The following is a 57,671-nucleotide window of genomic DNA, read 5'->3' as shown; positions in this document are numbered from 1 at the left end:
ATCCTTGAAGACGAGCATGACGACCGCCGACAGCGCCCCGATGCCGCTGAGCAGAATAAGCGGGCTCCTGCCGATCAGGCTGGAGATGAGCAAGATACCGCCGATCACGAAGAGAATAATTTTCGCGACCTGGATGTAGCCCCGAATCGGGCGCGCCTTGGAAATCTCGAAGGTGGCGTAGATGTCGTTGAGCGCGTTCAAAAACGCGTTGACGACGAGCAGCGAGACGACCAGAATGTAGAGCGCGACGCCCTTGACGATCACTGCCTGATAATCAGGGAACAGAAAGGAAGCATAATAAATAACGACTGCCGGCACAAGATGCGATAACTTGTGAAACACCTTGCGCTCCAGCAAATAATCGTCCCACCGGTAGCGATTGCTGTTGACAAAGCGGGTAATCAACTGCAGCACGATTTTTTTGGCGACATAGTTGGCCCCGATGCTAAGCAGCGCGATCCCCGCGATCAGTACGATGTTGGCGACATAGACGACCCACGATTCCGGGACGCCCCAGCCGGCCAACGTCTCTCGAATAAAAGCCTTGACTCCCATGTATTCCTCCTAAAAAAATTCAGCGTCGCAGCCTTAGCGCCAAAAGGTGGCGCACTCGGCCTTGTCCGCGATGTTAAAAGCGATCATCTTCTCCAGCAGCGCATAATCGACCGGCTTCGCCCAAGGGAAACGCACCAGTTGCTTGGTATGGTCGTGCCCGGCCCGCTTGATGTCCTCGAGTATGTACGCCATTCCAGCCGGCTCGGGCGAGACGGCCCAATGCTTCTTGGCGGCGCTGAAGCCGACGATAAACGTGCCGTGATCGGTGTACATCGGCTGATTCCAGGCGATCTTGGGGGTAAGCTCCGGGAAGGTGGCCTGCACCCAGTCCAGCACCTCGTTCATCCGGGCGCGATGCTCCGGGTTGTCCAGCTTGTCCAGATAGTCGTCAAACGTTTCCACGCGGTTCCTCCATTCTTTGTCATGCCTGCCTATTATTCTAGCCGATTCCAGGACGAATCGCCACAGTTCACTCCATACCCAGACGAATCGGGCTGCTCCAGCAGCTCGCCGTACGGCGAATTGTGGCAGACGAAGCGGCTGTCGCGCAGTGAATTGTCCGTTTGGTCCCAGTCGAGATAGCGATAGCGCCACTCGGGATGCTGCAACGTGACGAGCGGCGCCGTGTTGAGATATTCCCAGCTGAACAGCGAGATGCCGCGTTTGCGGCATTCCGCGCTCAGCCACTTGAACATCTCCGTGTCGGCATCCTCCCGATACGGCAGGACGTTGCTTTTGAAGAGCGGATAAGACCCTTTGGCGGCGGCGCTGTACCACCATGCCTTGACGCCGCTCGCCTCGAACAGATCGAGCGCCTCCGTCAGCATGTGGTCGTCCGACCGCGGTCATGCCGCCGGACCCGCACGCTGGGAGCTGCGCGTCGGGCGCGCACCGCAGCGCAATTCACTCGCCGGCCGAGCGCGCTCTGCTGTCAGCTGCGAGGCTCGCCGCTCTGCATACGCTCGTCCTGCAGCCGGATCAGCACCTTGCCGAATCGGCCGCCCTGCTCATACTGTACCTCGCCGGCCGGGTACTGCGACTCCAGATACGCCTGCACCCGCTGCCGCGCGCGCGCGTCCTCCGGCCGGCCGGACAGCTTCGCCATGCTCATCAATTCGGCCAGGGCCGCCTCGCGCGTCGCCGTCACCGTCTTGGTCTCGCGTGTGACGAGCGACTCGAAGGCGTATCCCTTGAGCAGCAGCAGATGCAGCAGATACGCCATCTCCATGCGGGCCGGCTTGGACGGCGCGGCTGCGAGCAGAGGCGCGATCTCGTCCAGCAGCCCGTGCTCGGTCCCGCCTACGGTCAGGCTGATGTAGCTGTATTGCCTAGCGCAGGCCAGCACGCGCTCGACGCTCGACCAATCGACGATGACCGGACACATCGAGACGAACACGAGGTCGAACGCCTTGTGCCAGCCGCGAGCGGCGAGATCGAGCCGTTCGAAGGGCTCGCCTACGACGGTCACCTGTCCAGCCCGGAGATGGGCGGCATTGCGCTGCAGCAGCTCGACCTGCGGCGGCGACGATTCGACTGCCGTCACCCGCGCGCCACGCTCGGCCATCGGTATGGTGAATACGCCCGACGCCGCTCCGATATCCAGCACCGTGAGTCCGTCGAAGTCGACGCCCTGCGCCTCCAGCCAATTCAGGATACGGCTCGATCTGCGCTTGCCCTCCTCGCTGAACGATTGCCGCTCGAATACTTCCGCCTTGCTGTCAAAGGTCCGCGCCGGGTCGATCCCGGCCCTCTCCATGTAACGTATCGTCGTATCGGCGTCCTCGCGCCAGGCTTGCTCCCAGACGGCCGGATCAAAAAAAGAATGCTCCATCGTTTCATCCTCCGTTTCGTATACGTTCCTTTCCATAATGCGTGTCCATCCGCACTCTCCTAGACGCATTAACGCTACCTTTTCACTCTACTGCCGCCGCGCCGCACTCTCCCGCATGCATTAACGTTACTTTTTCGTTCTACTGCCGCCCCGTCGGCCCCGCCGCTCGCCTATCTCGAATTGCTCTCCCGTTAGTTCGGCAAAATTCCCATCATGCACGAGCACTTTGCACTTGCGTTCACTGCTCGATTACTGATTGCTCAAAATTTCATGGCGAACTTTAGTAAAATAGACTTTGGAGATTCGTGTTATCCATAATTAATTCGAATAATAACAGCGTCCGTGGGCATGCACCAGTCTCCAAAGGTTCAAAGGGTGGCCGGTCAGCATGCCTCTGCACGCTCTGCGGAGAAGCGAGCCGCAAAAGGCTCGCTTCTCCGCCTGCAGAGCGGACACGGGGCCGAGCTCCGGGTGTGCCGCAAAAGCAACGTTAATAGATGCCATAATTATGGATAACGTGAATCTATATTAACCTTTTCCTTCCTGACTGTCAATCCGTTCTTTGAAAATCCGCCTTCTCGATGACGAGCAGACAGGTGCTATCCGGCAGCGGCACCTCGGCTCCGTGCGCATCCAGCAGCTCGACCTTGTCGGCGAGCGCCTCGGTATATCCCGCCTGCAGGTAGGCGCGGCTGACGAGGATACGCGCCCGCGCGCCGAACAGCCGCCGGATGCAATCCTCGTATTCGCGCAGGGTGAATACCCCGAATTGCTCCTGCACCTCGTGCACGTAGGCCTCCTCGCCCCAGGTATACGTATAGAGGAATTCCATCGCATCGTTGACCGGCAGCCTCGCCTCGCGCTCTCCGAGCGGCTCGAAGCGGATCGCACGGCCGGCGAAGTCCTGGGCATAGCGCCGCAGCCACGCCATCCCGTCGTCCCGGAGGAAGCGGATGATCCGCGGCTCGTCGGGCTCGCTCTTGACGCCGTCGCGAATGACGATGCGCCCCCCGGGCGCGATCGCCTCGAAGGCGCTCGTCAGCGCAGCCTCGATCGTCTGTTGGTTGAAGCGTCGACCTTCGAAAGGAACATACGAGTACAACTCGTGCAGGATCGAGGAAAAGATGACCGTGTCCACGCTCGCCGGACCGAGCAGCTCCGGCAGCTTGAGCGCATCGCCCTGCATCACCTGCCAGCGCCTGCCCTCCGTGTGCTTCTTGCGATTCAGCGCCTCCACCACATTGACGGCGATGTCGATGCCGAGCGGCTCGGTCTCGGGCCGCTCCTGCTCGAGCAGATCGAGCAGCACCCCGCCGCCCGGGCCGATGTCGACGACGCGGCGGCCGACGACCTGCTCCACCAGCACGCGCTTGTAATCGACGGAGGCGTTCATATCCGCGAGATAGGTGTCCTCGTTGTGGAAGCGGTCGTAGGCGTCGCGGCGCAGCCCGAACAGGTCGAACAGCATCAGCACCGCCCGCTCGTAGAGCGGCGACTTCTCCGCTTCCATGCAGAATTCGATCAGCTTCTCCGCCGCCGGCGAAAAGGCGAACGCGACGACCAGCGTATCCGGCACTGCCGGCTCGCGATCGAGCGCGGCCCGCAGATGTACGCCGGCCGGCCCCGACTCGCAGGCAACGGCGTCCCACGACAGCGCGTTGAGATAATGCTCCAGCATGCGCAGCTTGTAGACGTTGATTTTTTTGGCGCCGCGGTAATCGTAATACAGCGACGCCATCAGCGGCTCCAGGCTGATGTGGCGGACCTCCCCGATCGCAGGATGACGCGCGGCCAGCGTCATGATCTGCAGGAAGTGACGCAGCGACACATGCCGGGTCGCCGGCTCGGCGTACCAGAAGGTCTTGCCTTGCAGCGGCTCCAGCAGGCGCCCGACCGCATGCTCGCGATCCAGCGCCGCATAGGTCTCGTCGAAGGCCTCGCCCGCCCGGATCGCCTCGGCGCGCATGCGCCGCAGCCGCTCGGTCAGCTCGTCGCGCTGCGCCGCGCGGCCGCGGGCAAGCGCCGCGATGACGGCATCGGCCTGGACTTGCGTCTGCGCCTGCAGCTCCGGCGATACCGCTCCGATCACGCAGGCCGTGAGCGCCTGCAGCAGACGCTCGAGCTCGTCCGTCGTGACGGCGCCGCTCTCGGCGATCCGCGTCAGCCCCTCGTCCTCCGCCGCCGTCATGGGCACCTCGCCGCGCAGCTGCTGCCCGATCAGCCCGTGTCCCTCGATCAGCGCCAGGACGGTCTGTGTACGCGCGCTCGATTCGGGACTGCTGCGCGCGTACAACTGCGCCGAGCCGATATTATGGATGCGGCAATTGATGCCCGCCTCCTGCCAGCGCAGCCTCTCGCGCAGCGTGCCGCCCTTGGCCGTCTCCGACCAGGCGAGCACCTCCTCGAGCAGCTCCTTCATCCAATACGACAGCTCCATCTCCTCCAGCAGCGCCAGGCTGCGCTCGACATAGTCGAGCACGGGGTTGGCTTCGTCCAGCTCGCGCAGCGAGGCGATCCGCTCGACGTTGACGACGCGCGCCTCCGCGCGGACGAGGTACGCGAGCCACGGCTCCTCCTGCAGCGCGTCCTCCGTCAATTGCTGCTTGCGATAGTTCCGAATGGCCGTCAACGCTCGCCCCATTCCGATCTCCTCCTCCAGGTTGCCGATTCATCGTCCGGTATAGCCGCCTTGTGCCCAGGTCGTCTGATTGAGCCAAGTCTCGACCTGGCGAGGCGTGCGCAGAATGACGATCGTTTTTTCGCGCTTCAGGGCTTCCAGTTTTGTTAGGGTGCGGCCGCGGCTTCGTTGCGGATAGCGCCAGACCCAGCGTACGAATTCGAGGTCCAGTTTTTCCGGACAGCCCGCGCCCATATCCGGCCGCGTCTTGCGGCGATACAGGAAGCGCCGCAAGACGATCCGGTACATGCAGCGCCACCTCGGCAGGTCCAGCAGCACGACCGCGTCGGCCCGCATCAGCCGCTGATCCATCGTGCCGGAGTAGTTGCCGTCGATGATCCAGCGTGACTGTGCCGCCAGCGCCTCTACGTCCCGCCGCCAAGCCTCGGGCTCCGTCGCCACCCAGCCCGGCTTCCAATAATGCGCATCGAGGTGCACGACAGGCAAGCCGCTGCGCGCGCTCAGCTCCTTGGCCAGCGTCGACTTGCCCGCCCCAGGCGAGCCCAGGATCAAGATTCGCTCCACGTCGCTTTCTTCCCTTCGTGTCAGATCTACCTATTCATAGTTCTCTATATTCTCGCACGTTCGGCGGCGGCGCACAATCCCGGTCCGCGCCGGCCTGCCCGGACGCTCCCGCCGCGATCACAGTGCGATCGACGCAGCACGGAACCGGCACGGTCAGGTTAGCTACTACCCTCTGCGATAGTAACTACAGCCCATTACAGTTCTTACATTCCCGCGTGTAATCGGCTACAATCAGGGAGCAAGGACTTTGCAACACTAGGAGGCGCAAAAAAACTGTGAGAACGATCCCATTAGGAACAAGCGATCTGCAAGTGCCGACCGTAGCGGTCGGCTGCATGCGCATGAACAAGCTGGACAAGCCCGAGGCGGAGCGGCTGATCCGCACCTCGCTGGAGGCGGGCGCCAATTTCTTCGACCATGCCGACATCTATGGCGCCGGCGCGTGCGAGGAGCAATTCGCGGAGGCGGTCGGCATGACACCGGCCTTGCGCGAGACGATGATACTGCAATCCAAGTGCGGCATTCGTCCCGGCCGCTTCGATTTTTCCAAGGCACATATTCTCTCGTCCGTAGACGGCATCCTGAAGCGGCTGAAGACCGATTATCTGGACATTCTGCTGCTGCATCGTCCGGACACCCTGGTCGAGCCGGAGGAGGTGGCCGAGGCGTTCGATCAGCTCGAGCAGTCGGGCAAGGTCCGCCATTTTGGCGTCTCCAATCAGAATCCGCTGCAGATCGAGCTGCTCCGGCGCTACGTCAAGCAGCCGCTCGTCGCCAATCAGCTGCAGCTGAGCATCACCAATGCGACGATGATCTCCAGCGGTTTCAATGTGAACATGGAGAACGAATCGGCTGTGAACCGCGATGGCTACGTGCTCGATTACTGCCGCCTTCACGACATCACCATTCAGCCGTGGTCGCCGTTCCAATACGGCTTCTTCCAGGGCGTCTTCCTCGACAATGCGGCCTTCCCCGAGCTGAATGCCAAAATTGACGAGCTGGCCGCCAAATACGAGGTCCGCAACACGACCATCGCGATGGCGTGGCTGCTGCGGCACCCCGCCAACATGCAGCCCGTGACGGGCACGATGAACCTCGAGCGGCTGAGCGACTGCATCCGTGCTGCCGACATTCGCTTGACCCGCGAGGAATGGTACGACATCTTCCGCGCGGCGGGGAACGTGCTGCCATGAATTGGGCTGTTCGCGTTGGCCCCCGGACTCCTTAATCTGTGCACCGCTTGAGACCCTGTGGCAGACACACCAAAAAGACTGGACGGAAAACCTTGCGTTTTCTCGTCCAGTCTTTTTATTTCAGGAATCGATTGAACCTTCGAGCAGGCTGCTTGTTATCACACCGATGCCGAATCGGCGTCGTCGTCCATAACCGCGCCGTTGTCCGCATCCGGCATCATCTGTTCATCGGCACCGCCCCGCTGCGAAGCGCCCGATCCGTTCGGACGCATGCCCTCAGAAGGCGCACCATCCGGACCTGCGCCGACTCCGCCTTCGCCGGGAGGTCCACCGTTCATGCCACCCTCAGGCGGCATGCCTCCTTCGCCGCGCGGGCCTCCATTCATGTCTCCTCGGTCCTGCATGCCGCCCATGCCGCCCATGCCGCCCATCATGCCGCCGCCAGTCGTCACCCCGGATTCATCCAGCCAGGTCACAAGATCAGCGAGCTCGAAGGTGACGATTGATTGGCCGCCCGTATATGCGCCGTCCGAATACAAGCCGTCCTGAGCCTCGCCCGTCGAGCTGCCGCCCGTGGACAATGTATAGGATTCGCCTTCTGCAAGGATCGGCGTACTGATAACGATGGTTTGGAATGCCTTGGAAGGGGCAAAGCTCATCACCGTATTCCCTGCACTGTCGGACACATTCACCAGCGTGTCGGCGGCTTGCACCTCGCTGAAAGTCATGGCCAGTGTCCGCTGCGTCGAGCCGTCTGATGTCGCCTGCGCCATGCCCGCGCTGCCTGCGGCGACCAGTGTCCCGCCGCTGATGGTGAAGGTGCCGTCGTAATCGAGCGCGCCGTTGTTGTTACCGGTTGGTCCGTTCACAATCAAGGTCCCGCCGCTCATCTCGATATCCGCATTGGAATCGATGCCGTCCCCGTTCGCATTTACGCTGACGTATCCGCCGCTGATTGCGATGCGCTCGGCTTGACCGCTATCCGACGCCGCATTAATGCCGTCGTCGGTGGCCACGATTGTCAATTCACCGCCGCTGATCGTCACGCGTTCGCCCTCCACACCTTCGTAGCTGTTCGTGATCTGGATCGTGCCGCCGCTGATCGCCGTCTCCGCATCGGCGTGGATGCCGTCGTCGCCGCTGGCAATCGCGAGCTGTCCGCCGGACACGATCACCGAGCCGTTGCTGTGCAGCGCGTCATCGGCTGTGTCGATCGTATAGCTGCCGCCGTTTACGACGACCGCGACACCGGCCTTCAGCCCTTTCATACTCTCCGTGCTCTCCTCTTCCTCGGTTGCTTCGGTCTGCTCGCCGGACTGCATGCGTCCGCCCGGGAAGCCGCCCATCTGCTCCGTCTTCGTCTCGCCGTTCGTATATCCGCCGCCGGCGAGCACCGCGAAGGTGCCGTCATCGATGACGAGTGTCGTCTCCGCCTGGATGGCGTCGTTGCCTGCCTCGATGTCAAAGCTGCCGCCTGTGATGGCGATCACGCCCTTGCTCGCATCGCTATCGTTGCTCGACTTGAGCCCGTCTCCCGCTGCCACGACCTTGATCGAGGCGTCCTTGACGGACAGCAGATCCTTGCCGACGATGCCGTCGTCGGCGGCCTGCACGACGATCGTACCGCTCACCAGCTTGACGTCGTCGCGGCCGTTGATGCCGTCGTTATAGTTCGCAGTAACAGTCAGCGTGCCGCTGCCGTTGATCGTCAGATCGCCCTTGCTGTAGATTGCCGCAGACGGCTCGTCCGTGTCCGCATCCGGATAGACATAGCTCGCGGCGTCGCTCAGCGTATTGCTCGTGCCGTCCGCCAGCGTGAGGACGACCTTGTCCGCCTCCTTGATATAGAGCGGCGCGCTGGTCGCGCTGGTCAGATCGACGCCATCGAGCACGAGGCGCACCACCTCGTCGTCCGGCGCATCGACGATCACCTGCCCGTCCGCCAACGTGCCGCTGACGACGTACAGGCCGCCCTCGGATATCGTGACCGCGCCGCCTTCGACAGCTGCGCCCTCGCCGTTCACCGCAATGGCGGTACCGTTCAGATCGATCCGGGTCGCCCCCTCCTCGCTCCAGTCGACAGCCAGATCGTCCTCGTCGTACGTCACAGCATCCGCCGCACGCACACTCGATTGTCCGTCGGCGGCGAGGTCCGCCGCATCGCTTGCAGATTCGATTGCGCCGCCGGATGCGTTGGACGCGCCGTTCTCCTGGACCTGAATGCCCCCGCCGACGTCATTGTTCACTTGTCCGCTGCAGGCCGCGACCAGCATTGTGCTGAGCATCAGCGCCCCCAGCTTTGTATAGAAGGTTGATTTTTTCATGCTCCTCGTTCCTTTCGTATCGTAGGATTGCGAATCACGCTCCGCTCCGGATTGTGACCCGCGATTAATACTCCGCTCGTACCGGCGTCATCGTCAGACTGAGATCGAGATTGCCGTTGCGGCAGCGAATGCCGTCCAGGAACGCCTTGCGGTCGGTCTTGCCGTCCAGCGTCACCTGATAGACCAGTTCGTACAGACTGCCCAGCTCGGTGGTGCGGATTTTTTGCAGCTCGTAGCGCACATGATGGGCTGCGAATACGTCCGCGAACGCCTCCTCGTAGTTCAGATCCTCGGGAATCGTCACCTTGAGCAGACGCTGCTCCGACTTGCTGCGACCGTAGCGGACGACATGGAGGATGAACATCAACAGGCACAGCAGCAACGCGAACAGCATGCCGTACGCAAAAGCGCCCACGCCGCTCGCCAGACCCGCTGCCATCGCCAGCAGCACGAAGGTGATATCCTTCGGGTCCCCGGCTGCGCTGCGGAACCGGATGATGGAGAAGGCGCCCGCCAGGCTGAACGCGCGCGCAATATTGCTGCCAATGAGCAGGATGATGATCGCCACCACGACGGGCAGCAGCACCATGGTCAGAATGAAGCCTTGCGAATAACCCGGATTCGTCCGCATGTAGGTATAGCTGATCAAGAGTCCCGCCAGTACGGACACGCCAACCGTCAACAGGACGTGGCTCAAGGTCAGCTCGGCGCTTTCCAGCGAGACGGTGAACCATGATTCAAGCATGGACGACACGCTCCTTTTCGGTGCGTCTGGCCGCGATCATGCGCTTGTACTCGTTGCCATACTTGGAGAATCCGGTGCGATACATCCGGTTCTCCGCCAGCAGTCTCGATAGCCAGAGCGGCATCGTCTTCTCCGCCTTAATCTCCATCAGCCATTGCCCTGGCTCCAGCAACTGCTCGCCATAAGGCCCTGACTCCAGTTCGAGGTCATAACGCCGGCTTTGGATATTCGTATCGAAGGTAATGCGCAGATCGCGGCTTTCCTTGCTGAACATGGCCTGGCGCTCATAGGCCAGATAGACAGCCGGCTGCAGCTCGTATTGCGTGAGCATGTATGCGATCTCCCCGATGACCTGGTGGTTCATATAAGGTTGCGGCATCGGCGCATCACCGGTGCTGACGAAGGCGTACGCTTCGTGAAGACGTAGCGCGGTTCGCCGCTTATTGACCAGGCCGTTAAACTTTTTTTTGATTTCCAGATACACCTTGGCATCGGGCGCGGGCGTGCCGTACGCTCTGAGCCGCAGCTTCTCTTTGTATTTTGGCTTGGACAGACTGTGACGGATAATGGTATTGGACGGCGTGTCGTAATACAGATTCGCAATGGTGTAGCGCTCATGCTGCTTGTTGTAATCGTCGAGTTCCATATACGCGAGTAGTTGATTCGAGAAGCTGCGATAAGTAGCTTCGTCCAGTACATATTTGTTTTCGTATCGGTTGAATACTTCGATGGCCATGTCGGTTCGGCTCCCTTCGTGTGTCATCGCCCTGAGGGCTATGTCCGTATCGTAGGACGCCAACCTTTAATTCATCTTAAATCGTTTTACAATCCCTTTACTTTACTCATTCAAATCAATTAAGCTGCGTTCAAGGTTATCCTGTTATAATGGGAGCAGAATCAGGCAAGCCTGCAAATGAAAGTAGGGGATGACCACGATGCGCATACTCATTGTCGAAGACGAACTGCACCTGGCCGAGGCGCTGACGCAAATTTTGCAAAAGCACCATTATACCGTCGATGCCGTCCACGACGGCCAGACCGGACTGGACCATGCCATGAGCGGGATCTACGATCTGGTGCTGCTGGATATCATGCTGCCGCAGCTGAATGGAATCGAGCTGCTCAGGCAGCTCCGGGCGGAGGGCATCGCGACGCCGGTCATCTTGCTCACGGCCAAGGGCGAGCTGCCCGACCGGGTCGCCGGGCTCGATCACGGCGCCGACGACTACCTCGCCAAGCCGTTCGCCTCCGAGGAGCTGCTCGCGCGCATGCGCGCCGTGATGCGGCGCCGAGGCGAGGTCGTGCCGGAGGATGCGCTTCGCCTCGGCGATCTGTCGCTGCATCCGTCGCTGCTCAAGCTGACGGTCGGCGACCGCGAGATGAAGCTGAATTTGAAGGAAAGCGGGCTGCTTGAATTGCTCATGACACGCAAGCAGAGCGTGACATCCAAGGAGCAAATTATTGAGAAGCTGTGGGGCTTTGATTCCGAGGCAGAGTACAACAATGTCGAGGTCTATGTCTCCTTCTTGCGCAAAAAACTGACTTTCCTCGGCTCCAAGACGCGCATCCAGACGATCCGCGGGGTCGGCTATGTCCTGGAGGCCAACCCATGATGTTCAAGCGACTGCGCAACCGGTTCCTGCTCCTCAATCTGGTGACGATCGCGGTCATCATGCTCGTCGCGTTCACGTCCATCTACATGATCACGTACCGGAACGTGCAGCGCGACATCGACATGGAGCTGCGGCGCATCGGCGAATTCCATCAGCGGCTGCAAGGCGGCACCGACAACCTGCGCCCCGGACAAGCCATAACGCCGGCGTCAGGGGCCATCGAAGGCACGCCGCCAGCGACGGCGCCCGGCAACGCAGGCGGGCCCGGCCTGAGGAACGACGCCCCCTTCCAGCCGGACCGGGCGATCGGCTTCACGCTGCGTACGGACAGCGCGTGGAATCTGCTGGACATCAATTCCCCCTTGGAGATGGAGGAGGCGCTCTACGACGAGGCATTGACCCGCGTGGCCGAGCGCGGCCGGGTGTCGGGCCAATTCAGCCTCGACGGCAGCGACTGGGCCTACCGGGTGACCCAGTACGGCGAGCAGCAGACGATCGTGTTCCTCGACGTGTCGGCGCGTCAGACGATTTTGACCAATCTGACCTATACCTTCGGACTGGTAGCACTGGCGATGCTGGTCGTGCTTTACTTCGCCAGCCGCTATTTTGCCAATCGGGCGATCGCGCCGGTTCGGGAAGCCTTTGCGAAGCAAAAACAGTTCATCGCCGACGCCTCGCACGAGCTCAAGACGCCGCTCACCATCATCAACACGAATGCGGACGTCCTGCTCGCCGGCAGCGACGACGCGCGGGGCGGGCAGGCCAAGTGGCTCGGCTACATCAAGGCCGAGACCGAGCGCATGACGCGCCTTACCAACGACCTGCTCTACCTGACCGAGCTGGACGAATCGCGCGTGCGCATGCTGCACGCAATCTTCAATCTGAGCGACGCCGTGGAGAATCGGATGCTGACGATGGAGGCCGTCCTCTACGAGCACCGGATCGACCTGCAAGCCGACATTGAGCCGGGACTGCAGGCACACGGCAATGCCGAGCAGATCAAGCAAGTGCTGACGATCCTGCTCGACAACGCAGTCAAGTATACGCCTGCCAGGGGCGCCGTGACGCTGCAGCTGCGACGGCTGCAGCAGGAGGCGGTGCTGACGGTATCCAATACGGGCCAGGGTATTGCACCGGAGCATCTGCCGCGCCTGTTCGATCGTTTCTACCGCACCGATACGTCCCGCGCACGCGGTCAGGGCGGATACGGTCTCGGTCTTGCGATCGCCAGATCCATCGTCGAGCAGCATCGTGGCCGCATCTACGCCAGCAGCGTGCCCGGCGTCTCGACGACCTTCCACCTGCATCTGCCGCTGGCCTAGAGCAGATCAAGGCGAAACGGCTGACGCCATCCTTTGGTGGCGCCAATCTGTTTCGATCCGCGAAATTTAGACAAGAATATGCGAGATCATCTACTTTCTATAATTTCAAAAAAACCGCCGCCATCGCGGGCGAAAGCCCGGTCTGGCGGCGGTTTTTGCAAGTTGCTGAATGGCTACCGGCTCGGAACGGTCCGGCCGTCGCGGCTATTCCGCCGGGAAACCTGTCGCTACGGCTAGGCCGCGCCTCTGCCGCGGCGATCGCGCATGAGCCAGAGCAGGAATGGCGCGCCGAGCAAGGCGACGACGAGCCCGGAGGGGATCTCCTTGGGCGCGAGCACCGTGCGCCCCAGCCAATCCGCGGCCACCAGCAGACCGGCGCCGAGCAGCGCGGTCAGCGGGAAGAGACCGCGATGGCGATGGCCGACGAGCAGCCGCGCCACATGCGGCGCCATCAGGCCGACGAAGCCGACGGTCCCGACGATCGCCACCGCTGCGGAGGCCAGCGCGACGGCGATTAGCGAGGCCTGCAAGCGAGTGCGCGCGATACGCAGCCCGAGGCCGACCGCGGAGGCGTCGCCCAGCGCCAGCAGGTCGAGCCGCCTCGCCAATAGCCAGGCGAGCGGGATCAGCACGATCGGCCAGGCGGCCAGCAGCGCGAAGTCGTCCCAGCCGCGGGCATAGGTGCTCCCGGCCAGCCAGGCGAGCGCGACAGCCACACGCAACTGCGCGTGGACGACGAGCATCTGGATGATGGCGGCAGCGCACGCTGAGACCGCGATGCCGATCAAGGCCAGCGTCACCGGCTGCAGTTGATTGCGCAGGGCGATCACATAGACCGTCGCAGCAGCCAGGATGCCGCCCGCGAACGCCGCCACCGGCAGCAGGCCGACCGGCAATTGCGGCAGCACGATGAGCAGCAGCAGCGCCCCCGCCCCGGCGCCGGAGGTGATGCCGACAATCGAAGGATCGGCGAGCGGATTGCGCACGACCCCCTGCAGCAGCAGACCGCTCACCGCCAGCGCGGCGCCTGCCAGCGCGGCGACCAGGATGCGGGGCAAGCGCTGATCGAGCACGATCATGCGGTGTAGATCGCTGCCGCCGCCTGTCAGGACAGCCAGCAGATCGCCGAGCGGGATACGCAGGCTGCCCCACGCCAGCCCGGCCGCCAGCACGACGGCGAGCGCGGCTCCCGTCAGTGCGAGCGCCAGCCGCAGCGGTACGGCTCTGGTGCGGCCGCGATGCGCGTCAGCTCTGACATCGCCGCCGGCCAGACGCCTGCGGCCCATCCGCAGGATCAGCCAGATGAGCCACGGCCCCCCGACCAGCGCAGTGATCGCTCCGACAGGGACGAGTCCGAAGCGCGCCTCCAGCAGCAGCACCACCAGGTCGGAGAAGGACAGGAGCAAGGCGCCGGTCAAGAACGCAAACGGCAGCAGCGCCGCGTGTCGGCGCAGGCCGAGCAAGCGCATCAGATGCGGGGCGATCAGCCCGACGAAGCCGATCGGTCCGGCGACGCTGACGGCGACCGCGGCCAGCAGGATTGCGACGGCCAGGACGAGCAGTCTGGTCCATGCGATGCGCTGTCCGAGCGAGCGCCCGGTCTCCTCGTCCAGCAGCAACAGATCGAGCGGCCTGGCGAGGATCAAGGCCGCTGCCGTCCCGGCCGCGACCCAAGGCCACGCGAACGAGACGCCGCTCCAATCGATCTGGATGAGGGTGCCCGAGCCCCACAGGAAGAGACCGCTCGTCTCATTCTCGTACAGCAGCTGCAGCGCCCCGGTGACGGCCCCCATCACGAGCGCCGTCGCCATGCCGGCGAGCGCCATCCTTACCGGTGTCGCGCGCATGCCCCCGGCCACGCCGTATACGAACAATGCCGCCGCCGTCGCGCCGACTGCCGCCAACACGAGCGAGGAGCCGCTGGCCAGCGCCGGCCAGAAGATCGTACCGGCCACTACGGCGAGGTACGCGCCCGCGTTGATGCCCAGTGTGCCCGCCGAGGCAATCGGATTGCGCGTCAGTGTCTGCAGCAGCGTACCGGCCACGGCCAGCGCGCCGCCGACGAGCATGCCGAGCACCGCGCGCGGCAGCCGCATGGACAGCACGATATGCTGCGCGGCCGAGCGCGCCTCGGCAGGCGTCGCCCAGGCCTCGAGGATATCAAGCAAGCCCAGCTTGGCCTTGCCCTGCATCAGCTGCCACACAGCGATCGCCAGCAGCAGCAGGATCAGGCCAACCGCGGTCAGGGTCGTCTTCCACGGCCGGACAGCACGCGGCGGCCCGGTATATACCGGGCCGTCGTTTATTGATTGCCTAATTGTTGTAGGTTTACTTTCGTTTACAATGCCGTCCACTTCCTTCAATACAGTTCCCCCGTCACGCTTCACCCGCCGTACGGATCCAGTCCTGTAGCGTCGCCGGGCTTATTCGCCCAGCAGTACATCCAGCACCCGATCGACCAGCACCTCCGCCGCCAGCGGGCCGCCGTACATCCACGTATCGCCGCCCAGCGCGTAGGTCCGGTCTTCCTTGACGAATTGCAGGCTCGTCCAGACAGGATTATCCGCAAGCTGATTTTCGACGATATTGTCGTCCTCCTGCACAGTATAAATAAAGTTTGCTCCATCCAGCTCCGTCAACAGCTCGACCGTCGTCTGCGTGTATCCGTAAATTTCATAGTTATCCGAGTGGTAGACGTTCTCCAGCCCGATACGCTCCAGAATCTGCGTCACCATCCCGTTGTCCGTGAAGACGCGCAGCGTCGGAACGTTCTGCGAGCTGTAGCCCGAGGCCAGGACGAACGTGTTCGTCGCAAGATCCGACTGGGCGATGCGCTCCGCCGCATCGTTGTATTTTTGCTGCAAACGTTCCAGGACAGCTTCGCCTTCGTCTTCCTTGCCGACGGCCAAGGCAATATTGCGGAACGTCTCTACCATCTCGGTATACTGATCCGCGCCGCCCTCCTCCTGATACGGATTGTACAGCACCGTCGGCGCGATCGCCTTCAGTTCATTAATAATTGCCTCGTGGCGCGTCTGCGGCGCGATGATCAGATCGGGCTCCAGCGCCGCGATCTCCTCGAGGCTCGGCTCCTGACGCGTACCGACGTCGACGACGTCCGCCCCCAGCGCCGCATTCTCGCTCAGCCACTTGTTGTAACCTTCAATGTCCGCCACCCCGACCGGCTGCATGCCGAGCGTGATCAGCTCCTCGGCGTACTTCCATTCGAGCGCGACGACGCGCACAGCAGGGGCCTCCAGCGTGACATCCTCATATGAGCCATGCAGCGTGATCGGACCTGCCGTCTCGCCTTCATTAGCATCTTCAGCTTCTGCCGCGTTACCCTCTGCGTCGCTGGCTGACGAGTCGTCCCCATCGCCTCCGGCGCTCGTATTCTGTCCGCTGCTCTCGGCCGCGTTAGCTTCCGTATTATTCGTCCCGCCATTGTCAGACTGACCGCACGCTGCCAGCATCGCGACCATCACTGCCAGCAGCAGCACCATTCCCATTCGTATGTAGCGTTTCCGATCCTTCTGCACTTGTCCATCTTGCACGTGTTCATTCCCCCAAGCCATTGATTTAATCCTCTCGCATCGCACATTTTTGTTGAGAAAGATTATCATTATTGATTGTATGAGGGTAGTCCCAAATTGTCAAGCCTTTCGGACGAATGAATTTGGACCGGGGCATGATATAATGACCCCAATCAACCTTGCGGAGGGGATCGGCGTTGAAATTTTATCGGTATTGGCATCGTGCCTATGGAGAAGCAGAGCAGCCGGACGGCCAAAAGCTCCCGTTCGCCATCTGGCGCTGGTCCGACACGAGCCGCGGCGAAGCCGAGCGGGCCGCCCTGGAGGCCGCCGACGCATTGGCGCTGCGCATCCGCCAAGGGGAGCCGTTGCCCCGCGGCTATACTTACGGGGAGCGGCCAATGCGCGAGCAGGTACTGCACGCGCATACAGACCGCGACGGCCGCGTCTTGTACGCCGTCACGCGCAACAGCTACGGCGCGCTCGTCTTGAATACGGCGCAGGCGATGTTCGTCGACGTCGATCTGGAGGCCTTCGAGCCGGACTACACATGGAGCCAGCGGCTCAAGCGGCTGTGGGATCGGCAGTCGGTCCGCGAGGCCAGGGCCGAGCAGGCGGAAGCGGCGGCAATGGAGCGTCTGGAGGCCTGGCTGCTCACCCGTCACGCCTGGGGCGTCCGCGTCTATCGGACGCGAGCCGGCTTGCGTTATCTGGTGACCCATGCGCCATTCGAGCCGGACGGCCGGGAGGCCGACGAGATGATGGCGGACTTGAACAGCGATCCGAAGTACCGTCACCTGTGTCGGGTCCAGCAGTGCTTCCGCGCGCGCTTGACGCCGAAGCCCTGGCGCTGCGGCAGCAGCCGACCGCCGACGGCCTTCCCCTTCGAGAGCGAAGCGGAACAGGCGCATCTGCGCGACTGGGTGCGCGCCTATGACGCCGATCGCGCAGGCTGGGCGGCCTGCCGCTTCCTGGGCCACAGAGGCCACGCCTTCGTCAGCGACGAGCTCGATCCGATCGTGCGGCTGCACGATCAAGAGACCCGCGCTCTGGAAGACCTGCCGCTCGCCTGAGATCGCCGGGGGGCGGCACGACGAAGAGGATGACGAAGAGGCTAGAGATAGTGCTTGAGCTCTTGCAGATGCTCGATCGCGCCAATCGAAGCTACGCCGTGCCGCTCCAGCCCGGCGCGGTCGCACTGGTAAGCGACAAACGCAATGCCCGCTCGACTCGAGGCCAAGCCGTCGATCCAGGCATCGCCGACGGAGAGCCACTCCTCCGTCCGAAGCTGCGGAGCACGCCGCAGCACATGGAGGAAGCCGTCTGGCGCAGGCTTGATCGCGCCTGTCGTCTCGCGGCCGACAAGGCAGTCGAAATGGGAGCGGATCCGATTGGTGCGCAGCGCCTCCTCGGCGGCTTCGACCGCGTTGTTGGTCACAATCGCTAGACGGCAGCGCCCTTCGAGATCCGCCAGCAGCTCGCGCGCCCCCGGCTCCAGATCGGCATCTTGCATGCCCGCCACCTCGTAGCGCTTGGGGATGGCCCACAGCTTGTCGAGCAGCTCATCGGTCATGCGCCCGGACTGGACGGCCGTTTCAATGAGTGTAGATGTGGTGTGCGCTTGTAGCTCCACCGACTCCTCCAGCACGCCGTGCGAGACGAGGAATCGATGCGTATCGCGCTTCATCGACGCAAAATCGATCGTCGAGCGCAGCAGCGTGTTGTCCATATCGAAAATGATGCCCTTCACCATGCGATGCAGCCCGCCTTGCGCAGATCATGAGCCGTGAAGGGATTGAGCTGAGCAAGCGGCTCAGTCCTTGCTTTTTGCCGCAATGCGGCTATGTAACCCACAGTCTTCACTCCTCTCGAGTTTGCGCTTCGACGGCGCTGACGGCGTCGCCTGCGCCTAGCGGATTCACGCCGTGGATTCGCTGCGGATTCACGCCGAAAAGCTGATTCATACGGCTTGCCTTCGTTAAGCCACCGTTTGAACACTGTTCGTCCTCCGTCGAGCATCCGTTAGGCCACCGCTAGTCCTCCGTCGAGCATCCGTTAGCGTCACGATTGTGCGCTGGCGGATTAGCGCGTTTATACGAAAAACAACTTCGCACGATAAAGCACTAAAGCGCCAAAAGCCGAAAGAGGTCTTTCGCAGTTTTCAATAACCAAAAATTCACTTTTGGCTATTGAGCCGGTTTTAGTTCTTGCAACTCCACTTCATAGCCCATTTGCTTGATTTTACGAATCCAGTAATCGACGTTCTTCTCGCGGGAACCCAGGTAATCCGAACCCAGTTCCTGATAGGATACTTTGTCACGCAGTACACTATAGATGATTCGAATAAGTAAGTGAGCGACGCCCATGATTGCTTTCTGCTTACCCATTCGCTTGACCAATCGGTAATATAGAGCAGCTATTCGGGAATCTTTCTTTCGTATCGCTGCCCAGCTGCATTGACAACGCACGGATTTTAGCCCTCTATTCCCGCGCTTATTCTTTTTTCGTTTTTTTACCATCACCATTTCACGCACCTGCTGCTCCGTCAACACTTCGCCATTGACGATGGTTTCAAGTAACAACCGACCGGAAACGCCAAAGACGTCGGACATGTACGTCGTGAGTTTCAGATTGGCGTCTTGCAGAATCTTGTGAATTCGGTTTTTCTCTTGCGTGACATTCTGCAGCAGTTTACGACGATAACGGGTGACGTCTCGCAAGTCACGAATCGCTTCGCCCGGGATGAAGCTTTGCTCAATGAGCCCGCTGCGATGCAACCGAGCGATCCATTCCGCATCGATATAGTCTGTTTCCTTGCCGGGCACATTCTTGATACGAGCTGGATTCGCGAGGGTCAACGTACAAGATCCCTCTAGAATATTCCAAATCGGTTTCCAAAATACGCCGGTGCTTTCCATGGCAACCTGGGGGCATTGTCGCTCCTCCGCCCCAAAATGCGATCGACCTTTGATCTGCTTATCTTTATTACCTCATAGACGGGAGACGCGATGCAACCCTTTATTTTCATAGCTGGTGGTGTCCGTTAGAGTTGCCACCTTCGCCAGTCCATCTCGCTCCCGGCTTCCCTCGCCGGTCTGCTCACGCTTGCAGTCATGCTTTCCGGCATGAAAATTCTGTCATTCAAATCTTGCAGTCAACTTGTGGTTCACCTTGTACGAATCACGATGGGGTTATCTTATGCATAGATTTGATGCTTGTCAAGCGTAGACCCCCCCCGCTTCTGAGGCACATCCGGAGCATACGACGACAAGCCCGGTGTCGCATTGACACCGGGCTTCGTGCATACCAGATCGTGTTCGCAATCTCCTCAGCGAATGCTCGCGCGTCTCCTATCTTCCATAGTTCGTGACAGCAGGGTCCACCGCCGTATGCTCCGGCAGCAGGCGACGAAGCCGCTCGGCGAGCAAGCGGCCCATCTCGATATGGCCGTCATCGGACGGATGGATCAGGTCGACGGTCAGCAGTCGCAGTACGGGCAACAACTGTTCGCCCGAGATGATATGCAGCTTTGGGTTCGCGCACTCGTCGTGGATCCGCCACAGCGCTTCGCGGAATTCACGGTTAACATCACGCATCGGGTCGTTTGGATTCGCGGCGTAATCCGAGGCATTCGGGAACATATCGATCAGCACCACCGGCTTGCCGGGACGCAGCATGCGCTGCACGAAGGCGCGGGCCCGCTGCTCGAATTGCGCGGTCGTGAACAGTCCGCGCATGTTCACCCCCAGCTCCAGCGTGGCCCAATCCCAGGTGTCCAGGTCAGCGAAGTGTGCGGCCACTTCCGGCTCGCACAGGCAGGCCCCGCCTAGCCCCTTGTTGAGCACATCGACACCCAGCCTTCTCGCAGCCTGCTGAATATAGGAGCTGGAGTGCACCGTTGCTCCGGCGCCGTGCGTAATCGACGAACCGTAAGCCAGCCAGCGCTTGGCCGGAAGCGCTGACAGCGGCGGCGGATGAACCGGCTCGCCGAAGCAATCGATGCCGTGATAGGCGACCTGGAATTCGCGATCAGCCGCATAATCGCGGCTGATCAGCACCCGCCAGACCTCTATGGAGAATCGCCCTCTGGCCAGAGCCTCGGGAACAACCTGCTCCAGGCTATCGCCGCGTTGCAAATCAAGACTGCGCAGCGACCCGTTGTCATAGTCCATTAGCGGCGCATCTCCGCTGTCGTGCGCACCACGCTCGCGGGGAACGGATCGATGCGCACGACCTGCGGCTCCCAGTGCGCCGTGTCGACATCGTTGAAGTAGAGCGCTGTATCGAAGAAACGATGCAGCCCGCCTTCGTCCGGCGTGACACACCGGACGGGAACAAGCGGATCGTAATCCGTATAATGCGGAAATGACGGATGGATGTTCATCATGGCCTCCCTCGCTCAGATCAGATTCGCCGTCGCAATGCGTTGATAGTGATAGCATCGTCCCAGCGTGCCCTCACGAGCCGGCGTGCGCCAATCGAAGCGGAGCCGCTCTTCCTCCAGCTCCTCGAGCCGCTCGACAACGCCGCGGACATAGTCCATCAGCCGCTCGCGCGCCGTCGAGATGCGGGTCAGCACCCCGCCGTAGCGAATGTCCAGCACCTCCCAGCCCTGCGGCTTGCAATTGGCGAACCATAGCACCTTGTGCACCTTCCGCAGTCCTGTGACACGCTCGTGTAGCTCGTCCAGCACGCGGGTCAGCCCCGTCAGGCCATCCTTGTCGCCTTGTGCATACAGCTGCTGCGCCTTCAGACCGAAGTCCCACTTCAGCTTCAGCGTGCCGCACAACTGCACATAATAGGCAAACATAGCCTCCTGCCCGGGATTGGCCGATATGGCTGGACGCAGCTCCTTCTCCAGTCGCGCATAGTGCTCGGTCAGCTCCACGTCCGCCACATTGCGATCGAATAGCCCGAGCAGCACGTCCTGCCACAGCAGGAACTTGGCCGGATTGGATGCGATCGGATTGCCCGGCGCGACGCCCGGCACTTCGTCGATCAGGCCCAGCCTCCGATAGTCGTCGGCCACTCCGCCGGTGCAAAAGGCGAAGCGCTGCGCGACCCATTCCTCAGTCGGCGCGGCGACAAAGCTGTGCTCGGCATACAATTGCAGCCCGAGCAGCCCGGCGAAGTGGCTCGTCTCCTGCCCGTCATTGCCCCACAGCGTCGCGAGCACTTCCCGCACGCCCTCTTGCTTGCACCCTTCGAGCGCCGCGTTCGTATTCGCGAAGGTCACGCCGTAATTGGGCGTCACAGAGCTCCAGGTCCATACACCGCCGGCGAACATCGGCGTCGAGCCGAACCGCTTGTGCCGCCGCAGCAGCTCCCGGTAAGTCTCTGTATCGTCGTGATAATAGTCCCAGTACACATACTGCGTATCCTTGGGCATCTCGGCAATGATCGAGTCGGGAATCTCATTCTCCAGGTTGTAATACGTATCGTCCGGGGAGACGATGCGGAAGAACATATCGCTCCAGATCATCGGGCTGAGCCCTTGCGCTTCCGCAATATCCAGCACCTTGCGCAAGTGCGGCTTCATGATCTCGAAGCGCGGCACATGCCCGTTCTCATCCAGATAGCGGCCGCGGCCGAGCTCATGCGCTTCGTCCATGCCGATATGAATGCGGCGGCTTCGCAGCGGCGCCGAGGCTGCCCGGATCATCCGCTCGATCCAGCGGTACGTCTCCTCCTTGCCCGCCAGCAGGATCGAATCGGTATCCCGCAGCTCGGCCGCATAATCCCATTGCAACGCCGCGCCCAGATGCGCGAGCGTCTGGATGCACGGGACGATCTCGATGCCCAGCATATCCGCATAATCATCCGCCGCCCTCAGCTCCTCGTGACTGTACCGGCCGCGCATATAGCCGAAGTACGGCGCGTCCTCGACGGTGTACGTATCCTCGGTGTACAGCATCAGTCCGTTGAAGCCCATGACAGCCATCGTACGCAGCAGCCGCTGAAGACTGTCCAGATGCAGGACGCCGTTGCGCGAGGCGTCGAACATCGCGCCGCACCAGTCGAACTGCGGCTGCTCGGTGCGCGTGAAGACCTCCCCCTCCCGCGACAGCTGCACGAACAAGCCGAGCCCCCTGAAGAAATGCGCGCGACATGCGTACCCGATGACACCCTCGCTGCCGCTACGCGATACCTCGAGCGGCCCCTCTCGCTGCTGCAGACGCACATGCAGCGCGTCGGCGGACGGCCCCGGCAATACCGAGACGCCGAGCGTATCCTCCAGGGCGGAGATGCCCGGGAGCAAGCCCTCGACATCTCCTGTGACACACATCTTCATGGATCGTTCCTCCTCATTGACTTCCCTTCGCTGACGTACCTGTCAGCAATGAATTCCCCGTATTGACGCGCCCATTGCATCGCCCGCACCTGCGCGTCTGCCGGACGACGCCTCACGGCGCCGTCACCGTAATCGGAATGGCCGTAGACAGCCCGTACACCAGATCGGTTACCGTAATTGTCGCTTCGCCCGCCGCGAGTCCGTGCACGTCTCCGGACGCGCTGACCTCGACCACGCCCGGCTGATCGCTGGCGAACGTAGTCTCAGTGGTCGCCACGCGGCTGCCGTCCGCGTACAATCGCTTCGCCTGCAATTGCGTTGTCTCATTGATGGTCAACGTATCCGGTCCCGTCACCGCCAGATGCACAGGCGACGGCCTGAAGATCGCCACCTCGGTGATGCTGTTCCAATTGTTCGCGGAATTGCCGTTGCTCAGGATGCGAATATATCGGGCTTCCACCTCCGGCACCGGGAATAGCTCCGGCTGCTCGGTCTCTCCCGAGCTCGTCGTCGTGAGCAGGGAGGTCCAGTTCACCCCGTCCTCGGAGGCCTGCAATTCGAAGTAATACTGGCGCGCGCTGCCGCTCAGGTACGCAATCGACACCGCGCCGACCGCTCTCGACTGGCCAAGATCGTATTGAATCCATTGCGCGCCGAATGCGGACCAGCGTGTGCCCAAGTCACCGTCGAGCGTCCGATCCGGCGTGTGCCCCTGGTCGGCCTGCGGCACATCGCTTGCCGTCACAGCCGTCACCGGCCAACGGTTCACCTCCGGCAGATTGCCGATGATCGGGCCTTGCTTGAAGTCGATCGTATACCGTTGCTCGAGCTGCGTGTATACGGTGTCCGTCACGATGATTCGCGTCTTCCCGGGGACGCCTGAAGCCGGCTCGATCGTGACATCGTAAGCGGCCGTTGCGGTAATCTGCGGCACGTCCTCCGTTTCGAAAGGCAACGAGACCGCATAATACGTCTGTTCCGGATCGAAGTCTGCAAGTGCGATGCCGTCCATTTGAATCGCCTGCAATTCGGGCAATGCCTGTTGCAAAGGCAATTCACCGTCCGGAATCGACCATCCCGCCAGCGGTGTATAGGTCGGCGAAGTCGCGGGCAGCGCGTCTTGCTCGTGCATCGGCACCATCCATACGGACAGCGCGCCCTCTCGTACATCCTCGAGATGCACGGTCAGCTTGCGCACGCCGTGATTGAGCGCCTGCCCCTCCGGATCGGGCGAACTCGGCAACGGCCGCGAAGGCATGATCGAGAATGCCGCGCCTTCGGGCGCCTCGATCAGCTTGACGTAGAGCTTCTTGTCCGCCATGCTCAGCACAGCGGCTTGCCCGTCCTCTACCAGCTCGATGTCCGCTGCCGTATGCATGAACCAATATAGCTCGGATGGCTTACGCAGGCTGAATTCGTCCTGCACCATCACCTGCTGCCGCATGTCGAACAACTTCATCCCCCGCTTGACGGACAGGGCATCCCCCCAGTAGGCCTCGGTCAGATCGGCAATCGCCAGCGCCCCCTGCGGCTTCGTCTCGACCCGCTCCATCCGCGCCTGGGCCTGCTCGGGCTGTCCCGGTGTATCGTCCGGATCAATGACCAATGTATTGTGACCCTCGGGACGCAGTCGGTAATAGTCGAAGCGCCGATCTCCGAAGTAATCCGGCAGATCGTAATTGTCCACGCCGAAGTCGCTTGCCCAGCGGATGCCCAAGGCGTCATAGACGAAGCTGCCGATATCGAGATGCCCGTGATTAATCGCATTGTCCCCGCCCTTGAACCCGACGAAGCTCGCCTGCGGGCTGGTCGGATGACTGCGCATCGTGACAGCCTCCATCCGCTGGAAGTACCCGTCCACCTCCTCGCGCGCATCCGGATTGGCGTACAGCGCCGGGCGGTACCACAGCATCTCGTATATGCCCCCGCTTGCCGCCTCGTCCTCATGTGCACGATAGAAGTCGATGTATGTGCCATCCTGCTCGCGATCGGCGAACCACAGCGCCAGCGGGGACCTATACGTATCCGGTATCGTGTCCGCATAGTTGAACACCTCCACCGGTCCCGAGACCTGCATCAAGAATGCCAACGTATCCGCGAACCCCGGCATATCGGACAGCTCGTAGTCGGTACCAAGCGCGATCTGCAGCGATTCCAGCATATACACCGCATACCGTGTGCCGTATCGCCAGTACATCGGCCCTTCCGGCCAGCCGCCGTCCGGCGCGTAATCCGCCAGCATCGTCGGCACGGACTTCACCGCGTATTCGAGTAATTCGCCCGCCAGCGTCTCGAGCTCGGGACTTTCATCGCCGATGGCCAGCGCGCCCATTGCGATTCCGCCGCTGACGACCGAATTCCAGTTGCTCGACGTCCGCGACCACCACTCGCCATTTCGGTATCCGCTCAAGGCCGGATTCAGCCCTTTGTTCACCATCGCAGTCCGCAGCTCGCTCTTGCGCTGCGCCGTCCAATAGTCGTACAGCCAGTCGTAGCCAATCGCCACGGCGTAGGTCATTTCGGCCGTATCGAGGAAGTGCGACGGGTTCCAATCGTCGAAGTCGGCTACAGCCTCCAGCTCGTCCCAGGCGCGTTCCGCATACTGCGCGTCTTCGCTTACCAGATAAGCCATGGCCAGCGTCTGTACCCGATCAACCGTGTTCCGCGCTGTCTGCAGCATGTTCGCTTGCTCGTCCGCAACCGGCGCGCTTAGCAGCGCATCTGCCTCCGTCTTCACATTCGCATACCATTGGATCATGTGAACGTCGGTATCGACCAGTTGCAGGATACGCTGCAGGTCCTGAGCCTGCATCATCACCCGTGGATGCTGCCCGAGCGATTCCGACTTCAGTTGACTGATCAGGTCGGTGCGCGTCGGCGCAACGTAGATGCTGACTGATGCCTCCGCCGTTCCTCCGTTGCCGTCCGACACCTCGATCTTGAAGGCATCGTGGCCTGTATAATCCAGATCGGGCATATAGCTCCATTCTCCGCTGCCATCCACGGTCACAGTGCCGTGTCCGGGTGACAGCGATACGGCAAAGGAGAGCGCGTCGCCATCGGGATCATCGGTCCTCAGCGGTTCCACCCGCAGTTGATTCTTCACCGTCTGCCGCTGCTGATCGTGTACGGTCGGCGGGCGGTTGCTTCCCCGTACATCCAGCGTCACTTCGGTATATCCGATACCGCCGTCTCCGTTCATCATCACGACTCCGATTCGATCCGCTCCGGTATAATTGGCCTGCGGCACATAGGTCCATGCCCCGGAGCTCTTCACATCGGCCCAGCCGCTATGCGGTTCGTCGAGCAAGATATAGGATAACGCATGCTGCTGCGCGTCCTCCACCGCCAATTGACCGTTCGATTCCGCGTTGGCATCCACCGACGCCGCGACATGCGCGTCCGGCAGCTCGTAGCCATTCGCCCCGACCGCGACCATAGCCGATTGCTGCGGCCCCTCCGGCGAAGTCGCCGTAATTCGCGCGACGCCCGGGGCGACGCCCGTGACCATGCCGTACGTGACCGTAGCCACACTCGGATCGGAGGTGGTCCAGACGAGCGCTTGATCCGTCGCATACACCGGCAGCACGGTCGCCTCCAGCTGCACCTGCTGCGCCGCCTCTACGACTGCGGTCCGGCGGTCCAGACTCACCTCGGCTACCGGTACGAGCTCGGTAATCTCCATATCGTCGAACCAGACCGTGCCCTCCGCCTCCCACAGGAAGGCCGCCACCCGCATCGAGACCGCGCCCGCCGGCACTTCGATCTGCTGTTCGACCAAGGTCCAATCCTGCGTGCCCTTGACCGAACCGAACATGACATGCTGATTGAGATTCTGATTCGCTGCATCGTAGAACATCAGCCGCATACGCGAGCCGACATTGGTCGACGCCAGATCCAGCGTCTTGAACCAGGCCTTTACCTCATAGGTCGCGCCTGCGCGAACCGGGATGGAGCGCGCGATCATCGCCCGGCTCTGCTCTTCTGCGTACAGCTTGACCGACGCCGCCCCGCCATGACGCTCCGCATGATCCACCGTGAAGTTGACGGCGCCGCTATACGTGTACGCGCTCCACCCATCCGCCCGCCAGTCGCTCCAGCCCCCTTCGGACGAAGCCGTCACTTGTTCCATATTGCCATTGGGCAGCGCGTTCGTGCCGGGATAGGCCGTGATGGTCATCGGGCAGTTCGCCTGCGGACCATCTTCCGTATGCGCGCTGATCACCGTCCATCCCGGTGTCAGCCCCGAGACCATGCCCGAGTCGACCGAGGCGACCCCCGCCTCGGAAGACGACCAGGTGAGGCTGCGGTTCGTGGCTTGCTCAGGCAACGCCTGCGCCGGGACATAGACACTCTCGCCTACCGTCAGCGCCTTGTCAGGGCAAGCGGCCGACACCTCGGTCACCGGCACATACTCGTCCACCTGCTCGAGCGAGACATCGTCGAACCAGGCGGTCCCCGCCGCATTCCAGATGAAGAGCTCGATCAGCACCGATTCGGCATCGGACGGCGTATGCACATACTTCTGCAGATGCGTCCAGTCCTCCGTTCCCAGCAGGGAGCCGAACATGACATGCTGATTCAGGTTCGCATTGTCGGCATCGTAGAACTGCATGCGGATGCGGGCGCCGACACTGCTCGACAGCAGCTGTTCCGTCCTGGCCCAGACCCCGAATGCGTAATCGGCATCGCCCTCGATGGCGATGCGACGCGCGATCGCGCCGCGGCTGGTCGTCTCGGCTGCGATGCGGACCGCAGCGCTGCCCGCATGAGCCGTGGTCGTATCCACGGTATACGTCGGCGTCCCGCTGAAGGTACTGACCGCCCAGCCGTCCGCGCTCGCATCGCTCCAGCTGCCGCCGGCGACCGGCGTATACGCTTCGAAGGAGGCGTTGGGCACCAGATTCACGCCCTCGGCCCGCGTCTCGATCAGATTGTTCATTGCCAATGGAAAGCTGCCCCACAAGAGAAAAAAGATAAGCGTAATTGCCGTTTTTTTCTTCATCTGTCGCCCCTCCAATGTACCCAATAGATCGCCGTAGTCGTCCTATGCCCATTCCTTACAACGAATTGGCGGTCGAGATCCGCAGGTGCTGTTCGCATCGACCGAGCGAACCTTCCATTGCCGGATGCCGCCAATCGAACGGCAACCGCTGCTCCTCCAGCTCCTCCACGCACGCGATCGTGCCGCTTGCATACTGCTCGAGTCGATCCTGTGCCGTCGCCAGACGCGCGGCCAGCCCGCCGTAACGGATGTCCAGGACCTCCCAGCCGTGCGGCTTGTACACCTCGAGCCATTGCTGTCGATGCGCCAGGCGAAGCCGCTCCACCTGCTCCTGCAGCTCGCTCAGCTGGCGCGCGATGGCTCGCAGACCTGCCTTGTCCCCTTGATCGTACCGCCGCTTCATTCGCAGACCGATGTCCCATTTCACCTTCAGCACGCCGCTGAGCTGCGCGTAGTAGTCCAGCAAGGAGTCGATCTGCGGATTCGACGCCTGCAGCGCGCGCAATTGCGTCTCCACCCGAGCGAAGTGAGCGGTGAGCTCGAATGGCTCCACCTGCTTGTCGAACAGACCGAGCAGCACATCCTGCCAGAGCAGGAACTTGGACGGATTGGACGTGTGCGGGTTGCCCTCGGCGACGCCAGGCGTCTCATCGATCCGCGCCATTGCCAGGAATGCTTCCGCATCGCAGCCGGTGCATTGCACGAGACGACGCTTGAGCCACTCTGGCTCCGGAGCCTGCGCTGCATACGTATGTTCCGCGAATAACTGCAGGCCGAGCAGGCCGGTGAACTGATTCGTCTCCTGACCGCCATCTCCCCACAGCGTAGCGAACACCTCGTCGATGCCTTCCTCCCTGCAGGCGGTCAGCGCCGCGTCCGTATGTGCGAACGTCACACCGTAATTCGGCGCGATAGAGCCCCAGGTCCACACTCCGCCGGCGAACACCGGCTTGGTGCCGAAGCGCTTGTGGCGCCGCAGCATTTCCGCATAGACCTGTGGATCGCGATGATAATAATCCCAGTACACATATTGCACGTCAGCGGGCATCTCCTCGATGACCGCCGACGGAATTTCGGCCTCGAGATCGTAGTAATCATGGGTAGGCGAGGCGATACGGAAGTACATATCGCTCCAGATCATCGGCTGCAGCCCGTGCTTGCCGGTAATCCGCAGTACCTCGCGCAAGTGGCGGTTCATAATCTCGAAGCGCGGCTTGTACCCATTCAGGTCCAGGTACTTGCCCAGGCCGAGCTCGTGCGCTTCATCCATGCCGATATGGATTCGCTTGCTGCGAAAGGGGGCTGAGGCCGCCACAATCATCCGCTCGATCCATTCATAGGTACGGGGCTGATCCGCCAGCAGGATCGAATCCGTGTCGCGCAGCTCCGCCGCATCATCCCACTGCAGGCCTTTTTTCAGATGCGCCAGCGTCTGCATGCACGGCATCATTTCGATTCCGAACAGCTCGGCATAGTCATCGGCTTCCTTCAATTCGGCAAAGCTGTACCGTCCGCGCATATACCCGAAGTAAGGGGCATCCTCCACGGTGTACGTGTCCTCGGTATACAGCATCAGATTGTTCAGCCCCATCAGCGCCATCATGCGGAGCAGCTTTTTGATGCTGGCGACGCGCATGACTGCATTGCGCGAGGCATCAAGCATTACGCCGCTCATCGCGAAGCCCGGCTGCTCAACATGCGAGAACGACGATTCTCGACTCGCCAGCTCCGCGAACAGCCCCAGCCCTCTAAAAAAATGTACGCGCTCCTTGAAACGGATCTTGCCTGCCCCGTCTTGCAACGCCACCTCAAGCGGGCCGTCGCTGTGCTCAACCGCGATTCTTATCGGCTCGGAGCCCGGCGCTGCGGCCGGCCCGAGCATCTCCTTCAATGCCTCGATTCCCTCTTGCAGCTCAGTAACCTCGCCTTGAAATTGAAATGTCATCTGCTTCCTCCGTCTACTCTGGCTTGAAAATCGACACCTCTGTCACGCTGTTCCAGTTACCGGATGACAAGCCTGCTGCGAATCCCCTGCCCAGCACACGAATATATCGCGCTGACGTCTCCGGGACGACGAACAACTCGGGCTGTGATGTCATGCCGGAACTACGGGTGGACAACAACATCTCCCACGACTCGCCGTCCGATGAAGCAAGAATATCCAAATAGTAGTTGCGCGAATCGCCATTCAGATACGCGATCGATACCGAGCCTATCGCTCGCGACTCGCCCAGGTCGTACTGCAACCATTGTTCGCCGGAAGCAGACCAGCGCGTACCGAGGTTGCCGTCGATCGTCTTGTCCGGCGTATAACCCTGATCGGCTTGCGGTGAAGCGCTCGCCGTCACCGCGCTGATCGGCCACTCATACTCCGGCGGCAGATCGCCGATACGCGGACCCGTGACGAACGATACGGTGTACGCATGCGTCCGCTCCGTGTAGACCGTATCCGTCACATGAACAACGGTGCGGCCCGGCAGCGATCCGGCCGGATCTACGCTTACACCGTACACCGACGAAGTCGCGGTGACGGAAGGGATCGTCGTCTGGTCGTACGGCAGGACGACTTCGTAATACGTGTGCGCCGGATCGAATCCCTCAATTGTCTCGCCGTCCAGACGCAGATCGTCCAGTTGTGGCTGTGGCTGCGGCGCCTCCAGCTCCCCTTCAGGCAGCGTCCATTCGCTCAGCGGTACGAATTCGGGCGCCGTCACCGGCAACGCTTCATTTTCCCACAGCGGCACCATCCAGATCGATACACTTCCTTGCTGCACGCCGTCCATGTGCAGAGCCAGCTTGCGAATGCCTTGATTCAATGCCTGCCCTTCCGGATCAGGCGATGAGGCCAGCGGTCTGGCATTCAAGACCTCGAACTGCGCATTGGCCGGCGCCTCGATCGCCTTGACGTACAGCTTCTTGTCCTCCAGTTGCAGGACAGCCGCGCGCCCCTCCTCGATGATGTCGATATCAGCGGTCGTGTGCATGAACCAGTACAGTTCCGACGGCTCCCGCAGCAGGAACTCGTCCTGTACCATGAATTGCTTGCGCATCTCCATCAGCTTCACGCCCCGCTTGGCTAACAGCGCATCCTGTTGATACGCTTGCGTCAGATCGGCGATAGCCAATGCGCCCTGCGGCGCGCTTTCTACCCGTTCCATGACAGCCTTCGCAGTCGGTTGCTGCTCCGGAGCGCTGCCCGGGTTCATCACCAGCGTATTGTGACCTTCCGCACGCAGCCGGTAATAAGACCAGCGGCTCGACCCGGAATACCCGGGCAGGCTGTAGCTGTCGCCGCCGAGATCAAGCGCCCAGCGCTGACCTAGTGCATCGTAGACGAACGAGCCCAGATCCAGGTGCGCATGCCCCTCTCCGTCCCGGTTGTCGCCGCCTGCGAATCCGACATATTGCCGATACGGATCCAGCCAGTCGCTGCGCATATCCACCATTTCCGTATTTCGGAAGTAGCCGTCCAGCGTCTCGGGCGCAGTGGCTTGACTATACAGGTCGTCCCGATAGTAGATCATGTCGAATACGCCGCCCGTCCCGGGCGCATCGTAGACATTGCGGTGATACCAGACATAGTCGGAATTATCGTAGCGATCAGCGAACCAGAGCGCCAGGTCCGACGGATAATCGCCAGGATTCGCATCGGAGTAATTAAATGCGCCCTGCGCTCCGTTAACATGCATCAAATAGTCGAAAGTGCTGGCCAGTCCCGGCAGACTCGACAAGTCGTAATCGGTCTGCAACGCACTGTCGAGGGAATCGATCAGATACACGATATACCGCGTGCCGTAACGCCAGTACATTGGGCCCTCCGACCAGCCGCCTTCCGGACTGTAGCTCGCCAGCATAATCGGCACGGATGACATGATCTGCGCGAGCACGTCGCCGGCGAGCGTCTCCAGTTGCGTCGATTCGTCGCCAATCGCCAGCGCGCCCATTCCGATGCCTCCGCCTATCACGCCATTCCAATTATGCTCGGAGTAGGACCACCAGGTTTCATTATTGTACCGGCTGAGCGCAGGCTCCAGCCCCTTGTCCACGATCGCCGTGCGCAGCGTATCTCGGCGAGCGGACGACCAGTAGTGGTACAGCCAATCGTAGCCGATCGCGAAGGCATGCGTCATCTCGGCCGTATCGAGAAAGTGGCTCGGATTCCAATGGTCAAAATCGGCAGCCGTCTCCAATTCATCCCATGCGCGTTCCGCGTACGTCGTATCCTCGCTGATCAGATACGTCAAAGCCAGCGTCTGTACCCGGCTCAGGATGGTGCGTGCCGTATCCAGCATATTCGCTTCGTTGTCGGATACCGGCGCCGCAAGCAGGTCGTCAGCAGCGCTCTTCACATTGGCGTACCAGGCCGCCATGTTCGGGTCCGAGAGCACCTGTGTCTGCATGCGCGTCACATCCGCGCTGTCGATCATCAGCCTCGGGTGAGCGCCCGCTGTCACCGCAGTCAGCTTCGTGATCATATCAGCGCCGGTCGGTGCGATGTACACCTGAACATCGGTCTCGGTGTCGGCGCCATGCTCGTCCTCGACCGATACGGTGAACCGATCCGCACCGACCTCGTCCGTATCCGGCGTATAGGACCAGGTCCCTGATGCGTCAATTGATGCCGTGCCACGCTCCGGCGCGGTTGCCACGCTGTACTGGAGCGCATCTTGATCCGCATCGTAGGCCTCGACATTGCCCGATATCGGCACGTTCATCCGGGTCTGGACAGGTATCGTCCCGGCGCTTGGCGAATGATTGATCGCTCCGACCTGGATCGTGACCTCCGCACTGCCAAGACCCCCGTCCCCGTTGACGACCGTTACCACGAAGCGATCCTCGCCTGTGTATGCGGCGTGCGGCACATAGGTCCAGGCTCCTGACGGACCGACATGCAGCCAACCGCCCGAGGGCTGCTCCATCACCTCATAGCTCAGCGGATGACCAGAGCCGTCCTGCTCGCTCAATTGTCCCGAGATGGCCTGCGACTGATCGGTCAGCGCCGTGTACTGCACGGACGGCAGGTCGTATCCGTCCGGATCCACAGAGACGATGAATGTCGAATTCGGCAGTCCGTCGACCGCTTGGGCCGTGACGACAGCCATACCGGGCGACACCCCGGTTACCGTTCCGTCGTAGGTCACTTCCGCTACGGTTGGATTCGATGAAGACCATACGAGCTCGGGGTAGGTTGCGTTCGCCGGCAGGATCGTCGCTGCCAGAGTCAGCGACTCGGCAAGATCGAGTACGCCGGTGCGTTGATCCAACGCTACACCCGTCACCGGTGTGACCTGTTGAACCGACAGATCGTCGAACCACACCTCGCCTTCCGCGAGCCAGATGAAGGCTTCCACGATCATTTTGACTGCACCCTCCGGCGGCTGAATACGCTGCTGAACCCGGGTCCAGTCCTGCGTGCCTTGCAGGTCTCCGAACATGACATGCTGCTCCAGATTCTGATTGCTCGCATTGTAGAACATGATCCGGATACGCGTGCCGGAGGCTTCCGTCACCAGATTCGCCGTCTTGATCCATCCCTCGACATCATAGTAGGCACCCTCCTCCACGGATACGTAGCGCCCGATCTTCGCACGGCTTGTGTCATCCGCCTCGATCTTGACCGAGGCATCGCCGCTATGCCGAACCGTCTGATCGACCGTGAAGGTCGCATCCCCGGAGTAGAAGTACGTCGTCCAGCCATCGGCTTGCCAATCCGTCCATCCTCCTCCTGTTGCCGTGGAGAAGTCCTCAAAATCACCATTTGTAAGCAGATTGGTCGACGCGCGAACCGACAGATCGTCGAACCACACCTCGCCTTCCGCGAGCCAGATGAAGGCTTCCACGATCATTTTGACTGCACCCTCCGGCGGCTGAATACGCTGATGAACCCGGGTCCAGTCCTGCGTGCCTTGCAGCGCTCCGAACATGACATGCTGCTCCAGATTCTGATTGCTCGCATTGTAGAACATGATCCGGATACGCGTGCCGGAGGCTTCCGTCACCAGATTCGCCGTCTTGATCCATCCCTCGACATCATAGTAGGCACCCTCCTCCACGGATACGTAGCGCCCGATCTTCGCACGGCTTGTGTCATCCGCCTCGATCTTGACCGAGGCATCGCCGCTATGCCGAACCGTCTGATCGACCGTGAAGGTCGCATCCCCGGAGTAGAAGTACGTCGTCCAGCCATCGGCTTGCCAATCCGTCCATCCTCCTCCTGTTGCCGTGGAGAAGTCCTCAAAATCACCATTTGTAAGCAGATTGGTCGACGCGGCTTGCGCGGACTTCACAGTGAAGGAAATCGGCACACTGCTCCCTATCAAGACCACTACCATAAGCGCTGCGATCATTCTCCACCCGTTACGCCCGTGCCTCGCATACCTCTTCATGTCACAATCAACCACCTTTCTCTCTCACCAAGATCGGATTGGCTTGCCTGCATAGAGCGGCATGTCTGACCCTCTATGGATCAGACATGCGTTGTGAATGCGATGGACATCTTGCGAATCGATTAATGCGTGCTGTTGTACCAGTCTGTCATGTACTGAATGAATTCATCTCCGCCGTTGGCCCGGTAGGCCGTGACGAACTGGTCGAATGTCTCGTCCAGCGGCGCGCCGCCGATGACGACCTGGGCAGCCATTTCAATGTACATCCCACGCAGGTCGTGAACGATTGAGGTGGCCGGCATCGCTTCCGTCAAGTTCGTTACCCCTTCCGATTTGGTGAGATTGATGCCCAGTATATATTTTTCGTACTCGGCTTCACCCATCTTGGCGCGAGTCGCTTCTTCGTTGAACGCATGCAGGACCATGGATTGCCGAAGCCCGTTTTCTCCGTCTTTTTCGGCGTCATACACGATTGAATCACCGTCCCGCGTCCACGTGTCGCCTTCAATGCCCAGCTCGGTGTACAGTTGTCCTTCATCGGAGAGCATCCAGTCCAGCATGCGGATGACGGAGGCTGCGTTTTCCGAATTTTTCGGTACCCAGAACGTACGCGACAGGACGTTCTTTTCGCCGCCCAGCTCACCGTCGTAGCCGGTGCCGCGCGGCGTCGCAATCGGCATGACATTCGGACTCTCCCCGCCGATCACATCATCCAGCCGCTCTTGCCATTTCGCCGTCTGCGTCGCGTTGTGCACCCAGCTGAACACATCGCCGGAACTGATTTTTTGCACCCACACTTGCCCCGAATTGGTCATGAAGTCCGGATCGATCAATTTCTCTTCATACAGCGTGCGCATGAATTGCAGCGCCTCTTTCATTTCCGGCTGGAGCTCGGCCGGCAATAGCTCGCCGTCCACGATTTTTTCGGTGCCGAACGGCACGCCCCACATGCCGAACAGGTTGTCCATCCACGAGAAATTTTGTCTGCCGCTCACCGGATACTCGTCAGGGTAGGCCGCCTTGAGCGCGCGGTAGTAGTCCAGCAGCTCGTCCGAAGTGGTCGGCGTCTTCAGACCCAGTTCGTCAGACAGGTCCTGGCGCACATACAGGATCCGGTCGACCAGGATTTGCTTGACGGTCGGCACGCCCATGATTTTGCCGTCGATCGTCACCAGATCCCAGGCTTCCTGCGGAATTTGCTCCTTCAGGTGCGGGCCGTATTCGTCGATCAGCGCAGTCAGGTCGGCCAATTGATCATGCTCGAGCAGCTCCGAGACGATGCCACTGACACCATAGAACATGAACACATCCGGCAGATCGTTCGCCGCGAATTTCAGGCGAATTTGTTCGGCGTAGTTGTCATGCGGCAAAAATCGAAAGTCCAGGTCGATATTCGTTTGTTCGCCCATGTACTTGAACGTCGGAATATCCATCGTCTTCTGTGTCGGCACGGCCTTTAGATGATCCGAATAGTACATCGTCACCTTGCCCGGCGCTTCTTCCATACCCTCGCCGGCGCTTTCTTGCTGATCGGCGCCTGTCTGATTCCCTGCCGGTTCCGCATTGTTGCCGCATCCGGCCGCCAGGAGCAGCACCATCGCGATCCCCATCGCAGACGACCCTATGCGGAATCTCATGTCACGCATGTTCATTCCCCCATCGTTTTTTATTGTGTACGGGACGGATCACGAAGGATCGCAGCCCGCGGACACTCATTCTTTAATTGAACCAAGCAACGCGCCTTTGATGAAATGCTTCTGGATGAAAGGATACACCACAACAATCGGCAGGGTGGAAATGACCACGGTCGCCATTTGAATGCCGATCGGCGAACTTGACGTGGCCGTATCAATGACATCGGCATACTCCATCATGTTGCCTTGCGAAATGAGCTGATACAAATAAAGCTGCAACGGTCGCAGTCTCGCTTCCGTGATATATAACAACGCGAGCATGTAATTGTTCCATAGCGACACCGCGGAGAACAGCATCAGCGTCATGATAATCGGCATGGACAACGGCACGACGATCTTGGCGACAATGCCGTATTCGGACATGCCGTCCACCTTGGCCGCTTCCAGCAGCTCTTCGGGAACGTTGACTCTGAGGAATGTCATACACAGCATGACATTGAACGCCCCGCAGGCCATCGGCACGAACAAGGCCCAGATGGAATCCATCAGATTTAAATTTTTGATCAGTAAATAGGTCGGAATGAGCGGAGCTTGAAAAATCATTGTGAACAGAATACCCATCAAGATCGGCTTGCGGCCCCTTAGAAATCGCCGGGAGAGCGGATATGCTGCCGATACGGTGAGAACCAGGTTAGTCAATGTTCCCATGACGACGACGCAAATGGTAACGAGGAATGCATTCCAGAATACAGAATTCTCCATCACCGCTTCATAGTTGCCATAGTGGAAATCAACCGGCCAGAAGGACACCCTGCTTTTGGTCAGCGCTTGTTCAGAGCTGAACGACGCGGAAACGACATTGACGACCGGTAGCATAATGAGCACTGAAAACAAACATAAACCAATCACATTAAATGAGTCGAAAATACGGCTTCCAATCGATGACTTGATACGCATCGCTTCCACTCCTTCCTTTCGATGTATCTACCGACGATCAGTAGATGCTTTCACCCGTCAATCTTTTGCTCATTGTGTTCGCAAGCACCACCATGATCAACCCGATCAATGATTTGAACAGTCCGATCGCTGTCGTAAAGCTGTACATGCCTTGGCCGATTCCGACCCGGTATGTAAAGGTCTCTAGGACGTCGCCGGTTGCGTAGGTTAACGGATTCAGGAACACCCAGATATGCTCGAAGCCCAGGTCCATGATGTTTCCAATATTAAGCAAGAACACAATCATAATCGCCGGCATCAGGCCCGGCAACGTAATGTTCATAAATTGCTGCCATCGTCCGGCGCCATCGATCTGCGCCGCCTCGTACAGCGAGGGACTGATACCGGATAGCGCGGCCAGGAAGATAATCGCGCTCCATCCCGTTTCCTTCCACATTTGCGACGAGATAATGATCGATCGAAATAATTCCGGTTTTTGCAGAAACGGAATCGCCTCTCCCCCCATGCCGATGACCGCCTGGTTGACCACACCTTTCGTCGAGAGCAGCATGAATGCTATGCCGTAAATGATCGTCCAGGAAAAAAAGTGCGGCAGGTAGGCGACAGTTTGAACGATCCGTTTAAAAATGACATGGCGCAGCTCGTTTAATAAACAGGCCAAGATAATCGGTGCGGGAAACGTAAAGAACAATTGATACAGGTTTATGATGAGCGTATTCCCTAATACCCTTCGGGATTGCGGCATTGTGAAAAATTGCTCGAACCATTTAAATCCTACCCATTCGCTCGCAAACACGCCGTCAAAGATGTTGTAATCCTGAAACGCAAACACCAGCCCGACCATTGGAATGTACTTGAAAATTAAAAAATACAATACGGCCGGCGCAAGCAACACGTACAGCGCATGATTTCGTTTGAAGTACGTCCAATTGCTTAAGCCCCTGGCATTATGCTGCAGTGAAGCCGCCTCGTTAAACACCTTTGTTTTTTTCACTCCGCTCCCCCGATCCTGTCCAAATCATTGTTTTTATCAGTTTAAAAGAACACCGCTTTCATGCCAATGTGTTTACATTCGGATTTATATCGCAATGTTCAGAGCTTTTCAAATGGAAAGCAGACATAGACGAACAAGCGGTCGAACCCATCAAGGGTTCAGCCGCTTGTTCGCAATTTTGACTTTGTCCCGGTATTCCAACGGATTTAACGCAAAGCTGCTTTTAAAGGTTTTGGAAAAATGAATGCTGTTCTTATAGCCTACCCGGTGCGCGATTTCGTACACCTTCAGGGAAGTCGTAAGCACGAGTTCCTCCGCTGCTTTCATGCGGATGTCCTTGATGTAATTCCACACAGTCATACCCGTTGCATTTTTAAAAACCTCGCAAAGATAGTTTTTGTTCATGGCGACATGATCGGCAATCTCCTGCAAGCGCAGTGTGCGATGGTAGTTCCCGCGTATATAGTCCATCGCCAGCTCAATAATCTGAAGCGTACTGCTGTTCCAGGCGTTCGCGCATTGCTGCAGCATGCGTTCGAGTTCACGGTTAAAATAACGAACCGCCAGCGCAAAGACATGTTCGCCCGCCTCGTCACGCTTCAAGGTCGGCGCAGCGTCGTCCAGGTGCTCATAGCTGCCGATCTCAACCTGCACGCCTTTCTTTTCCAGAATTTCCCCAATAAGTCGAAGCCAATTCCAGACGAGGGGCAGCAGCAGCTCATGGTCTTCGCCAATCCATTGCCGGAACGAAGTAAGGGTCGGGTTCGTCAAGGCCAGCACGTTCGTGTCATTCAGGGCCTGCATTTCATCAACCCACTGCTTGAGCCGATGTTGATAATGGGGCATATGCCGAAGCATTAGCTGCGTACATGCGACGCTTCGCCTTTCCCTCATGCGCGCCAGCGATCTATCCAGTCCTTCCCGCAGCGTATCTTGATGAATCGGCTTCAGCAAATAATCCGCAACGCCGAGCTGGAGCGCTTTTTTGGCGTAGTCAAATTCATCATGACTGGAAACAATGATACACTCTGTATACGGACGATGCCGGTTGATCCAAGCGACCACTTCCAGTCCGTCCACAAGCGGCATCCGAATATCAATCAGACATAGATCCGCCATGTATTCTTCGAGCCACGAGATGGCGCGCGCACCATTGACTTCCATACCGGCAATCAATGTGTTGGAGCCGTATGCGCCAACTCGCTTGGCCAGACTCAGTCGAATGAACCGTTCGTCGTCGGCAATAAATACTCGATGCATCCCCTTCCTCCTTCCTCATTGCAGCCGATCATTGTGCGTCGCTTCCATCCGGAAATTCGACCGTCACCTCCGCCCCCCCGCACGCCCCTGCTCCGACACGAATACCGGCATGCCGCGCACCATATTGGAGCTGCAAGCGGTAGTGCACGTTCAGAATGCCGATTCGAGAAGCCTCCGTATAGCGTTGCTCCGGGTCATGCCCGGCCAGTTGCTGCCGCAGCGCAATCAACTGAATGTCCGTAAATCCCGGCCCGTCGTCGGCTATCGTAATCGAAACGCGATGAGCTTCCGGACGCTTTACAATGATGCGGATATGCACCGCCTCTCCGCGGGCCTCAACCCCGTGCACGACACAATTCTCGACGAGCGGCTGCACGACCAGTCGCAAGCAAGGCACCGTCGCCGCTTGCTCCTCCATCGACATCTCAAAGCTGATCAATTCACCAAATCGGACCTGAATAATGCGTAAATAGTTGCTTGCATTGGCCAATTCTTCTCCGATGGTCGATTGCGCTTGCTTCAATTGCGATCCGTAGCGAAGCAGATCGGACAGTGCCACAGTCGTGTGCTCGATTTCCTTTTGATCGGCCAGATTGGCCAGCGAACGGATCGTCTCCAAGGTATTGTATAAAAAATGCGAATTGATTTGCGATTGCATCGCTGTTGAAATCGCGCGTTTCTGGCTTGCTTTGGATTCTGCCAGATCGTCGATCGTCTCCCCCAGCTCGCCGAGCATTCGCTCGTAGGCCACGCCCAGGTAAGCTATCTCATCTACGCCGCCGATTTCGGGCCTCGTGTTCAGGTCTCCGGCTCGCGTTCGCTTGATGACGTGCGTCAGCCTGGAAATTCGGCGTGTCATCGAGCTTGACAGCAGCACGACAAGCACAATCGAAATGATGAGACTGATTAACGCCACCGCAAATGTGACGATGCGCACCTTTTCGATACTGAGCGCCACTTTTGCGAAAGGCATGACGACCACCAATTTCCAATTGGTGTAAGGTACCGTTTGATACACCACAATTTCGCTGGTCTCGCGTTGCAAAAATGCCCCATTGGCAGCTGCGCCAATACGCTGAAACAGCTGCGCATTTAGCGCCTTGAACCGTGTTGCCTCATCCCGATGAAAAATAATCCGATTGTGGTCATCGACGATCATAGCGTTTCCCAGCTCGCCCAGATTAATCGAATGGATGATCTGTTGCGTGGGATATACGGCAACATCCATTTTGATATACGAGCGGCTTCCCGTATAGAAGACTTCCTTAATCATCGTCATGACCGGAATGCTGTCCTGCTCGACGTAGTCTTCGCTGCGACGCACGAGGATGGCCATGTTTTTTGGCGAAAAATCGGCCAATATCACAGGGTCTTTTTGAAGCGAATAGTCCTTGTCCAGCCCGTCCTTCCGATAATGCTGCTCCATGCCTTGCCGATTGGAGAACGATATCGATTTAATCTCCGGATGCTGGAACTCGAAGGTCTTGATGAATTTGTTGACAAGGTTGCTGAAATGCACATAATTCTCATACGCTTGATCCGGGCCCAGCTCCATCCAGTCCTGGAGCTCCTTGCTGAATTCCAATTGCAAAAAAAATTGATCGTACTCGTTGTAGTAGCGATTTAGATTTAAATTGGCTTGCTGCAGGACTTCGTTGCTAAATCGCTTGACATCCCGTGTAATCGCAGCAGAGGACTCGTAGTAACTGAAAAAACCGATTGTGGACACGGCAAAGATGACGATGGCTGAATTGAGGAGCACCAATTTCCACTTTAATGATTGACGAACCCGTTGCCAAATGTGATGAACGGCGATCCCCCCTATTTGCTTTTTGACGGGCGCACGCATCGAGTCTGTGGCTTGTCTCTATTTTAACCGTTTTCCATCCTGTAATCTTTAGCAATTCGAACACAATTTTTAGCGCGAAATCCGCTTCAAGGTGCATCGAATCAGCCGCGCGCTTCTGCGCAGCCAGACGCAGCTCTTCCCGGCGCGGCAAAATTCAACAGGATTTGCACGGTGCTAGCGGTGGCGTTTGCGATATTCGCCAGGCGTCATGCCCACCCGTTGCTTAAACAGACGTATAAAGTTTTGCGCATTGCCATAGGACATTCTCCCGGCGATTTCCGCAATCTTCAGGTCCGTTTGCACCAGCAAGGCCTTGGCTCTTTCGATGCGATGGGCAATCACATAATCGGTATAGGTCAAGCCCGATTGACGCTTGAACAGCAGGCTGAATTGCGCCTCGCGCAGACCAACCTGTTCGGCGATGAGCTTCATGGAGAGGTCCTGATCCGAGTGATCATGAATGTAGGCGATGGCTTGCTGGATCCTTTCCGCATCTTCATCGCTTGCCGACGCACGATGCGCGTGTGTCTGTGCGGCAAGCTGCTTGATCACGTCCTCCTTCAGCCACTGATGAATCTGCTCGATCGTCCGGAGACGGGCCAGTCGTTCGAACGAATCTGCGCGCAACACCCGCTGCTCCACCGCAAGCCCGCTCCCGAAGGCGCTCCCTATCCGCAACAATGCGGACAGCAACAACGCGTAAGCATGAACAAGCTGCTTGGCCGAAAGTGCATTCTCGCGGTTCAACGTCTCCGCGAACCGTTCAAGAGCCAGGTCAGCCTCGTCCCACTCGCCCAAATGCATGGCGGATAACAGGCTTTGCTCCTCTTGAACCGGATAGCGGAAGGCTCTTGGATCATGCACAAGCTCGTCTGCAAAGAGGATCTTGTCCTCGCCGTCCACCAACCGATGCCGCAGCGCCTCTGCCGCCTGCCGGAAGTGATGCTGCAGTTCCGCCGCTTCACCGGTTGTGCCGCTGCAGCCGATGACAATTGCCTGCTTCAACTGCTGTACAGCCGCCTCTACAAAGACTTGCAGACGCGATCTAGCCCAAGGCTTGACATCCCCGTCGGCACCCCCTTGTGCGATCTCCAGTATTCCGCCGATACGATCCTCGTCCAGTCGGACCAGGAAGCACCTAGCAGAAGAGACTTCTGCGGCTTCCAAGGTGAGGACCACATCCTCCATTTTCAAGCTCACAGGAGCGATCGCAGCAGCTGGTTCGTTGCCCCATTCGATACACAACGCTGCATATAAGCGATCTGGCTCATAAAGACCGTGACGCGTCAGATTCTGCCGAAGCGATTCGGAGAAGGGCTCCGTCAACCACTGCCGCACATAATGCGCCTTGAGATCGGGAACAGACTGGCGATAATCGCTTGCCAAGGCCTCGTGCGCGCCGTGCATGCGGTCCATGTAATGCTCGATCTGCCCGAGCTCATCCGCGGGGCGATGGCCCGGCTCAGCCGGCTGCACCTTATATTTCATTCGGCCGAGCAGCACATTCAGGCGCCCGGCAGCACGAAGATACAAGCGAAACAGAAAGAACCCTGCAATACCGACGATCAGCGCACATGTCGCCCACAAGATCTTGAACATGGTTTGTAGGGGCTCCGTTATTTCATCGTATGGCACAATCGCGGCATATGTCCACCCGTTCAGCGGCGATTCCAAGGTCTGAAGCAAATGCCTGGCGCCTCCAGGCCCGCGAACCATCGTGCCGCCCGTTGAAGTCGTCTCGGATAATGCCTGGGCAATCGCTCCATCTGCCTCATGCCCCATCAACACTTGCTCCAGGACAGGCTCCGCATAGCGATTGCCCGCCGGCGTGAGCAGGAGCATCCCGCCGGTGCGGCCCAGCTTCATTTGGTCAAAGACGTCCGCAAACACCTGCTCGTTCAAGTGAACGATAAAATACCCGTACGGCGCCTCCGCCGCGATCGGAATCTTGCGGATCAAGGTCAGTCCGGCAAGCACGCGCCCTGCGCGACGCGCCGTCGGCTCGGCAACGCGTTCGTACCACATATAAGGCGCCTCGGCCGTCCAGCTTCCCTGGTCCAGATAGGCGTCCATCAGATTGCCTTGATCCTCGAACAGACCTTCCGCCGTCACTTGCCGCTTCGATTCCGGAATGTAGACGCTCACTTCGTCTGCGTGCTCGATCAGTTCCTCCAGCGCGGCCAGCATCATCGTCATTTCCTCAATCGCGTTCCAATTGAAGCGCCCTGCCTCGTATATCTCCACATTCAATCTGTAGCTATAGATGCCCTGTACGATCATCCGATCGACCTGACTCAGCGTGCCCTCGATGCGCTCGCGCATCTGATTCATCGTATTCAGGTTGGTCCGCTCGATCTCCGTTGTCATGCGTTGTGCGACGACCGTATACATGATGGTGCTCACGATTACTACGGGAACAATGGAAAAGAGCAGCCCGAGCAAGAGCAGCCTCTGCGCGATGGATCTTTTTTTGTTGGCTTGCTTGCCCATGACTGCTCCCGCCTTTCGTGATCCGGTTATTCAAGCATCCAATGCGGAAATTTCACCCGCTTTTGTTTAAGATACGGTAAACTATACACAAAGCGTCAATTCGGAGGGCTGTAAATGATCAATCGTATGCCAACCTCAAGAAAGCGCATGTGTGTGCTGATCAGCGGGCTGCTCGCCGCTGTATTGGCGTTAACCGGCTGTGTCCAGCCTATTGCGACCGATGCCCTCGTGCACAACGAGCGGCCGACGATTCGGATCATGTATCCGATCTACACGAACCCAGCCGATTCGCCGGTGCTGCTCGCTTACATAGAAGACAAGCTCGATATCAAGCTGGAATTGATCCAGGTGGCGGCAACCAGCTACAACAATCGGGCTCGCATCGTTATGACGCAATCAGACGGTCCCGATGCCCTGGTCTGGACGGCCTTTCCTCAGGCGGAATTGCTGAATTATGCGCGGACCGGCCAGCTCCATCCTTTGGACGAACAGCTTACTGACTATCCCAATCTGCTGGACATCCCCGCCTCCATAGTGGAAAGCGCGCGCATGGACGGCAAGCTGTTCGGCATCCCTCGGCCGCGTGCGACCGTCGATCAAGCGGTGTTCATCCGGCAGGATTGGCTGGACCGCTTGGGCATGCCGACTCCGCGTTCTTTAGACGATTATACAAGTACAGCCATCCGTTTTGCCACATCGGATCCGGATGGCAACGGCAAGCCCGATACATTCGGCTTCGCGGCTTCTCATCATTTGGGCGCGGTATGGGACATGAGCTACGCCTTCGACACCGGCCATATTTGGAAAGCGACCGAGGATGGCACACTGATTCATAGCCATATGACGACAGGACGCGAGCAGGCTTTGAACTGGATGCGTCAGCTCTACGCGGCAAGAGGATTGGACCCCCGATACCAGGAATGGAATACCCGGCAAATGCATCAGCGCTTTGCTGCCGGTCATACGGGAATTTTGATTAGCCAAATCAGCAATTTTCATCATATCCAACAAGACCTTCATCGTCAAAATCCGAGCGCGCAATTGGCGATGCTGCCGCCTCCTGTCGGCCCCTCGGGCGTATCGGGCTTCGCAGAGCGGCCTGGCTTCTACGGACAATTCATCATACCGGCACGCGTCCCGGATGAAAAAGTGAAGCGCGTGCTCGAGCTGCTGGACTGGATGAGCAGCGCGGAAGCCGCGCATATTCGCAAGTATGGGATCGAAGGGTTCCATCATACCGTGGCTGCCAATTCCGAGCCTCTTGTCGATCATGCGCGAATGGAAAAGGAGGGCGTGGAAGCTATCTTTTTCATGAACCGCTACGACCCTTATTACTATGTCATGCCTCACGCGCCGTCGGATATTCAACGTCAGCAGCGCGCAATCCTGGATCAGGTGCGGTCATCCGGAATCCGGAATCCTGCAGAAGCCTTTTTGCCAACCGTACAATATAACATTGGCGGCCTTTACAGCAGTGACATCACCGAATATTTTGACCAGTATGTAACTGGAGAAGTGTCGGAGGACTCCTTCGCTGAATTCCGTTCCGAATGGTGGAACAACGGCGGTCGCGCCGCTACGGAGGAAGTCAACCGCTGGTATCGACAACCCGAGTAGGCACAAGCGAGCAAGGGCAGCGCAGTTAGCGCCGCCCCTTGCCCCGTGAAGACAATTGCTTATTTTTCGAATCCATAGCGCTGATAGTTTCCCGGTTATAGACGGTCTCTATCCTTTACCTTTGGAGCTGATACATCTCCCATATCAGGCTTGCGGCTTGTGCCCTGGTGAGCATGCGCTGCGGGCCAAAGCTACCGTCAGGAAAACCGTTAACGACCCGAAGGTCAGCCAAGGTGTGCACCGCTTGCCGCGCCCACTGCGCAATGTCGGCCTGATCCGTAAAGGCAAGCGACTCTCCGCCCGGTTGCTCCGTCGCAGCCCCGGCTCGGGCAAGCTCCATGGTGCGGAGGATCAGCACAGCCGCTTCTTCGCGCGTCAGAGAATCGTCGGGGCGCAAGTAGCCGCCTGCTCCGGTCATCAGTCCGCTGCTTGCTGCTTGCTGCAGAATCGGCCAATGCCACTTGTCGGCGTCCACATCGCGGTAGCCGGTGAGAATGCCCGCCTCCACGGCCATGGTCTCTCCCGTCTCTCTCTCCAGCTGTCGAATGAGCAGCGCCGCCATCTCCGCACGGGTAATGCTGCGCGCTGGAGCGAAACGTTCCGCATCAACCCCGACGATAATATGATGCGCGGCTAGCCGTTCAACGGCGAGCATCGCCCAATGGTTGTGCGTGTCCCTATAAGTAGGCTGGAAGGCCATGACGGCATAAAGGCCTTCCTGCGCAACCTGCGCCTCCAAACGTTCGGCGCTCGCATTCCATACGCCGCCTACGTACGCCCATTGCGCCGAATGTTCGTCCACAAGACGATAAAGTCCCAGCTTATGCACATCTACACTCGGCGGCAATCCCATTACCCGGAATTGCATGAGCAGCGGACCGCCCCAGTCCGATTGCCCCGCAGGCGACAGACCCAATTCATACCCGTACCCCGGCGCCCAATACCGCTCTTCGCGTGGACGGGCCAGGCCCTCGCGCTTGACGATTCGCAGCCCGCCTTCAGTCGACGACGGTAGGGTGTGAAGCAGGCGGACCAGCAGCTCGCCTTGTGACCATGAGAGCGCCTTGCCTGCCTCCAGCTCCTTCCACGCGATCCAATCCTCTACCTCGGGTGCCGGCGCCTCATATAATGGGGGCGCAGGGGGCGCTGCTTTTGTCGTCGCCGTATTCAAATAAACGGGAAGCGATTCATTGCCGGCCTCGTCCTCGACCGTCAGCGTCACTTCATACGTTCTTCCCGGAGAGAGTCCGGTGATGACGAAGTTTTGCATCCCTTTTGGCACGCGGACGCCTTTCGTTTCTCCCTCCTGCAGCGTGTCCCTCCAATTCACCCTGACCTCCTGCCATTGGCTGCCAGGCGGCTCCTGCCAACGGACCTCCAGTCGATCCGACCTTGGCGTAGCGGCAGCCTGGGCCACAGGAGGAATGTGCAGCTCGCCGGCATACAGGACGGCTTCACCGGCGCTTCCTGTCAGCTCGTGATACGCGGAACGGTTCCCTTGTTCATCCGATGCGGAGATACGCAGCTCATAAGACGTGTGCGGCAGCAGGTTATTGATCACAGCGTACTGTACATTTTTGTCTACCTGCATGCTGTGATACGACGGCTCGCCCGGCAAGCGCCATTGCACGTCAATCCCGGACAGATCCGGATCGGCCGGATCTCTCCAGCTCACATAGATCGCACGATCCCCTGCGCTGGCCGCGACTGCGGCAGGGACCTCGGGGGCATGTTCGTCCGCTTCGGTGACGCGCACATCGAATTCCAGCGCCCCGGATACAGGCAAATAATTGTAACCCGTCACCTGCGAATTGATGACAACCTGCAGGAGATCGTCAGGGCGCAGTTGCTCCTCCGGAGCGAGTTGCAGGCTGAAGCGCCGGGCCAGTTGCCCGGCTTCGCCGTCTGCCGCATTCACCGGCTGCCACGCCCCGTCTATCGCTGCGTCGTCGCGCCGCACCAGCGGCGGGTGCAGGAGGAAGAGCGCGACGTCCATATGCTTGGTGAAGCTGATCGTGACGGAGCGCCCGCCATCATCCGAATAGACACGCTCCACTTCAGCCGGCTGCAGCGAGACCAACGGGATATTCACGTCAAAGTGCGGCGGCAGCACCGTCAGTTCCCCGCTGTAGGCAGTCGCGTATCCGTATTTCTCATACCGTACCTGCCACCGTCCTTGCGGAACGTCCCATGCATACCGCCCCGCATGATCCGTCCATTGCGGATTGATCTGCCCGTACGCCTGCGCGTCCCATTCCACCCATGCCTCGCGATCTTCGTCATCATGCAGCAGTGTCGCCTTCACATCCGTCAGACGATTACCCGGGACCGCTTCGTATACATAGCCGCTCGGGTCAAAGATCCACTGCGGATCCGCTACCAATTCATCCTCCGGTGCTGGTTTGGACGGCTTCGGCTCCGGCTCATCCTCCTTGCATTCCTCGTCCTGCTGCACGTTTCGTTTGACTTCTTGTATACGATCCTGAATTTTTTTGTCAATGATTTTGCCATAGAAATAGGTCGAGGTGAAAATCAATCCGGTTGCCAATAACCCGGCTCCGGGCAGCAAGGCGCCTGCCGCTGTACCGGCCCCCATCGCCGCCCACTTGCCGGCTTCCCCCAGCATGGCATCCTCCATTATATTTTCCAATTGCGAATGATAGCCCTGCGCCGCTCCCGTGCCGCAAGCCGCATACACATGCTCAATCTCCTTGTCGAGCGAATCGAGCAGATCGAGAAACCCTTTTGAGCCACTCGCAGTCGAATAATGATCATACGCCTTGATTTCCGCTTCGATGATGCCTGCCGCCACTTTCGCATAAGGGAACGCCAGCGTCTGAACCGAATGGGATCGCTTGGCGTCTGCGGCCGCAAGCGACTGGTCCCCATCGTACTCCTGATACGTGGTCACCCGAATCGTGTAGCTAGACCCCGGGTCCGCCGCTTGCGACATATAATTCAGCAGCATTTGCCTGGAATCCCTCCAGCCGGTAAGCGGCTCGGCAAAAGGCGAGCGGTAATTCGCGCCTTTTATAATTTCCATATCGTAGCCGTATATCGTCATCCCGTCTCCGCTCATGCGCGGCTTGCCCGCAATGTCATAGTCGACATCCTCCCGGACGGTAATGGTCGCTTCCGCAGCCGCCTGTTCGCCGAGCTGAGGGATCATCAGGTTCAAGCTTCGGGTCTCCTCCTGGGGCGATCGCGCAATGTCCACGCCCTGTTCGCCGGGCAGGACGACATCCTTCATCCACCAGGGCAACGCCTTGCGCAGCTCGGCTTCGGTCCGAATCGCGACAGGCGCGGCGCTCGACTGAGGCACCTCATTGTAGCTCACATACACAGGGCCGTTGAACCGGCTAATATTCTGGTGGCTTACCATCGTAGCGGCGGTATAGTACCCTGTAGCGGCATTGAACACCGTCTGCAGCACGCTGCCGCCAATCCGCACCGCGACGCCCGAGACGGCCTCCGGATCTTCGAACCGGACATCGATGGCCAGCAGCCCGTAATTGATCGTATAGGGGACGCGCGAGATGCCGGTTTGCGGATAAAAGGTGTTTACCGAGCCGTCGCTGCTCAGTCTGACCGACTCCACGTGCGGGGCATTCTCGCGATACCAGACGGCCTTGCTATCGGCCATCCACACCTGATCGCCCAGCGTTGCCGAAGCTGACAGGATATAGATGAAGTCCGTCGACGCGCTCGGCAAATCAACCTTCAGGCTCCAGGTCCCATCGCTCACAGCCTCCGTCTGCCCCAGCAATTCCTGATTATGATAGACGCGGACAGTGCTTCCGGGCACCGCCCAGCCGAATACGTCGGTAGCCGGATTCACCGTGCGCGGCGGCACATCCATCAGGATATGGCGTACAGGAAGTCGCTGCTGCCCCAGGTGTTCGACCGGCTCTGTCGAATCGGTCAAAAAGGCGCGGAAAACAGCCTCGGGCGCCTCATAGTCCTTCCCCAATTCCAAGGTGGCATGAAGCAGCAGATCGTCGCCCTCCGCAAGCGCGTCCGCCTGCACGAGCAGAAGTCTGCCCTCGTCCTCAAGCGTCCATTGCGCGCTGTCCAGCGGCTCGCCGCCCAGCATGAAGCTGTTCGGCACGAGACGGGTATGCGCCGGCAGCTCGAGTCCGATCGCCTGGCGCGCTTGAGACGGAAGGGCAGCCGCCGGCAGCGCCAGCCGCAAATTGAAGACCGCACCTGGCGAGAGCGCTGCCGATTGAATCAGCAGGCCCTGGCGCTCCGGCGCCGGATCGCCGGAGGACAGATTCAGCGTCCCCAGATCGACACCGCCCCCAAGCGGTACCACAAATGGAATAGCCACGGATTCACCTGCTTGCGCTCCGCTCACCTCGGGGGGCTGAGGCTGCGGCATGACCGAGCACGTGATACAGATCTGCTGTTGAACCTGCGCGCGCTTCGTTAGTCGCATGACGTATTGTCCGCTGTAGGGAAGGTGTTCTTGCCACCGGCCGTCGGCCGGCACCGGATAGGTGCGGTTGAATCTTCCCTCCTCGTCCACGACCGTCATGGTCCAGGTGCCGCCAAGCAAGACGTCGTCCAGTCGGGCGGTCACTTGTCCGCCGTCTGTCTCCATATAGAAGGCCGCGTGCCCGCTTCGCATATGGTCCACCGTAATCTCCTGGCAGCTCGACATCAGGTTGTAACGGGTATGCTCCATACACAACTGAAAGCGGTCTCCCGCTTCGCCGGTCGCGCTCAGCGGATATAAATTGCCTTGGCGTATGAGCCTTCCTCGCTGGTCGTAAAGGAACGGCTGGTAGGACGCGCGCTCCTGACTCGTCATGTCCGAGCCTTCTCTGGCTACCCAATCGCCTCCGGCGATTTTTGTGTGGACGGTGTATCCGATCTCGACGGCATCGTTTTTGCCCGTCGTGAAGTTCCACTCCTCGTCCGCTGCGCCCACCTGACGCTGCATGCTTGCAATCTTGTAATCTGTCGTCGCGCCTTCCACCGCTACATTGCCCGCATACAGATACACCTCGTAGGAGCCGGTAGCGTCCGTGGTCACGCGCTGCATGACCTTCTCCCCCGGCCTGGTCGGGTGATCCTGCACGAACACCAGCGGGAATCCGCCCAGCGGGTCCGTGCGATGGACGACCGTACCGTAGAAACGAACCTCCGGGCGCCGTTCCAGCGCAATCTCGATGGCATTGAGACCGGCCTGGAGCGTCACCGGCACATCCCGTATATTGCGCGCATGCGCCGGCACTTGGACGACGCTCGCCAGCAGTTGATCGCCTTCGAGCAGCGGCAGCCCGTCAAAGGCGGCCACCCCCTGCGCATCTGTCGTCATCCGCCCCAGACTCGTGCGATCCGTCCGCATCAGCGTAACCCGCGCATCCGGGGCCGGCTGACCCGTATGATCGCGGACCGCGACTTGTAGCGAGGCGTTGCCGATTCCGCCGATCGTTTCCTGGACGACTCTGGAGGCTTGCACGGGCGCTGTCTGCCACTGCTTCAGTACCCGTCCTCCATCCACTTGCCTGGCGGTGGCCTGGTAGCTCCTGTCGGGCAGCACGTCCCGGAACGTGTAGGTGCCGCCCTCCGGCGCCGTCTGGACGTGGCGGTCGCCGCCCGCCTCCAGCACCAGACTGACCGGCGAGATCGCTCCGCCCTCCGGCTGCACGATGATCGCGATGCGGCCGGTCACGCTCAGGCCCACCTCTACCTCGACGGGATCCCCGTGTGCGGCGCCGTCTTGATGCAGGAGGCCTGTCAGCCCGGTCACCTCCGCGATCGCCAGCGCATCCTCCAAGGCCAATACGCCGCTGTAGGTTCCCGGCTCGGCGGGATTCTCCACGACCGGAATCGATTGGTGGCGCGCGTGCCGCTGATCCGTCAGTTGACCGGCATCGTCCAACCACGACTGATAGGCAACGCTCACCTCAGCTTCATACCCCGCATCTCCTCTCATCTCCAACTGCATGTCCGAGCCGCCGATCAGATAACGATCCGGGCCCTTCATGGTCTGCGGGGCGGACCACTGGAGCTGCAAGGGGGCGCTGCCCGTCTGAAACATGCCCGTCAAGGGAACGCTCGAAGCGCCCGCCGTATCCTTCGCGATAATCGAGATCTTGTACTGCCGGCCGCTTATCAAGCCGTCCAGGACGACCTGATGCGTGTCGGCAGGCACGGTTGTCCGCTCCGCGTCGTCAAGCAGGACCCGGTATGACGCAACCTCGTCGACGGCCTGCGGCCAGCCGAGCGTCAGACTTGCAGAGGAGCTGGTCTCAAGCGCCACCTCAGCATCCGCAGGCCAATAGGGCGGGAGACCGTCGCCCTCAGGCTCGCCTTCTCCGGAGACATGCAGGACAGCATAATGAGAGCTGACTATGCTCTCAATGCCGGTCACCATATTGGTCGACCCCGCTACGAGCCAGACTGCGTAATGACCCGGTGCTAGCTCAGGCGTCTCAACGGATAATGCGCTTCCTTGGGCTCTTCGGGGACTCGACCAGAAGAAGTCGCCTTCCCCGAACACATAGACATAGTAATGCGTAATAGTAGGCACGAGGTTCGCATTCCATTGCACGTGTACCGTCGAATCCTCCCGATATTCAATCGCGGGAGCGGCGTCCCAAGCAAATGGAGGCTGCTCCTCCAAGTCGGCCAGCGTAAACTGGCGGGAGAGCTCGCTCAAGGGTTCGCCGCTATCGCCATCCGTGGCGACAAGCGTCAATTCATACGCCGCCGCGTCCGAAAGCCCGACTCTTGCCCACCGGGTCCATTCCGTATGCCCGTCGGCTGCCAGCTCGGTCCATTCGGTCCCGGTACGCAAGGATAGCGTATACGAGACATTCGGATGCTCAAAATAGGGTGCCCAGCTAACGTGCAATTCGCCTTCGCCGGGAGATAACAGGTCAATGACCTGCTGATCCCAATGGAATCCGTTCTCCTCCTCTGCCTCCCCCCTTCCAATCGGTATTAGCGCCTGCGCGATCATGACTACAATGAGAATCCAGGCAAACTTTGTCCGAATTGGTGTTGTCAATCTCATTCCCTCCTGATCCTTGAGTGATACGATCTATATCAGGAGGTACTATACCACTTGCCAAAAGCGCGATAAATAATCATATCATTTGATTATTCGGATCCGGCCCGCGACTCGACGCGGAGTTGATGCTCTTCCGCATCCGAGCACCTCACTTCTCAGATAGAATGCTTCAGTTCGTAAAAGAAAGATCGGAGTTGTCAGGCTCCTTGTGGTCGGCCCCGTTAGCGCCCCGAAATGGGAAAAAGCCATCTGCAACGGACAAGGGAGGCGCTTAGCGCCGCCTCCGTCTTTGTTCTGCCACAATCGGGCGTACTCCTGCCACAACAAGTTCGAAATTCTTCCTTGCCTTCTAGCATGACTGGCGTCGTGCAAAGGCAAATAAGAGAGGCGCTTTCGCACCTCCCTTGCTTGTATAATCGGACTACAACTCGTCGTCAAGTCGTTTGCGCCGTTGTTCGGAGTCCAGCTTGGGACAGGTCAAGCAATATCGTGCATCGTGAGCATCGGCTGGCGCGCATGACTCTCCTTCGGAGACCAGTCGGTAGGCCAGACAACAATGCTTGCGGATGAGTAGCGGACGGGCCTTGCTTCTCGCGTGCGCATACGACCGGAAACGAAGAGCAGTCAAGCCATGTTGGTGTTCATGCAAAAAGGTTGCGTCTCTCAGCACCCGCTTGGCTTGCTCCGGCGGGAGACTGTCCTTCCTCGCCGCCAGAGAAGCATACAGCTGTTGAAGATTATGACTCACGAGGGAGAGCATCACCTTCTCGTTCGCGCCTGTGCATGCGGAGACCGCTTGGAACAGCACGCGGAGGTGTTGGTCGAGCTGATGCCAATAGGCGATAAACACTCGGCGCCTGACTGACGCCTCCAGGTCTCTCCCGACAACTGCTTCGGCCGTTTTCGCCGCGTATTGCAACGCGCCGCTATCCGAGAAGCGGAAGCCGATTCGATGATGCGACAAGTCCAGGACGTCGTCATACAAGGTGAAGCAGACCGCCGCCCCCATCGCAAACACCGAATATCGTTTGGCAAACAACGTGCCGACCACTTCCGCGTTATCCGTGCCGAGCCTTCTCGCTTGCTCCTGCATGATGACAGGCGCCTCTTGACCTTTCAGCAACTGTCCTGCCGTATAGGGATAGGCTTCCTCCCACCCCTCCGCGTCCAGCTCCATGACAAATTGCCGACGCATCGTCTCCTCGCGACTATAATAGGATTCCAACGACCAAGCTCCCTTTATTGAATCATAGTCAAGACATCATCGACGATTTCGCCTCTTCCGATTACACCCCAGCCTTTGAATAGCCAGAAGGAATCCGTCTCGAACGTCTGCTCGTCCTTAACAGCTGGTACCTCACGCCACAAGAAACTCTCGTTCATGCCTTCCAGGAATTCTTGCCCATTCGGGTCCACTTCGAGCACGATATAATCGGCATCCAGCTCTGGGACCTTCTCCAGCGACATGTCGATGCGTTGCTCCTCTGGCGTCAACGACGAAGGCTCGAAGCCAAGCTCGTCGTATAGAAGCGTATTCGTAGGATGGCCTTTTCGGGCATAGAGCTGAAGCAGCTTCTCTCTGACGCGCACATACGCGAGTTTTTTATGGTCCAGGCCATTGATCGTGTCGGAAGCCGTCTTTACTTTGGCTTGCAGTTCATCGGCCTTCGCTTGCGCCAGCTCCTCCTTGCCATACATCGAGGCGATCGTCATCAGATCGCGGGTCCAGAACGCGGGGTCCTCCTCATACTCCAACCATTCCGTACCCAGCACAATTGTGGGCGCGATCTTTTCCAGTTGCTCGTATACATTCTCGGCCGTCCGGCTCTCGACAAGGATCACGTCTGGATCAAGCTCCACGATCGCTTCCAGATTGGGACTTTCTGCGGAACCGAGCGTGACCACTCCCTCCAGTTGATCGGCCAGGTAAGGCAAGTAATCGCCGCCATATCGAGCTTCGACATTGACGCCGACCGGCACCTCGCCAATGGTGAGCAAGTGGTCGATGTAAGCGGCCGACAATACGACAATCCGCTCAATCGAAGCCGGAATTTCGCTGGTGCCTTTCAGGTGCTCGATCGTCCGAACGCCGTTATCTCCGTTAGCAGCACTATCATTGCTGGCCTCCTGATGCTGCGCATCGGTGACGACTTCCTCCGGCTGTGCATCCTGCGCTTGGGCATCCTCGCCGTTCCCGCCGCAAGCGGTTATCGCCAGTGCCAGCAGCACCGTCATCAGCCATCCATACGTTTTCAATCTGAACATCTGTCTTCCCCTCTTCTAATTAATAGTAAGAATCATTATCATTATCATATAGAGGAAAACAGAGGTTTTCAATGGACGATATCCCCCACTTCGGCATGGAGAAATTCACCGCGCACCCGATTCAGTTGACGGTAGATCCGTTCCATTGCCCCCCATCGCCCTGAAGGGCCGAGCGCTTTAAATAACATATCGCTTGCTTCGTACACATGTCCTGCTCGTACCGCGCGCAGCGAAGCCCACGCTTCCGATTGCAACCATTCAGCCATTCGCTTTCGGGCCGCGGGTACCGGATCGACAGCTACAAAGAGCAAATCCGCATCAAGAGAAGCCAGCGCATCCAATTGGACATCCAGCGCCCATTTCTCCGACCGATAGCCTTCCGGAAGCGTGAACCCCAGCTCCTTGTAAAGGAGCGCTCCAGTCTGATTCAGCGAGCCGTATATTCTGTAAAAGGAAGGCGTGATTCGAATATAGTAGGCTGTCGGCTTGCCCCATTCGCGGCGCAGCCATTCGCGCAGCACTGCCTTGCGCTCGGCATATTTTTCATTCCAGCGTTCGGCTTTTTTTCTGCGGCCCAGAATTTCGCCGATCTGCAACAACCTGCTCTCGTGCTGACTGGCATACGGAACGACAATGGTTGGCGCCATCCGGCTTGCCGTTTCGTCCATCTCCAGCCTGTCGCTGGTGAGAATGACATCCGGACGAGCTCGTTTTAGCGTGTCGTAATCCATCCGCGAACTGAGCAGTCTTGCGCCCTGCGAGCGTCCGTCAGTTGAAGGCATCGGTTCGTATCGGGCAACCCGCTCTTCATAGGACAACGCAGCTACGGGGGTAATGCCGAGTGTCATCAAGTAATCGTCCAAACCATAGTACAGGGTGGCGATCCGGCGGCGGTCATCCCGCATGTACAGGGTCGGCGGCACGCCTTCGGTCTTTTTGAACAGGCGGCTGAAATATTGCTCGTCCTGATACCCCGATCTTTGGGCCACTTCCTTGATTTTATTCGTTGAAAACAACAGCTCCTTTGCCTTGGACATTCGAAGCTTCAGGACATATTCATTCGGCGTCATCCCCGTGTGAAGCTTAAACTTGCGAATAAAATGATTGACGCTGAGCCCGGCCATAGCGGCCAATCCACTTACCTTGATTTCCTTGTCGAAATGCGCATGGATGTGACGGATGGTTCCTTCTACGCCTTCCGGCGCGGCCTCTCCTCCTGTGCGCATAACAGCAAAAAGCTCGCTCAGCCACAATTGAAACGCTTGCCGTTTCCGCAGACTTCCCTCCAGGCGGTAAAGCTCTGCCAATCCGTTGTGCAGCTTCCCCATTCGACGCTTGGAATCGGGCAACCGGAGTTGCCCTGATGCCGGAAGCATCGGCGCCGCCAGTTCTCGCCCGCTTCCAGTTCGTTTCACGTGCACGCAGGCAAAAACCGCGATCATCGCTCCCGCCGGCGCGTCTCCAACGGTCTGTGCTTCCACGAACATACCCGGCGTCAGCAGAAAAAGACTTCCTTTTTCCCCGTTGTGACGAATCCCATCAATCGTGATAACCGCCCGGCCCTCCGTCATGGCGCACAGAATGAAGCTGGAGATCCTTTTCGCTCCGCGATCCAGTATCAGATCGCCTCCCAGATGGAACAAGCGAAGAGCCAGCACAACCAGATGACGTGGCAACTTCTCCAATGCTTCGTGCCGCATCGCTTACCCTCCCCGTTTTTTCACAGTCGCTTTTTGCTCCACTATCCGCGCTTCCACCAAATTCCTGCACATTCCGGAACAATTGACCACTTGTTTTGGATGATTTTATTTGATACGTCTTCTCCGAAAAAAAATGCCGTACCCTTTCTCGCTTCTTCCACGCTGGCAAACGTATAGTCAGCCCGCTCCCATCGGTGATGAAAACCGTACTGGTCCGTTAACACTTGATAATAAGGTTTTAAACTATCAGGCGGGTCGGGAACTTCCGTTCCGGTTCCCAGTGTTTCAAATATAACCACCGTTCCGCCTGGTCGCAATACTCGTTTCACTTCCTTCAAGATCTCAGCCAGATTCGACGCCCAATGCTCGTTCTTCGTGTTGGCTAAATAACAGATGCTCCAGCCCGAGACCACAAGATCAATCGTATGATCCGCTATGGGTAATTTCCTGTCGAGGAAGACCGAGTGCCTTCAAATTATTGTCCAATAACGCAAGCATCGACTCCGAAATATCCGTACAAATTAATGAGTTTGCTTGCTTGGCCAATGCGCTCGCGAACCTCCCAGAGCCTGCCCCCAAATCCAAGATATCTAATCCCTCGCACGATTGAATTTCATGAATATAGGGAGAAAAGTCCGGTTGCCTTCGAATCATCCCATCATAGGAATGTGCCTGATCACGATAAATTTTGGCATGGCTAGTCAAAACGTTCACCTCTCTCCTTTCTGCGCGGGTTTAGCTTTTAAAATATTGTTCCAAGCGATTTTTGATCTCGTTCCATTCCGAATCAATTATACTGTACAGGTTGGCATTTCGAATAAATCCGTCCTGCAAGATTCGATCTTGTCGCAATACGCCTTCATGGGTTGCTCCGATTCTTTGAATCGCGTGATTGGATCGGTCATTCCGGACATCCGCCTTAAACTGTACCCATAGCGCATGAAATGGTTCAAAACAGTATTTCAATAATTCATACTTACACTCCGTATTGACCCTGCTTCTCCATACTTCTGGAGTATACCAGCTCCAGCCGATTTCTAAATTATTGATGGGGGACAGATATATTTAAAAACCTGGTGCTCCCCACGATCCGCTATAATTCTTTGTCATAGACCACAAAGGGATATTCAAATCCCAGCTCTTTCGACTTCAACGCGTTTTGAATAAGCTGAATCATATCTTCCAAGCATTCTACTTTGTTCGGTAAATACGTCCATATGGCTTTGTGATTTCCGCATGCAAATAGTTCTTCTGCATGACTGAGTTCGAGGGGACACAGTCGAATCCTGCTTCCTTCTAGCAGGGTAGGAAAAAGCATCATAAACCTTCCTTTCAGGTTTTAGATGCTCTGGAATGAAACGCCTTACGTCAGCATCGATTATTTTAATCGGCTGGAACTATTTTCATCTCCGCGTTACACAAATTTCGAGTGTGCCCTCAGGCTACAGTTTACATGGTTATTATAAACCCTGTCTTTTTGCCTTCTGTAAAGCCAGTTCTTTCATAAAAATGATGAACTTCTTCTCGTTTAGATCCAGTCATTAACATCAATTCGGGCCCCTGATTTGTTGGGGATAGCTTTGGTCACTCAATTGCACCTACAAATCTTCAATTATTATCAAAAGTGTACCCTTGCCCTTCCCATTTTTCTGTAATTACTTCTGTGCATTTGAATTGACCTGAAGTGTATTCTTCAATCACGTGGATTGTCAACATTAAATCAGACAGCTTTTTTAGGGGCTGCTTGGCGGTACTGAACAGGCGTCATGTATCCTAATGATCCATGAATGAGTATTTCGGTGCCAGAGAGCCATTGAGTTAATGAGTGAGAGCCACCGTGTTAACGAATTAGAGCCACGATGTTAATCGTGAGAGCCACC

General features: G+C 58.9%; 37 protein-coding genes and 1 pseudogene (1 of these 38 running past the window's edge). 5 read left to right on the top strand and 33 right to left on the bottom strand.

Translation table 11 applies throughout. The features are described 5' to 3' along the window. From IDH44_RS09070 to IDH44_RS09045, 6 genes are all read right to left on the bottom strand, one after another. On the bottom strand, positions 1–555 hold the start of the coding sequence (locus tag IDH44_RS09070; protein WP_190916858.1) for a mechanosensitive ion channel family protein. It extends 753 nt beyond the left edge of the window; 555 of the gene's 1,308 nt are visible here — the first part of the coding sequence; it begins with the start codon at positions 553–555; its stop codon lies off the left edge, out of view. 33 nt (positions 556–588) lie between these two features. After that, positions 589–957: an iron chaperone gene (locus tag IDH44_RS09065; protein WP_190916856.1), complete on the bottom strand. Its 369-nt coding sequence runs from the start codon at positions 955–957 to the stop codon at positions 589–591. A gap of 32 nt (positions 958–989) precedes the next feature. Next, a complete protein-coding gene (locus IDH44_RS09060) occupies positions 990–1,382 on the bottom strand; it encodes a hypothetical protein (RefSeq protein ID WP_190916854.1) in 393 nt (130 codons plus the stop codon). A 104-nt stretch (positions 1,383–1,486) separates the two neighbouring features. After that, the gene (locus tag IDH44_RS09055) at positions 1,487–2,386 is read right to left on the bottom strand and encodes a class I SAM-dependent methyltransferase (protein WP_190917090.1); all 900 of its coding nucleotides are present in this window, start codon (positions 2,384–2,386) and stop codon (positions 1,487–1,489) included. Positions 2,387–2,936: 550 nt separating this feature from the next. Further along, entirely contained in the window at positions 2,937–5,027 is a 2,091-nt protein-coding gene (locus IDH44_RS09050; RefSeq protein ID WP_190916852.1) for a class I SAM-dependent methyltransferase, read from the bottom strand. Positions 5,028–5,054: 27 nt separating this feature from the next. Next, positions 5,055–5,588: a DNA topology modulation protein gene (locus IDH44_RS09045; protein WP_190916850.1), complete on the bottom strand. Its 534-nt coding sequence runs from the start codon at positions 5,586–5,588 to the stop codon at positions 5,055–5,057. A gap of 275 nt (positions 5,589–5,863) precedes the next feature. Between IDH44_RS09045 and IDH44_RS09040 the strand changes: the two genes are divergently transcribed. After that, the gene (locus IDH44_RS09040; protein WP_190916848.1) at positions 5,864–6,781 is read left to right on the top strand and encodes an aldo/keto reductase; all 918 of its coding nucleotides are present in this window, start codon (positions 5,864–5,866) and stop codon (positions 6,779–6,781) included. 158 nt (positions 6,782–6,939) lie between these two features. On the opposite strand, the gene IDH44_RS09035 is transcribed toward IDH44_RS09040, so the two are convergent. From IDH44_RS09035 to IDH44_RS09025, 3 genes are all read right to left on the bottom strand, one after another. Continuing rightward, positions 6,940–9,105 carry a carbohydrate-binding domain-containing protein gene (locus IDH44_RS09035; protein WP_190916846.1) on the bottom strand — a complete coding sequence of 722 codons (2,166 nt, stop codon included), beginning with the start codon at positions 9,103–9,105 and terminating at the stop codon, positions 6,940–6,942. Positions 9,106–9,169: 64 nt separating this feature from the next. Next, positions 9,170–9,850: a DUF4956 domain-containing protein gene (locus tag IDH44_RS09030; protein WP_190916844.1), complete on the bottom strand. Its 681-nt coding sequence runs from the start codon at positions 9,848–9,850 to the stop codon at positions 9,170–9,172. After that, entirely contained in the window at positions 9,843–10,586 is a 744-nt protein-coding gene (locus IDH44_RS09025; RefSeq protein ID WP_190916842.1) for a polyphosphate polymerase domain-containing protein, read from the bottom strand. Before IDH44_RS09025 ends, IDH44_RS09030 begins: the two co-directional genes overlap by 8 nt. Positions 10,587–10,785: 199 nt before the next feature. On the opposite strand from IDH44_RS09025, the gene IDH44_RS09020 reads away from it, so the two are divergent. Both IDH44_RS09020 and IDH44_RS09015 read left to right on the top strand, forming a co-directional pair. Continuing rightward, positions 10,786–11,463: a response regulator transcription factor gene (locus IDH44_RS09020; protein WP_190916840.1), complete on the top strand. Its 678-nt coding sequence runs from the start codon at positions 10,786–10,788 to the stop codon at positions 11,461–11,463. Then, positions 11,460–12,785 carry a sensor histidine kinase gene (locus IDH44_RS09015; RefSeq protein WP_317890141.1) on the top strand — a complete coding sequence of 442 codons (1,326 nt, stop codon included), beginning with the start codon at positions 11,460–11,462 and terminating at the stop codon, positions 12,783–12,785. Before IDH44_RS09020 ends, IDH44_RS09015 begins: the two co-directional genes overlap by 4 nt. 233 nt (positions 12,786–13,018) lie before the next feature. On the opposite strand, the gene IDH44_RS09010 is transcribed toward IDH44_RS09015, so the two are convergent. Together IDH44_RS09010 and IDH44_RS09005 are read right to left on the bottom strand one after the other, a co-directional pair. Further along, positions 13,019–15,139: an iron ABC transporter permease gene (locus IDH44_RS09010; protein ID WP_317890149.1), complete on the bottom strand. Its 2,121-nt coding sequence runs from the start codon at positions 15,137–15,139 to the stop codon at positions 13,019–13,021. Positions 15,140–15,208: 69 nt separating this feature from the next. Next, the gene (locus IDH44_RS09005) at positions 15,209–16,339 is read right to left on the bottom strand and encodes an ABC transporter substrate-binding protein (protein ID WP_317890140.1); all 1,131 of its coding nucleotides are present in this window, start codon (positions 16,337–16,339) and stop codon (positions 15,209–15,211) included. A gap of 176 nt (positions 16,340–16,515) precedes the next feature. Between IDH44_RS09005 and IDH44_RS09000 the strand changes: the two genes are divergently transcribed. Continuing rightward, the gene (locus IDH44_RS09000) at positions 16,516–17,391 is read left to right on the top strand and encodes a hypothetical protein (protein ID WP_190916836.1); all 876 of its coding nucleotides are present in this window, start codon (positions 16,516–16,518) and stop codon (positions 17,389–17,391) included. Positions 17,392–17,432: 41 nt separating this feature from the next. Here the strand turns inward: IDH44_RS09000 and IDH44_RS08995 are convergent, their stop codons facing one another. The 14 genes from IDH44_RS08995 to IDH44_RS08930 form a co-directional block, all read right to left on the bottom strand. Beyond that, a complete protein-coding gene (locus tag IDH44_RS08995; RefSeq protein WP_190916834.1) occupies positions 17,433–18,071 on the bottom strand; it encodes an HAD family hydrolase in 639 nt (212 codons plus the stop codon). 433 nt (positions 18,072–18,504) lie between these two features. Beyond that, a complete protein-coding gene (locus tag IDH44_RS27360) occupies positions 18,505–19,290 on the bottom strand; it encodes an IS110 family transposase (RefSeq protein WP_397326759.1) in 786 nt (261 codons plus the stop codon). A gap of 378 nt (positions 19,291–19,668) precedes the next feature. Then, on the bottom strand, positions 19,669–20,490 hold the full coding sequence (locus tag IDH44_RS08985) for an SGNH/GDSL hydrolase family protein (protein ID WP_190916830.1): 822 nt from the start codon (positions 20,488–20,490) through the stop codon (positions 19,669–19,671). Beyond that, entirely contained in the window at positions 20,490–20,705 is a 216-nt protein-coding gene (locus IDH44_RS08980) for a hypothetical protein (protein ID WP_190916828.1), read from the bottom strand. The genes IDH44_RS08985 and IDH44_RS08980 overlap by 1 nt, the downstream gene beginning before the upstream one ends. Before the next feature lie 12 nt (positions 20,706–20,717). Continuing rightward, on the bottom strand, positions 20,718–22,610 hold the full coding sequence (locus IDH44_RS08975; RefSeq protein ID WP_190916826.1) for a beta-N-acetylhexosaminidase: 1,893 nt from the start codon (positions 22,608–22,610) through the stop codon (positions 20,718–20,720). A 112-nt stretch (positions 22,611–22,722) separates the two neighbouring features. Further along, positions 22,723–27,615: an Ig-like domain-containing protein gene (locus tag IDH44_RS08970; RefSeq protein ID WP_190916823.1), complete on the bottom strand. Its 4,893-nt coding sequence runs from the start codon at positions 27,613–27,615 to the stop codon at positions 22,723–22,725. Between the two features lie 55 nt (positions 27,616–27,670). Next, positions 27,671–29,560: a beta-N-acetylhexosaminidase gene (locus tag IDH44_RS08965; RefSeq protein ID WP_190916821.1), complete on the bottom strand. Its 1,890-nt coding sequence runs from the start codon at positions 29,558–29,560 to the stop codon at positions 27,671–27,673. Positions 29,561–29,573: 13 nt separating this feature from the next. Beyond that, positions 29,574–33,947 carry an Ig-like domain-containing protein gene (locus tag IDH44_RS08960; RefSeq protein WP_190916819.1) on the bottom strand — a complete coding sequence of 1,458 codons (4,374 nt, stop codon included), beginning with the start codon at positions 33,945–33,947 and terminating at the stop codon, positions 29,574–29,576. A 176-nt stretch (positions 33,948–34,123) separates the two neighbouring features. Continuing rightward, complete coding sequence (locus IDH44_RS08955) at positions 34,124–35,647, bottom strand: extracellular solute-binding protein (protein WP_190916817.1); 1,524 nt, start codon at positions 35,645–35,647, stop codon at positions 34,124–34,126. A gap of 66 nt (positions 35,648–35,713) precedes the next feature. Continuing rightward, on the bottom strand, positions 35,714–36,592 hold the full coding sequence (locus IDH44_RS08950) for a carbohydrate ABC transporter permease (RefSeq protein WP_190916815.1): 879 nt from the start codon (positions 36,590–36,592) through the stop codon (positions 35,714–35,716). 37 nt (positions 36,593–36,629) lie between these two features. Further along, positions 36,630–37,586 (bottom strand): ABC transporter permease, encoded by a 957-nt coding sequence (locus IDH44_RS08945; protein WP_317890139.1) that lies wholly within the window; start codon positions 37,584–37,586, stop codon positions 36,630–36,632. 150 nt (positions 37,587–37,736) lie between these two features. After that, positions 37,737–38,846: a response regulator gene (locus IDH44_RS08940; RefSeq protein WP_190916813.1), complete on the bottom strand. Its 1,110-nt coding sequence runs from the start codon at positions 38,844–38,846 to the stop codon at positions 37,737–37,739. Positions 38,847–38,874: 28 nt separating this feature from the next. Beyond that, a complete protein-coding gene (locus tag IDH44_RS27125) occupies positions 38,875–40,608 on the bottom strand; it encodes a sensor histidine kinase (protein WP_190916811.1) in 1,734 nt (577 codons plus the stop codon). 261 nt (positions 40,609–40,869) lie between these two features. Then, positions 40,870–43,185, bottom strand: a complete 2,316-nt coding sequence (locus IDH44_RS08930) for an AraC family transcriptional regulator (protein WP_190916810.1) — start codon at positions 43,183–43,185, stop codon at positions 40,870–40,872. Between the two features lie 294 nt (positions 43,186–43,479). Between IDH44_RS08930 and IDH44_RS08925 the strand changes: the two genes are divergently transcribed. Then, positions 43,480–44,802, top strand: a complete 1,323-nt coding sequence (locus IDH44_RS08925) for an extracellular solute-binding protein (protein WP_190916808.1) — start codon at positions 43,480–43,482, stop codon at positions 44,800–44,802. Between the two features lie 115 nt (positions 44,803–44,917). On the opposite strand, the gene IDH44_RS08920 is transcribed toward IDH44_RS08925, so the two are convergent. From IDH44_RS08920 to IDH44_RS26445, 8 genes and pseudogenes are all read right to left on the bottom strand, one after another. Then, the gene (locus IDH44_RS08920) at positions 44,918–51,823 is read right to left on the bottom strand and encodes an S-layer homology domain-containing protein (RefSeq protein WP_190916806.1); all 6,906 of its coding nucleotides are present in this window, start codon (positions 51,821–51,823) and stop codon (positions 44,918–44,920) included. 424 nt (positions 51,824–52,247) lie between these two features. Further along, on the bottom strand, positions 52,248–53,051 hold the full coding sequence (locus IDH44_RS08915) for a hypothetical protein (RefSeq protein WP_190916804.1): 804 nt from the start codon (positions 53,049–53,051) through the stop codon (positions 52,248–52,250). A 14-nt stretch (positions 53,052–53,065) separates the two neighbouring features. Next, positions 53,066–54,061, bottom strand: a complete 996-nt coding sequence (locus tag IDH44_RS08910) for an ABC transporter substrate-binding protein (protein ID WP_190916802.1) — start codon at positions 54,059–54,061, stop codon at positions 53,066–53,068. Positions 54,062–54,159: 98 nt separating this feature from the next. After that, complete coding sequence (locus IDH44_RS08905; protein WP_190916800.1) at positions 54,160–55,791, bottom strand: AraC family transcriptional regulator; 1,632 nt, start codon at positions 55,789–55,791, stop codon at positions 54,160–54,162. A gap of 41 nt (positions 55,792–55,832) precedes the next feature. Next, positions 55,833–56,129: a class I SAM-dependent methyltransferase gene (locus IDH44_RS26955; protein WP_263364375.1), complete on the bottom strand. Its 297-nt coding sequence runs from the start codon at positions 56,127–56,129 to the stop codon at positions 55,833–55,835. A 12-nt stretch (positions 56,130–56,141) separates the two neighbouring features. Beyond that, positions 56,142–56,204: pseudogene (locus tag IDH44_RS27120) on the bottom strand (hypothetical protein); the annotation flags it as partial. Positions 56,205–56,208: 4 nt separating this feature from the next. Next, positions 56,209–56,445: a class I SAM-dependent methyltransferase gene (locus tag IDH44_RS26950; protein WP_263364371.1), complete on the bottom strand. Its 237-nt coding sequence runs from the start codon at positions 56,443–56,445 to the stop codon at positions 56,209–56,211. Between the two features lie 81 nt (positions 56,446–56,526). Continuing rightward, entirely contained in the window at positions 56,527–56,826 is a 300-nt protein-coding gene (locus IDH44_RS26445; RefSeq protein ID WP_317890148.1) for a GNAT family N-acetyltransferase, read from the bottom strand. Between the last annotated feature and the right edge of the window lie 845 nt (positions 56,827–57,671).

This window comes from Paenibacillus sabuli (assembly GCF_014705605.1).
Classification (GTDB): Bacteria; Bacillota; Bacilli; order Paenibacillales; family Paenibacillaceae; genus Paenibacillus_D; species Paenibacillus_D sabuli.
This window is presented reverse-complemented; position numbering and strand designations above follow the sequence as displayed.

What these genes read in the sequence shown, in the direction of transcription:
- IDH44_RS09060 (WP_190916854.1), bottom strand. Translation starts at nt 1,382, where the DNA reads ATGCTGACGGAGGCGCTCGATCTGTTCGAGGCGAGCGGCGTCAAGGCA.
- IDH44_RS09055 (WP_190917090.1), bottom strand. Translation starts at nt 2,386, where the DNA reads ATGGAGCATTCTTTTTTTGATCCGGCCGTCTGGGAGCAAGCCTGGCGC.
- IDH44_RS09050 (WP_190916852.1), bottom strand. Translation starts at nt 5,027, where the DNA reads ATGGGGCGAGCGTTGACGGCCATTCGGAACTATCGCAAGCAGCAATTG.
- IDH44_RS09035 (WP_190916846.1), bottom strand. Translation starts at nt 9,105, where the DNA reads ATGAAAAAATCAACCTTCTATACAAAGCTGGGGGCGCTGATGCTCAGC.
- IDH44_RS09030 (WP_190916844.1), bottom strand. Translation starts at nt 9,850, where the DNA reads ATGCTTGAATCATGGTTCACCGTCTCGCTGGAAAGCGCCGAGCTGACC.
- IDH44_RS09025 (WP_190916842.1), bottom strand. Translation starts at nt 10,586, where the DNA reads ATGGCCATCGAAGTATTCAACCGATACGAAAACAAATATGTACTGGAC.
- IDH44_RS09020 (WP_190916840.1), top strand. Translation starts at nt 10,786, where the DNA reads ATGCGCATACTCATTGTCGAAGACGAACTGCACCTGGCCGAGGCGCTG.
- IDH44_RS09015 (WP_317890141.1), top strand. Translation starts at nt 11,460, where the DNA reads ATGATGTTCAAGCGACTGCGCAACCGGTTCCTGCTCCTCAATCTGGTG.
- IDH44_RS08995 (WP_190916834.1), bottom strand. Translation starts at nt 18,071, where the DNA reads ATGGTGAAGGGCATCATTTTCGATATGGACAACACGCTGCTGCGCTCG.
- IDH44_RS08985 (WP_190916830.1), bottom strand. Translation starts at nt 20,490, where the DNA reads ATGGACTATGACAACGGGTCGCTGCGCAGTCTTGATTTGCAACGCGGC.
- IDH44_RS08980 (WP_190916828.1), bottom strand. Translation starts at nt 20,705, where the DNA reads ATGATGAACATCCATCCGTCATTTCCGCATTATACGGATTACGATCCG.
- IDH44_RS08975 (WP_190916826.1), bottom strand. Translation starts at nt 22,610, where the DNA reads ATGAAGATGTGTGTCACAGGAGATGTCGAGGGCTTGCTCCCGGGCATC.
- IDH44_RS08970 (WP_190916823.1), bottom strand. Translation starts at nt 27,615, where the DNA reads ATGAAGAAAAAAACGGCAATTACGCTTATCTTTTTTCTCTTGTGGGGC.
- IDH44_RS08965 (WP_190916821.1), bottom strand. Translation starts at nt 29,560, where the DNA reads ATGACATTTCAATTTCAAGGCGAGGTTACTGAGCTGCAAGAGGGAATC.
- IDH44_RS08960 (WP_190916819.1), bottom strand. Translation starts at nt 33,947, where the DNA reads ATGGTAGTGGTCTTGATAGGGAGCAGTGTGCCGATTTCCTTCACTGTG.
- IDH44_RS08955 (WP_190916817.1), bottom strand. Translation starts at nt 35,647, where the DNA reads ATGCGTGACATGAGATTCCGCATAGGGTCGTCTGCGATGGGGATCGCG.
- IDH44_RS08950 (WP_190916815.1), bottom strand. Translation starts at nt 36,592, where the DNA reads ATGCGTATCAAGTCATCGATTGGAAGCCGTATTTTCGACTCATTTAAT.
- IDH44_RS08940 (WP_190916813.1), bottom strand. Translation starts at nt 38,846, where the DNA reads ATGCATCGAGTATTTATTGCCGACGACGAACGGTTCATTCGACTGAGT.
- IDH44_RS08930 (WP_190916810.1), bottom strand. Translation starts at nt 43,185, where the DNA reads ATGGGCAAGCAAGCCAACAAAAAAAGATCCATCGCGCAGAGGCTGCTC.
- IDH44_RS08910 (WP_190916802.1), bottom strand. Translation starts at nt 54,061, where the DNA reads ATGACGGTGCTGCTGGCACTGGCGATAACCGCTTGCGGCGGGAACGGC.
- IDH44_RS08905 (WP_190916800.1), bottom strand. Translation starts at nt 55,791, where the DNA reads ATGCGGCACGAAGCATTGGAGAAGTTGCCACGTCATCTGGTTGTGCTG.
- IDH44_RS26950 (WP_263364371.1), bottom strand. Translation starts at nt 56,445, where the DNA reads ATGATTCGAAGGCAACCGGACTTTTCTCCCTATATTCATGAAATTCAA.